This window comes from Methylobacter sp. BlB1 (assembly GCF_015476545.1).
Classification (GTDB): domain Bacteria; phylum Pseudomonadota; class Gammaproteobacteria; order Methylococcales; family Methylomonadaceae; genus Methylobacter.
The window spans coordinates 4,966-62,636 of sequence record NZ_JADMKV010000020.1; the positions used below are offsets into that span (position 1 = coordinate 4,966).

Annotated in this window: 53 protein-coding genes (1 of these 53 running past the window's edge); 11 read left to right on the top strand and 42 right to left on the bottom strand. The window is 53.9% G+C overall.

Annotation, left to right across the window (positions count from 1 at the left end; genetic code table 11):
* From IT781_RS09680 to IT781_RS09760, 17 genes are all read right to left on the bottom strand, one after another.
* Window positions 1-1,167, bottom strand: a 1,167-nt coding sequence (locus IT781_RS09680; RefSeq protein WP_255528676.1) for a contractile injection system tape measure protein, incomplete at its 3' end; no start/stop codon positions are given.
* A gap of 132 nt (window positions 1,168-1,299) precedes the next feature.
* On the bottom strand, window positions 1,300-3,819 hold the full coding sequence (locus IT781_RS09685) for a hypothetical protein (RefSeq protein WP_194969953.1): 2,520 nt from the start codon (window positions 3,817-3,819) through the stop codon (window positions 1,300-1,302).
* Between the two features lie 40 nt (window positions 3,820-3,859).
* Entirely contained in the window at window positions 3,860-7,558 is a 3,699-nt protein-coding gene (locus IT781_RS09690) for a hypothetical protein (RefSeq protein ID WP_194969954.1), read from the bottom strand.
* A complete protein-coding gene (locus tag IT781_RS09695) occupies window positions 7,555-11,406 on the bottom strand; it encodes a baseplate J/gp47 family protein (RefSeq protein ID WP_194969955.1) in 3,852 nt (1,283 codons plus the stop codon). Before IT781_RS09695 ends, IT781_RS09690 begins: the two co-directional genes overlap by 4 nt.
* Window positions 11,406-11,849, bottom strand: coding sequence for a GPW/gp25 family protein (locus IT781_RS09700; RefSeq protein ID WP_194969956.1), 444 nt, complete (start codon window positions 11,847-11,849; stop codon window positions 11,406-11,408). The genes IT781_RS09695 and IT781_RS09700 overlap by 1 nt, the downstream gene beginning before the upstream one ends.
* A gap of 4 nt (window positions 11,850-11,853) precedes the next feature.
* Window positions 11,854-12,123, bottom strand: a complete 270-nt coding sequence (locus tag IT781_RS09705) for a PAAR domain-containing protein (protein ID WP_194969957.1) — start codon at window positions 12,121-12,123, stop codon at window positions 11,854-11,856.
* A 9-nt stretch (window positions 12,124-12,132) separates the two neighbouring features.
* Window positions 12,133-13,899 carry a type VI secretion system tip protein VgrG gene (gene vgrG / locus IT781_RS09710; RefSeq protein WP_194969958.1) on the bottom strand — a complete coding sequence of 589 codons (1,767 nt, stop codon included), beginning with the start codon at window positions 13,897-13,899 and terminating at the stop codon, window positions 12,133-12,135.
* Complete coding sequence (locus tag IT781_RS09715; RefSeq protein ID WP_194969959.1) at window positions 13,896-14,591, bottom strand: LysM peptidoglycan-binding domain-containing protein; 696 nt, start codon at window positions 14,589-14,591, stop codon at window positions 13,896-13,898. The genes vgrG and IT781_RS09715 overlap by 4 nt, the downstream gene beginning before the upstream one ends.
* The gene (locus tag IT781_RS09720; RefSeq protein WP_194969960.1) at window positions 14,591-14,776 is read right to left on the bottom strand and encodes a DUF5908 family protein; all 186 of its coding nucleotides are present in this window, start codon (window positions 14,774-14,776) and stop codon (window positions 14,591-14,593) included. Before IT781_RS09720 ends, IT781_RS09715 begins: the two co-directional genes overlap by 1 nt.
* Before the next feature lie 22 nt (window positions 14,777-14,798).
* Window positions 14,799-15,236 carry a phage tail protein gene (locus IT781_RS09725; protein WP_194969961.1) on the bottom strand — a complete coding sequence of 146 codons (438 nt, stop codon included), beginning with the start codon at window positions 15,234-15,236 and terminating at the stop codon, window positions 14,799-14,801.
* Window positions 15,237-15,248: 12 nt separating this feature from the next.
* Window positions 15,249-15,686: a phage tail protein gene (locus IT781_RS09730; RefSeq protein WP_194969962.1), complete on the bottom strand. Its 438-nt coding sequence runs from the start codon at window positions 15,684-15,686 to the stop codon at window positions 15,249-15,251.
* Between the two features lie 52 nt (window positions 15,687-15,738).
* A complete protein-coding gene (locus tag IT781_RS09735) occupies window positions 15,739-17,700 on the bottom strand; it encodes a phage tail sheath C-terminal domain-containing protein (RefSeq protein WP_194969963.1) in 1,962 nt (653 codons plus the stop codon).
* A 23-nt stretch (window positions 17,701-17,723) separates the two neighbouring features.
* Window positions 17,724-17,966: a hypothetical protein gene (locus IT781_RS09740; protein ID WP_194969964.1), complete on the bottom strand. Its 243-nt coding sequence runs from the start codon at window positions 17,964-17,966 to the stop codon at window positions 17,724-17,726.
* Complete coding sequence (locus IT781_RS09745; RefSeq protein ID WP_194969965.1) at window positions 17,963-18,601, bottom strand: DUF4255 domain-containing protein; 639 nt, start codon at window positions 18,599-18,601, stop codon at window positions 17,963-17,965. Before IT781_RS09745 ends, IT781_RS09740 begins: the two co-directional genes overlap by 4 nt.
* A gap of 1,150 nt (window positions 18,602-19,751) precedes the next feature.
* Window positions 19,752-19,961, bottom strand: coding sequence for a dodecin (locus IT781_RS09750; RefSeq protein ID WP_194969966.1), 210 nt, complete (start codon window positions 19,959-19,961; stop codon window positions 19,752-19,754).
* The gene (gene murU / locus IT781_RS09755; protein WP_194969967.1) at window positions 19,954-20,637 is read right to left on the bottom strand and encodes an N-acetylmuramate alpha-1-phosphate uridylyltransferase MurU; all 684 of its coding nucleotides are present in this window, start codon (window positions 20,635-20,637) and stop codon (window positions 19,954-19,956) included. The genes IT781_RS09750 and murU overlap by 8 nt, the downstream gene beginning before the upstream one ends.
* Window positions 20,634-21,587, bottom strand: coding sequence for an aminoglycoside phosphotransferase family protein (locus tag IT781_RS09760; protein WP_228779049.1), 954 nt, complete (start codon window positions 21,585-21,587; stop codon window positions 20,634-20,636). Before IT781_RS09760 ends, murU begins: the two co-directional genes overlap by 4 nt.
* Before the next feature lie 138 nt (window positions 21,588-21,725).
* Between IT781_RS09760 and lptD the strand changes: the two genes are divergently transcribed.
* From lptD to IT781_RS09775, 3 genes are read left to right on the top strand one after another with little or no spacing between them, the layout of a single operon-like run.
* Complete coding sequence (gene lptD / locus IT781_RS09765; RefSeq protein WP_194969969.1) at window positions 21,726-24,668, top strand: LPS assembly protein LptD; 2,943 nt, start codon at window positions 21,726-21,728, stop codon at window positions 24,666-24,668.
* Window positions 24,669-24,680: 12 nt separating this feature from the next.
* Window positions 24,681-25,970 (top strand): peptidylprolyl isomerase, encoded by a 1,290-nt coding sequence (locus IT781_RS09770; RefSeq protein ID WP_194969970.1) that lies wholly within the window; start codon window positions 24,681-24,683, stop codon window positions 25,968-25,970.
* A 36-nt stretch (window positions 25,971-26,006) separates the two neighbouring features.
* Window positions 26,007-26,615: a DbpA RNA binding domain-containing protein gene (locus tag IT781_RS09775; protein ID WP_194969971.1), complete on the top strand. Its 609-nt coding sequence runs from the start codon at window positions 26,007-26,009 to the stop codon at window positions 26,613-26,615.
* On the opposite strand, the gene IT781_RS09780 is transcribed toward IT781_RS09775, so the two are convergent.
* Complete coding sequence (locus tag IT781_RS09780) at window positions 26,612-27,244, bottom strand: MBL fold metallo-hydrolase (RefSeq protein ID WP_194969972.1); 633 nt, start codon at window positions 27,242-27,244, stop codon at window positions 26,612-26,614. The genes IT781_RS09775 and IT781_RS09780 overlap by 4 nt on opposite strands.
* A 116-nt stretch (window positions 27,245-27,360) precedes the next feature.
* Between IT781_RS09780 and rnd the strand changes: the two genes are divergently transcribed.
* Together rnd and IT781_RS09790 are read left to right on the top strand one after the other, a co-directional pair.
* Window positions 27,361-28,539, top strand: coding sequence for a ribonuclease D (gene rnd, locus IT781_RS09785; protein WP_194969973.1), 1,179 nt, complete (start codon window positions 27,361-27,363; stop codon window positions 28,537-28,539).
* 378 nt (window positions 28,540-28,917) lie between these two features.
* Window positions 28,918-30,306, top strand: a complete 1,389-nt coding sequence (locus IT781_RS09790; protein WP_194969974.1) for an OFA family MFS transporter — start codon at window positions 28,918-28,920, stop codon at window positions 30,304-30,306.
* A 124-nt stretch (window positions 30,307-30,430) separates the two neighbouring features.
* On the opposite strand, the gene fae is transcribed toward IT781_RS09790, so the two are convergent.
* Both fae and IT781_RS09800 read right to left on the bottom strand, forming a co-directional pair.
* On the bottom strand, window positions 30,431-30,943 hold the full coding sequence (gene fae, locus IT781_RS09795) for a formaldehyde-activating enzyme (RefSeq protein ID WP_194970008.1): 513 nt from the start codon (window positions 30,941-30,943) through the stop codon (window positions 30,431-30,433).
* 92 nt (window positions 30,944-31,035) lie between these two features.
* Window positions 31,036-31,950: a DMT family transporter gene (locus tag IT781_RS09800; protein WP_194969975.1), complete on the bottom strand. Its 915-nt coding sequence runs from the start codon at window positions 31,948-31,950 to the stop codon at window positions 31,036-31,038.
* Between the two features lie 171 nt (window positions 31,951-32,121).
* Here IT781_RS09800 and IT781_RS09805 point away from each other — a divergent pair, with 171 nt between their 5' ends.
* Entirely contained in the window at window positions 32,122-32,352 is a 231-nt protein-coding gene (locus IT781_RS09805; RefSeq protein WP_228779050.1) for a hypothetical protein, read from the top strand.
* Window positions 32,353-32,377: 25 nt separating this feature from the next.
* Here IT781_RS09805 and IT781_RS09810 read toward each other — a convergent pair whose 3' ends face one another.
* Entirely contained in the window at window positions 32,378-33,064 is a 687-nt protein-coding gene (locus tag IT781_RS09810) for an O-methyltransferase (protein WP_194969977.1), read from the bottom strand.
* A 208-nt stretch (window positions 33,065-33,272) separates the two neighbouring features.
* On the opposite strand from IT781_RS09810, the gene IT781_RS09815 reads away from it, so the two are divergent.
* Window positions 33,273-34,142 carry a helix-hairpin-helix domain-containing protein gene (locus tag IT781_RS09815; RefSeq protein ID WP_228779051.1) on the top strand — a complete coding sequence of 290 codons (870 nt, stop codon included), beginning with the start codon at window positions 33,273-33,275 and terminating at the stop codon, window positions 34,140-34,142.
* 18 nt (window positions 34,143-34,160) lie between these two features.
* Here the strand turns inward: IT781_RS09815 and hypF are convergent, their stop codons facing one another.
* The 18 genes from hypF to IT781_RS09905 all read right to left on the bottom strand — a co-directional run bounded on the left by hypF (window position 34,161) and on the right by IT781_RS09905 (window position 49,509).
* Window positions 34,161-36,485: a carbamoyltransferase HypF gene (gene hypF, locus IT781_RS09820; protein WP_194969978.1), complete on the bottom strand. Its 2,325-nt coding sequence runs from the start codon at window positions 36,483-36,485 to the stop codon at window positions 34,161-34,163.
* Window positions 36,485-37,528, bottom strand: coding sequence for a hydrogenase expression/formation protein HypE (gene hypE / locus IT781_RS09825; protein ID WP_194969979.1), 1,044 nt, complete (start codon window positions 37,526-37,528; stop codon window positions 36,485-36,487). The genes hypF and hypE overlap by 1 nt, the downstream gene beginning before the upstream one ends.
* Before the next feature lie 164 nt (window positions 37,529-37,692).
* A complete protein-coding gene (gene hypD, locus IT781_RS09830; protein WP_194969980.1) occupies window positions 37,693-38,808 on the bottom strand; it encodes a hydrogenase formation protein HypD in 1,116 nt (371 codons plus the stop codon).
* A complete protein-coding gene (locus tag IT781_RS09835) occupies window positions 38,805-39,035 on the bottom strand; it encodes a HypC/HybG/HupF family hydrogenase formation chaperone (protein WP_194969981.1) in 231 nt (76 codons plus the stop codon). The genes hypD and IT781_RS09835 overlap by 4 nt, the downstream gene beginning before the upstream one ends.
* Before the next feature lie 204 nt (window positions 39,036-39,239).
* The gene (gene hypB / locus IT781_RS09840; protein WP_194969982.1) at window positions 39,240-40,040 is read right to left on the bottom strand and encodes a hydrogenase nickel incorporation protein HypB; all 801 of its coding nucleotides are present in this window, start codon (window positions 40,038-40,040) and stop codon (window positions 39,240-39,242) included.
* Entirely contained in the window at window positions 40,040-40,381 is a 342-nt protein-coding gene (gene hypA / locus IT781_RS09845; protein ID WP_194969983.1) for a hydrogenase maturation nickel metallochaperone HypA, read from the bottom strand. Before hypA ends, hypB begins: the two co-directional genes overlap by 1 nt.
* Entirely contained in the window at window positions 40,374-41,549 is a 1,176-nt protein-coding gene (locus IT781_RS09850; RefSeq protein ID WP_194969984.1) for a Ni,Fe-hydrogenase I large subunit, read from the bottom strand. The genes hypA and IT781_RS09850 overlap by 8 nt, the downstream gene beginning before the upstream one ends.
* Window positions 41,546-42,010: a [NiFe]-hydrogenase assembly chaperone HybE gene (hybE, locus tag IT781_RS09855; protein ID WP_194969985.1), complete on the bottom strand. Its 465-nt coding sequence runs from the start codon at window positions 42,008-42,010 to the stop codon at window positions 41,546-41,548. Before hybE ends, IT781_RS09850 begins: the two co-directional genes overlap by 4 nt.
* A 2-nt stretch (window positions 42,011-42,012) precedes the next feature.
* Window positions 42,013-42,234, bottom strand: a complete 222-nt coding sequence (locus IT781_RS09860) for a rubredoxin (protein ID WP_194969986.1) — start codon at window positions 42,232-42,234, stop codon at window positions 42,013-42,015.
* Window positions 42,231-43,079, bottom strand: a complete 849-nt coding sequence (locus tag IT781_RS09865) for a hydrogenase expression/formation protein (RefSeq protein ID WP_194969987.1) — start codon at window positions 43,077-43,079, stop codon at window positions 42,231-42,233. The genes IT781_RS09860 and IT781_RS09865 overlap by 4 nt, the downstream gene beginning before the upstream one ends.
* A 129-nt stretch (window positions 43,080-43,208) precedes the next feature.
* Window positions 43,209-43,625: a hydrogenase gene (locus IT781_RS09870; protein ID WP_194969988.1), complete on the bottom strand. Its 417-nt coding sequence runs from the start codon at window positions 43,623-43,625 to the stop codon at window positions 43,209-43,211.
* A complete protein-coding gene (locus tag IT781_RS09875) occupies window positions 43,622-43,918 on the bottom strand; it encodes a HypC/HybG/HupF family hydrogenase formation chaperone (RefSeq protein WP_194969989.1) in 297 nt (98 codons plus the stop codon). Before IT781_RS09875 ends, IT781_RS09870 begins: the two co-directional genes overlap by 4 nt.
* Window positions 43,918-44,589: a HyaD/HybD family hydrogenase maturation endopeptidase gene (locus tag IT781_RS09880; RefSeq protein WP_194969990.1), complete on the bottom strand. Its 672-nt coding sequence runs from the start codon at window positions 44,587-44,589 to the stop codon at window positions 43,918-43,920. Before IT781_RS09880 ends, IT781_RS09875 begins: the two co-directional genes overlap by 1 nt.
* 2 nt (window positions 44,590-44,591) lie before the next feature.
* Complete coding sequence (cybH, locus tag IT781_RS09885) at window positions 44,592-45,296, bottom strand: Ni/Fe-hydrogenase, b-type cytochrome subunit (protein WP_194969991.1); 705 nt, start codon at window positions 45,294-45,296, stop codon at window positions 44,592-44,594.
* Window positions 45,297-45,306: 10 nt separating this feature from the next.
* Entirely contained in the window at window positions 45,307-45,894 is a 588-nt protein-coding gene (locus tag IT781_RS09890; protein WP_194969992.1) for a HupE/UreJ family protein, read from the bottom strand.
* Window positions 45,895-45,906: 12 nt separating this feature from the next.
* Window positions 45,907-47,703, bottom strand: coding sequence for a nickel-dependent hydrogenase large subunit (locus tag IT781_RS09895; protein WP_194969993.1), 1,797 nt, complete (start codon window positions 47,701-47,703; stop codon window positions 45,907-45,909).
* Window positions 47,700-48,779 (bottom strand): hydrogenase small subunit, encoded by a 1,080-nt coding sequence (locus IT781_RS09900; protein WP_194969994.1) that lies wholly within the window; start codon window positions 48,777-48,779, stop codon window positions 47,700-47,702. Before IT781_RS09900 ends, IT781_RS09895 begins: the two co-directional genes overlap by 4 nt.
* Before the next feature lie 421 nt (window positions 48,780-49,200).
* A complete protein-coding gene (locus IT781_RS09905; RefSeq protein WP_194969995.1) occupies window positions 49,201-49,509 on the bottom strand; it encodes a hypothetical protein in 309 nt (102 codons plus the stop codon).
* Window positions 49,510-49,845: 336 nt separating this feature from the next.
* On the opposite strand from IT781_RS09905, the gene IT781_RS09910 reads away from it, so the two are divergent.
* The 4 genes from IT781_RS09910 (at window position 49,846) to IT781_RS09925 (ending at window position 53,679) form a co-directional block, all read left to right on the top strand.
* The gene (locus tag IT781_RS09910) at window positions 49,846-51,015 is read left to right on the top strand and encodes a J domain-containing protein (RefSeq protein ID WP_194969996.1); all 1,170 of its coding nucleotides are present in this window, start codon (window positions 49,846-49,848) and stop codon (window positions 51,013-51,015) included.
* A 10-nt stretch (window positions 51,016-51,025) separates the two neighbouring features.
* The gene (locus tag IT781_RS09915; RefSeq protein WP_194969997.1) at window positions 51,026-51,163 is read left to right on the top strand and encodes a hypothetical protein; all 138 of its coding nucleotides are present in this window, start codon (window positions 51,026-51,028) and stop codon (window positions 51,161-51,163) included.
* A 292-nt stretch (window positions 51,164-51,455) separates the two neighbouring features.
* Window positions 51,456-52,997, top strand: a complete 1,542-nt coding sequence (locus IT781_RS09920; protein ID WP_194969998.1) for a multicopper oxidase domain-containing protein — start codon at window positions 51,456-51,458, stop codon at window positions 52,995-52,997.
* A 1-nt stretch (window position 52,998) separates the two neighbouring features.
* The gene (locus tag IT781_RS09925) at window positions 52,999-53,679 is read left to right on the top strand and encodes a cupredoxin domain-containing protein (protein ID WP_194969999.1); all 681 of its coding nucleotides are present in this window, start codon (window positions 52,999-53,001) and stop codon (window positions 53,677-53,679) included.
* Between the two features lie 475 nt (window positions 53,680-54,154).
* On the opposite strand, the gene IT781_RS09930 is transcribed toward IT781_RS09925, so the two are convergent.
* The 3 genes from IT781_RS09930 to IT781_RS09940 all read right to left on the bottom strand — a co-directional run.
* Window positions 54,155-54,562: a hypothetical protein gene (locus tag IT781_RS09930; protein ID WP_194970010.1), complete on the bottom strand. Its 408-nt coding sequence runs from the start codon at window positions 54,560-54,562 to the stop codon at window positions 54,155-54,157.
* 368 nt (window positions 54,563-54,930) lie between these two features.
* Window positions 54,931-57,120, bottom strand: a complete 2,190-nt coding sequence (locus tag IT781_RS09935) for an amylo-alpha-1,6-glucosidase (RefSeq protein ID WP_194970000.1) — start codon at window positions 57,118-57,120, stop codon at window positions 54,931-54,933.
* Between the two features lie 21 nt (window positions 57,121-57,141).
* Window positions 57,142-57,671: the final stretch of a glycosyltransferase family 4 protein gene (locus IT781_RS09940; protein WP_194970001.1), read on the bottom strand. 622 nt of this gene lie beyond the right edge of the window; the window shows 530 of its 1,152 coding nt (coding positions 623-1,152); its start codon lies beyond the right edge, outside the window — the gene reads right to left on this strand; it ends in the stop codon at window positions 57,142-57,144.

Sequence of the window (57,671 nt, forward strand, 5' to 3'; positions counted from 1 at the left end):
ATTACCGAAGAGGTCGGGAAATTGGGCTGTGGCAAGGGAGTCGGCAATCTCGTCAGCTGCTGTCGATGTCGTAACTGACGTTGAGATCTCAACCGATGCGCCTGGGTTTATTTGCGGGACAGAGGCCGACTGTTCTGTCTCGGCATTACCGAATGGGCCAGTGAACTGGGTTTGAGCAAAGGAACCTGCAGTCTTATGCGGCGCATCAGTTGCTGCCGATGTCATCACTGACTTTGGGGCGTTGCCGGTTTCTATCGCATGCGCAATGTCAAATTCTGACGCGACTGTAATAGTTAATGGACTTTGCCCGGATTTGCCCGGTTGCTGCCGGTCATCGCTTGATGCTTCAGGCCAGTGTCGTCTCAGCCAGTCGAGCAACGCTGGCTGATGTTTGAAATCTGCCGGCAGCGCTTGCCAGATGTCGCGGATCATCTGTATGTCAGCGAGGGCTGAAGGTTGCTTTGCATGCATAAACGCCGTCTGCCAGATTTGAGACTGCAGCGTTTTGGCGATTTCCGCTGGCAATGGCTGGCTGACCAGAGTCTGTAAAAGCTTATGGGCGATTTCGTTAACAGCAGGCGCCAGGTATGTTAGCAAGGTGTCTAAAAACGTTGTTGAGAACTGCAGCGAAAAACGTCTGGCGGCATCCGCCGTGGTTAAAGCGGCAAGCAAATCGGCATCAGCCAGCGGTGTTGTTTGTTTCCAGCTGTTGAGCAGAAATTGCTCCAGATTTTGTCCTTCCGGCAGACGAAAAGACCAAGGGAGCCTGCCGGTTCTGGCGAAGTAGACCAATGCTTCCAGGGCCGCCTGCGGCTCAGTTTTATATTGGATTGAACCTGCCTGTTCCTGAGCGGGATCGTTCTGCGGCAACGGGTGAATCCGGTGTCGGGAATCCTGCAGCCAGCGTTCGATCGCCTGGATTATCGCGGCGGACAAATTGTCTTCCAGTCGGTCGGCAGCTAGGGTGCCGACATCGATTTCCATGCGTTCAATAACTAAGTGAGCGTCTTGCGGGGCATAAGCGTCCAGCAAGCCAGCCAATTTGGGCGTCAACCATGTGTTACAAAGATTCAGCAACTGGTTATGTAATTCCCAGGCTTTGCTCTCGTCTCCTTTCAGGGTGACGTGGAGACTTTGCCGCTCGATGATATGATGGTTACCGCTCATAAAAATTCTTGTACTGATTTCTATTATTATGCTATCGTTCAGACACTGGAAGTCGGATAGGCATATCCTCAAGGGCGCATAAGGTAACACCCGAAAGCGCCTACTTCCCTTCTCTCCAATCAATCACAGTAGCTATTTCCATTTCTGGGCATCCTTCTTGCCGAAAATAACATTGATGGCATAGCCGCTTACCGAGTAAGCGCTTAGGATAGCCATAATGTCGTCTGGTTTAATCGATTTATCTTCCGTGTGAATCAGTAAATCTATATCACTATGCTGAGTGATTTTTTTGCCGGTGATTTTCTCGCGCAAGCCGGAAAAGCCTGCAGGAAAATTGTTTTCCGATGCTGTCCGGGATACCCAGCTGCCGTTGGCCCACGGGCCTATTAACACGGCTTCGACAGTCAGACCTCCTACGTTATAAGTTTCGTCTATAACCTTACTGATGTTTTCCAGCAGATTCTGCACCGATGCTGGCAAAGGCTTGGATGCCCTGAGTTTGATCATGTCTTCCCAGTCAATCAGATCCTGTTCCGTCGGCATGGTGGCGCTCGGAGATGGATACTTGGCTTGATGATGAGCGTTTTCCTGTAGCCATTGGTATTCACCGGCGTGGTATTCATCGTGCAATTGGCATAGGACTGGCCAGTTGAGGGGCTCCCATGCGCCTTTTTGCCAGCGATAAATACCGTCAGGAGTGTAGGCGTAGCGAATCTGGTTGCCTTGCAGTCCGCCCCATTCGATACGGAACATATGGTCGGCAAAATAGCGAATGAGAAATCTATCATTATCGCGGTCGTAATCGAACACCACTCCGTTGGGGTAAGCTTGATTCAACCTATGGGCTATGGCGGAAAGCTGTCCGTTAATGAGTTCCTGGATAGGTACGCTGACTTGCTTGGGAGTAAGCAGCTTGCTTTGGAGTTCGTAGCGGTAAATGACGATGACATAGTTATCGGCCAGGAGGTCTTTATCGGCTTCCTTGGACCCTGAATAATCACGGCGGGCCAAGTTGCTTAAATGCCGCTTGCTATCGAACCATGGGTATGAGCACTCATTTACCTCCACCCTACACAGACTACTCGAAGCTTCCATATGTTCTATGCGGTAAGGCAGCGCGAAATCGGCGAGTACGATATTGGCGTTGATTCCGCTTCCGCCATATAACACCACAAAAGTACCATCGCGCAGGGCACCTGCCTGATGCTCCAGGCCAGGATGTCTTTCCAGAAAATTTCCTACGGCATCAGTGCTGAGATAGAGGATGGAAAGCGGCAAACGGTGGCTTTTGATCAGCTCGCCGAGAGTGGTGGTGACAGTCAGCAGATTTTTGCCGACATGGCCTTCTATCCTTAAAAAGTTGTACGCTTCCAGATCATAATCCAACGGCTGGCGAACATGGGCAGGGCTATCGGCATCTTCATGCCAGGAGAGAATGTTCCGGGCCTGCCAGTCTTTGCGGCTGGCGTCCCAGTAAGGGCGCAGCTCCGGCCGGTAATAGAACGGCAGCGCCTTGTCGGACAGATGGCGATAACCGAACCGGCTGGGGGTGATTTTCAGCGGGTGTGCGCCGGCCGGTAAAATATTGAAGTTTTGCACCATCCGCAGGACCCGCTCGAACAAAAAGCGCAGCTCGCCGCGTCTGTTTTCGGCAAGGACCAGCGCCGGCGAAGGCAAAAACCGGCTGCGGTATTGCGGGTTGCCGGAATTTTTTAGGGCGCCTAATACCAGATGGCGCGGAAACAGGCTTGCATCCGGCAGGCATTCCGGCACGGCCTGCATCAGCGCAGCCCGAAGCTCATGATAGGCGGCGGTCAAGTCGCGCAGCCAGTCGTAGTAATACTGGATCGCCGGCTTGTCGGCCGGAAAATCGAACTGCTGATCCAGCTGGGCCAGCGCTGTATTGTCCAGGTCCGGGATCAGGAGTTTTAGATGGCCGTAGCTTTGGCTGACGGCATCCAGCAGTCGGTTGACAGCGGTTTTTGCATCCGTCTGATTTGCAAAAAAATTCTTATAAACCTGTTGGTAATTCTGCAAGTCTGCCGGTGCAGCAAAATGAACGCGCGCCAGCGGGATTTCCGGCAGTTGCAGCGAAGCATAGGCAGTCAGCTTGTTCAGCTCTACCAGCAGGCGCCGGACTTTGACTTCAACCTCGGAGCCCTTGTCATCGCAGTTATTGGGGCTGCAATTACGCAATGAAGCTTGTTTGAGTTCCAGCACCAGCACCAGCGCTTTATCATCCAGAAAACCAGCCGGTGCTTCAGTTAACTGGTTGACATTGGCATCGCCCAACGATTCGGCAGTCAACAATTCCCAGAGTGCGAACTGGGTATCGTTGTCTTTGAACGGCAGATAATGCAGGTCTTCGTCAGCAGCTAACTGGCGATAGGCGACCAGCTCCAGTTTTTCCTGCGGCTCTGCCAGCAAATAGCCTTCGGAGGTAATCCCGAAGCCCTTGGACAGAAAAATTCGGGTAGGTGTGGCAGGGGTGTCCAGCGCGATGTCCAGGCCGCAAACGATGCCGATGCCGGTCAGATTGGCCCGCGTTAGCCGCTGCTGATCGTCCAGATAGTCGAACAGCCGGTTGAGATGCGCGTTAGTCAATACCTGATTGGCTTCGAAGACCGGATAGCTGGTGTGTTGTGGTTGCATGGCGATGTTACCGTTATCAGATGGTTGAATAGGGCAGAGTTCAGGTGTGCTGCGAACCAAGAGCGGTACTGCCTAGCCGTACCGGGTTCTGATCACTACCGTCATCATAATCATGTAAAGTGGCTTGCGGATAGGTATTGTCCAATGCGGCCAATAAGGTGACGACTTGGTGCAGGGCGTAAGATACTTCCCGATAACCGGCGTAGCGGTTGTCAAGCAACTGCTGGAGCTTTTCCGCGGTGTCAGGCTTGAAAGTCAGACCGCTGCAAAGCGCCGGAAAATAGAGGGTCAAAGGCGTGAAGTCGGCGAAATCTTGATCATTCCAGGGCTGAGGAATAACGCGGTTGAGCATTTTGCCGTTCAGCCATTGATGGAAATGTTCACCGTAGCTGCCGAGAATGCTGGCGCTGCATGAGCATAAATCGGCAACCGGACCGTCAAGCCGGCCGGCTTTAAGGATGGCGCGCACCTGCTCGGAAAGCCGCTCCTCGCTCCAGTCGAAGCGCCGATTGACATCCAGCCATTGCTGCCAGGCTTGTTGGAAACGCTCGAATTGCCGGCCGCCGGTAACCCGTTGCTGAAAATACTTGGCCATCGACACTTTAATCTCGTCCCACTTTGCACTGTCCAGTTGGGCGGCGCAGCCAAGCCCGTCGGTTGTCAGCGGCGAAAATAAGGTCTGCAATTGGTTGTTCAGCACATCCGGCTGGAAAAACGTGGCGGCGTGGTCTTGATGCCAGTCGGTAAATGTTTGGTCGAACAAGGTATAGATGGCCAGGGCGCAGTTGTCGGCCTGCTGTCTCGTCAAAGCTTTATTATCGGGAGTGGCGGTTTTGGCGATTAACCACGCAGACAGGCTCTGGATCAGCGCTTCGTCCCGGCTGAAACCGTCGTTCGCCACCCAGCAGACTTTGGCTAGAAGATGCGCCGGCATTTCTTTGCGGATGGTGCGTTCGGCAAAGCCGCGCATTTCCAGGTCACTGTTGTAAGGCGCTGTCCAGCCGGGCATCACCCAGGTTAAACGGAATGAATAGGGATCTTCGTCGCCGCAGGCCGCGCAGTCGCCGCTGGAGCAGACAGGATAGAGCGCATCGCCTGGAAATTTGGGGCGCAGCAGTAGATGCTCGACGATGACGGCGCGTTGATCGGCGCTCCAGCTTAACAATTCGTCTTTAAATGCCTCGGCCTGACTTTTGCTGGCGAATAGGTCGGCGGCTTGCCCGAGTGGTTGGCCGTCCGCATCCTGCAGCAAGAGATGGTATTCAAGGCTGTCAGCGCCTGCCGGTTCGATCAGGTACGCGTCCGCTTTGCTGAATGCGGTAATCAGGCTGGCGTAGGCAAGCTGCTGCGCTGCCTCTGGCGTATCGGCCTCGAGTTTAACGTCGCCTTCAAACCAGATGCGGTACGTATCTTTCAGTTGATAGGCGATTGCGTAGCCTGCCTCGTCAGGCTCGGTTTGGGTCCAGGCAAAGTCCAGGTCAGGAAAGCCCAGCAGCAGCGCGACGCGTTTTTTAAGCCCCGCCGCATTGCCTTGCATGCCGGACGTTTTATAGTCGAAGGCCCGGTAGCGGTTAGAACTGACGGCAGGATAGGCCTTCAGAAATGTCAGTTTGTCTTCGATCAGACGACGTTGCGCGAAGGGCAATCCCTGCCTGCGGGTTAAAAGCAACGCATATTCGCTGAATTGTTCACCGAAGCGGGCCATTAAATGGTCGAGAAAGCGGTTGCGGCGCTGCTGAAATTCCTCTTCGGTTTCGGTCATTTTTTCCAGGGCGTCGAGGTTCAGGCCATCGGTCACCTCGTTATAGCCTTTGATGATCTCTTCGTTCAGGCACTTGACGAAGTAACTGCGCTGTACCGCCGGGTCGAGCGAGAACAATTCCGCACACTGGCCGATTTGCGCCAGCGCATTGGCAATGATTTGCTCAAATACCAGCAGATAAGCCTTAAGCTGTTTGGCCTGGGCCTGGCGCTGTTCGGAGGCATGGGTGGGCAAGCCTTCAGCGCCCACTCCGTAAGCCGGGGGCAGGCCGTATTGCAGCGGATAGTAGTCGAGCGGGTCGCGAAATACGCCGGCAGGCGCGGCCAGATCTTCACCATCTGCCGTTTGGGGGCGCACTTTGGGACGGTTCTGTTCGCCGCGCAACTGTATCAAGGTTGACAAGGCTTCGTCAGGCCTAGGCCGAAGCGGCAGGCCGTCTTTGAAAAACACAAAGCTCGACAAGTGCCGATGGAAGCGAGGCTGGTGCTGTGGCGTGATCAACAATTGCCAGCTGGCGCTGAGCCTGTTGCTGTTGTCCGCGCCGTAACCGGGATCGGAGGCGCCGGTAACCGGATTGCCTTCCGTGTCGTATTTGGCCAGCAGCAGGTTGTTGACCGAGACGATGCCGTCGATATCCATCAAGCGGTTCATGATGTCTGAGGCGCGCAGCGCCGTTCTTAACTGGGAGGCAGACAGCGTCTCATTGCCGATAAAGCCGTTGCTTAAGGCGGGGCCGTTGAATATGTCTTCCACCGGCGTATTGCCGGCCAGCCGTTCCTGTAGACTGTAGAATTCCAGCGGCGGATTGCAATACTGCTCGATGGCAAGCCAGATTCGGGCCTGCACCCGTTCGATATCGGCATCCGGCTTGACGTCTACGTCCGCACAGACTGCCACGTCTTCGATATCCACCACCTTGACATGACAGTAGTCTTCATCCAGATTGCGATGCTGCTGCAATGCCTGTTTGGCGTCATTTACCGCCTGGCGGGCGGCTTTGAGCTTATGGCGGTAGCGCTGCAGCAGGCCCGAGGCGCCGGCGTCCTCCAGTATGTTTGTCAGCTGCGCCAGCGTGGTCAGGTTTCGGCTGGCGGCATCGCCGAACAGGCGCAACGCGGCATATTCGATGACTGATTGCTGAGCGTCGCTGAAATCGATCGTGAAACTGACATAGAAGACCTGGCGCCAGTGATCGCGCAGGTAGTTGTCCTTTTCTGAATCCGCTTCTTTAGTGTTATCGCTGAGAACATCGTAACTTTTGTTGGCTCCCAGCCGGGTGACGGTCAGCGCGGAGAGCGGCGCGTCGCTGAAAAACGGCGCTTGCTGTTCGGGCTGCAACGTCTGCCAATGCGGAAAGCGCAGTTCTACGAGCGTGGCATGGGGGCGGCCTTCGCTGTCGAAGACCTGATAGCTGGCGGTAATCTTGTGATCGTTGAGATCGCCGAGTTCCGGATCGGCTTCGAGTTCCAGCAGAACGTCGTACAGACCGGCCACTTTCACCGGCGTCTGTTGCCCGGTTTGCGGCGCTTTATAGCCAAGCCGCAGCTGGTGTTTTTTGTCGCACCAGGCGTAATAATCGAAATCGCAGCTGCAAGATTGGCTGAATACCCAGGCATTGCGCACCGCGTCCAAATCGATCAGGAGCCTGCGAAAGTCGTCAAGGGTTACCGGGTTGACGGTCAAGATATCGCGGGCAGTAAAAAAGGCCTGATCGGGGTAGGGCTGAACTGCGTTTGCCGGCGGCGCGGCTGGTGTCAGCAGATCGGCTATCGGCCACTGGCTGCGGTAAGCGACATCTGTAATGGCATAGCACAGGCTTTCCAGAAGAGTGATGCCCGGATCGTGGGCGTTGTAATCGGTCCAGGTGTCGCTGGCCAATTGTGCGATAAAGCCGATGCCCTCCCGGCGCAGGTGGTAATAGTCGGTAGCGGGCGAAAGCTCGGCATGTTTTTCTAGGGTGTCAGGTATCTTGCTCATACAGATTCACACGGACAGGCGGCGCCGGTGCTTGATTGCTGAACCGGATCAATAGGGTTGATGCTGTGCTGCCGGGCGGAAACCAGTATGGAAATCGCTTTGGAGCCGGTAATCACGGCATTGTCGGCAATGCTGGTTTCAGTGCCGTCGCCGCTCTGGGCCGGATAGCGGTGGGCCAATTGAAAATCGGTCACATAATCGACATAAGGCAGTTCCTCAACGAAATTGAGCAATACCGAACGATAAACCTTGCCGCCAATGTTGGGGCTGCCGTCTTCAGTGAATGCCCAGGGCGAGAGAAAACGGGTGATGGCCTGATTTAACCGGCTGGTGTAAAAGCCTTTGTCCAGGCCTGAGTTGAAACAGACTTTAAAACGCGCCTCGACTTCTTCGAACTGGGGGTTTTTGACATGCAGCTGGACCGTCCCCGGCAGCCGTTTTTGCAAAAACGTTTTGATCTCCTCCAGAAGCCCCAGGCTGGTGTAAGGTCGCAACGGATCGCGCTCGTTGTGAAATTGCTGGTTCGGAACGGTAATGACCGTGACATGGCCGGGGGCTAGTTCGCGATAGATGTTCCTGCCGTTGTCCTGGTCATAACAGGTATGATTCAGGCATTTGGCCTGATAAATTTGCGGAAACGCTTCCAGAATCAGGTGTTCATAGTCCCAGAGCGCGATGGCCCGGTCTTTATGCCGTAAGCGTTCGCTGGCGCGGGTATAAAAGGCATCGGCCTGCTCGGCGCCCTTGCCGCCGAAACCGGGAAACGGCTGATGTATGCTTTTGACAGCGGCATCCGGAATGGCAAGTTTGCGGATGGAGCTGGCTGCCAGGGCTGTGGCCGGAAACGCCGGGTCGTTATCCCGATTACTGAAGGTGGCGGTTAAGCCCTGGGCGGCAACCCGCTGCAAACGGCAGACGGCATCGCTCTCGCTGGCGACGGCAGCCTTGATCCAGTACTGTCCGGTAGGCAGCAGGCTATTGGCCGCGGAAGCATCGGCGGGTATCTGCAAGGTAATGATTCCGGAATGCAGCAGTTCATGGCTGCCGTCCTGGATAGCGTTGGCGGCAAAGTCTATCCATTCGTTGTCGCGCAGATAACTCCAGTGGATATGCTGCGGTTTCGGCTTGACGGATAACGGGTCGGCGGTGCCCTCAGCTACCTGAAACAATAGCGCCAGGTTTTGCCCCGGATTGAGATCGCTGACGCCGATGTAGAATTCGGCCGCCTGACTGGCGGTATCAGTAAAGTGTTTGAACTGCGGCAGCAAATAAATAGCCGGATCGGGCGCGGCGATTTTCAGAAACGGATGCTGTTCGGCCTGTCCGAACGGCGCCAGATGGAAAAAACGCGCCTGGCGGTTTTCGAAGCCGGCTTGATCTACGCTTTTAAACGTCAGAAGTTGCGCAGCGGTATAGTCCAGCGTCAGCTCACTGATGAAAGGGCCTACGGGCGGGACTGGCTTTGACTTGGCAGGGCTTCCGGTAATGCCGGCAGCCTTGGCGGCAGCGCTTCCGGTAGCGTTGGCAGTCCCGGTGGCAGAGCCAGTGATGTAATCGATCAAGTCCTGTTCGTATTGGCGTTGCCCAAAGTCCTGCAGCAGTTTTAACCGTAAATAGCCGTGCCGGGATGCCGTGTCGAAAGGCGTCGGCGCTGAAAGATCGGGGGCATCGACAAACAGCCGGCTCAGATCGGTTGTGTGAGTGATTGCCGGGGCCTGAGAATTCGGGGCATTGGCAGACGGGCGGTCTGAACAGGCATCGTCAATGGCGGTCGATGTTGAAAAGCCGGGGATATCGGCAAACGCGCGGCTCAGATCAGCCGTCAGCTTCAACTGGCTGCCGGTGACAGGGAATTGCAAGCCCTTGAACTCCTCCCAGGCGCCGGCTTTCAGAAACTCCGCCCCTATTTTTACGTCTTTGGCGTCGGGGTAGGGTGCAGGCGGATTCTGCCATTTCAGCTTGAGCGTGCATTCGACAAGCCGCTTCTGGAAGGCTTCCTTGCAACCGATAATCAGGCTGCTGTTGGTCACCGGTAAAGCGCCAAAAGGTTGAAACGGCTTGCTGGTGTCGACCGGGCCGAAGTCGTTGCTGACCGTCAGCGTTTTCAGATCATTTACCGTAACGGTCAGGAGGATCTGATTCAGACGCAACGTTTTCAGCTTGTCATAGGCAAAATCGCGGCCTGGGTTGTGGGCCAGCTTTACCAATAACACCGGCAAATCGGTATCCAGACTGTAACCATGGACTTTAGCCCAATAAGGGGTGATGGCAGGGGCCGAGCCGTCCAGCGTCAACACGATTTGCTGTTTATTGGGCAGGCTTGCCGTTACCGGAATCCAGTCCTTTTTACCGCTGACAAAGCAGAGTAAATCCGTACTGCTGACGCGATCGGGCAAGGGGACAGGAAGGTTCAGCGTGATCGTGCGATGGCCTTCCGACAGCAACAAATAATGCGAGGCCAGCGCAAAGCCGATTTCGGCCTTGGGCATTCTGATCTCGCTCAGCGCCCCCAGGCTGTAAACTTTGTTGAAGAACGGATGCCAGGAGTGATCCGCCGAAGTCAGCTTGGCGCCCAGGCCGTCATCAGAGTCGGCGACAGGCGAGGCAAACAAGCGGCCGTTGTGCTGGTTTTTCAGGCCGGTTTCGCCGACGTCGCTATGGTGATAAATGGATTTCAGGGCCGTGACTTTAGCCCGGTTGGCGACAAAATCGCGGTCAGCGGCATAAACCACTTCCTTCCCTGACGCATCTTTGCCGGCTTTGAACAGCGTATCACGGTTAATCAGATGGGTGTCGGCCTGTCTGGCGAGTTCCACCAGCAGATGAACCCGGCCCGGCTCGGCGGGTTTTTCCTTGAGTTTAAGCACTTCCCGATAATAAAAATCCAGATGGCGTCCGGTCAGCGTGTTGACTTCGGCCCGCGCATGTTCGAACAGTTGCAGAAATGCCAGAAACAGCGCGTAGTGAGGTTCATGATCGCTGCGATGGCTCAGGTTGTTTTGCAACGCCTGCTGCGCATCGCCGATGCTGCGGGCGTAGGCTTTCAGAAACTGATCGAAAATGGCGGTAAACAGATTGTGGGTGGCGATATGGTTGAGGCGCTCGAACACATCATCGCTGCTCCCATATAACGAAGCATCGGGCGCAATGGCGGCGACATAATCGCTCCAGTTGGCGTGGTTGCCGGTGATCCAGTCGCTGGAGAAACTGGCCTGCTCGATGGATCTGAAAACACCGGCGCTGGCGCCTAAAATCATCAGTTCCGGACGCGCATCGGCAAACACCGGATCGGTTCCGGGAAAGGCTTTGTGATAAGCGATCAGGTTCCGGAAACTCGTTGCCAATTGGCTGCGAATCAGATTGCCCAGCACCGGTTTGAGCGGGTTTTGCTCGCTTAACTGCGATTTCAGCTGATCCAGCTGCGCAGCCAGGCTGGCAATGGCGCTGAACAGGCAGCCTAAGTGCTGCTTCAGGGCATTGTCTTTACGGTTTTTCTCGGCGATGCTGTCTGCGCCGGAGGCGGCGTTGCTGCGGTGATTTAAAAAATCGAAACTGGTTTTGAGGGTGTTCTGGTAATAGCCGATATCCTGGGTTGCGGCAATCGCTAGCAACACCGCGTCATTGCCGCCGAAAAAATCCTCCCAGGTGCCGCTGACGTTATGGCCGGCATCGTAAAATTGCAGATGCCGGGCATAGGCTTTGGCAAACACCAGCGCATGTTGCAGTTTGTGAGCATCGACAGGCGCGTAAGCCGGGTCCAGTTCGGCGAGGAAGCGTTGATCCTGGCGTGTGCCCTCATGGATCAGTTTCAAGGAGTTAGTGTTCTGATTGCAATCGTTCGCCATCATCAGGCCCCATCAGGTAGCAAATTGACGGTTGTAGTGAGATTAATGTCGGTGCCCTCTGTTTTGTAATAGGGATAGACGAAGTTGAACCGGGAGTTGGTGGTTTTGACCCGGTAATCAATCTCGATCAACACCACGCCCTCCAACTGTTGATCTTCACGCAATCTTACGCCGTCAAGCAGAATGCGCGGTTCGAAATAGAGAATGGCGGATTCGATTTTGTCGGCCATCAATGTCTTCATGCGCGTGTCCAGGTTTTCGAACAACAGCTCATCCAGATTACAGCCGTACTGCGGCAGCATCAGCCGTTCGCCTGGGCGGGTGCTGAGCAGGATTTCCAGGCTGGACGCAATATCGGCTTCCTCGGCCAGCATCTCGACGCCGGCATTGCTGCGATTAAAGGTGGGCGGGAAAGACCAGCCGCGGCCGAGAAAAGAGTTTGTCATGATGTCAGCCGCCGATTAATACAGTCGTGGCCCCAGGCGGCAGAATGGCGCCGCCGGCGGCTGTTGAGTCGCCGATTCTTGCAGCCGGCAGGCCGGCGATCATTACGGTTGCCGAACCCTTGATAATGGCATCGGCGCCGCAGCTGTCGCCCATGCGCGCCGCCGGCAGACCGGCGATCATCACCGTGGCCGCACCGGGCGGAATAATCGGGGTAGGGGCGCCCTGGGTAGCCGGGCTGACGATCATGTCGCTGACGCGTGCGGCGGGAAGCATGGCTGTCTCCTAATTGATCTGGACCAGGCCGCCCTGAATCACCGTGGTGGCGCTGCCTTTGATGCTGGTGCTGGCGCCGGAGACTTCGGCGCTGCTGGTGCCGGTGGCTTTAAGTGCAGTTTGCGCTTTCAATTCCATATTCATGCCTTCTTGCTTGATGTCCTGGCTGGCTTTCAGGATCAGGTCTTTGCTGCTTTCAATGACGATGCCGTTATCGTCCAGCGTGATTTTGTTGCCGTTCTGGTCTTCGAAACGTATGCCTTTGTCTTCCTCCGAGAGCAGAATCTTGTTGCCGCCCGGGGTTTCCAGGGTAATAACCTTTTTCTCGTCGTCAAACGTGAGCTTCATTTTTTCGCGGCTGACATAACCCTTGCGGTGGTTATCGTCCTTGGCCGGTTCCGGAGCGGGCTTGGCGCTGCTATGACACATGCCCAGCACTACCGGGTGGCGCGGATCGTCGTCAAGAAAACCCACGATGACTTCATCGCCGATTTCGGGGCGGAAAAAGGTGCCGCGCTCCTTGCCTGCATCCAGGGTGGCGATACGGGCCCAGATGCCTTCTTCCGACATGCTGATCGTCGGCACGCGCAGTTTGATGCGGTCTTCGCCGTCCGGATCATTTTCCAGCACCGTGACAATGCCGATTTGCAGGCCGCTGATGGCGGGCAGTAATCCGGCGGCCGGCAGCGGACGCAGATTGAAGGTTTCGGCGCAGATTTCCGGATTCAGGCCCAGTTGCACATCGGTTTCCCAGCTACCTTTGGCAAAGCTGTGGCGTATTCCGGAAACGTACAATTTGCCTTCAAAGCGCTCGCCGATGCCGGTGATTTCGATCACCTTGTCCGGCATGACGCCGGCAAAGCCTGTAAATTTCGCCCGGCCGCGCACTTTGGCCAGCCGCTCCTTGAGCAGACGGCCATCGGCCCAGGCCTGTAATTCCGGCTGGCTGAGTTTTCCGCCGTGTATCAAGGCATGGGGATCGCCGCCGATGACCTCGGCAAGGGTATCGGGACTGAGATTGCCGTTGTCGGTGGTGGCCGGTTCGCTGGCGTCGGTGCTGAGGACTTCCTGGTCGGCGGCGTTCCAGCTTTGCGCGCTGATGCCGGTGCTTTGCCAGCGGGCGTCGATTTCGGCATCCAGCTCCAGCAGGCTGGCGCCGTATTGCACGCTCAGTACCGAAGCGGCGCTGGCGGCGGGCGGCGCGATGCCGATTTTGCCGTCCTCGACTTTGATGACCATGCCATTGGCTTCGGCGCGGCAGAGCAGGAAATCCCAATCGCTGGCATCGTATTGCACGACTTGCTTCAGCTCGACCTGAGTGGCGCTGACCTCTTTTTGCAGGCCATAGGCATCGATGACTTCCTCCATGATGTCGCTGTCCTTTTTGTCCAGGTAATAGCGGCTTTTTGCGCCTATGGTCATTTTCACCGCCTCATCGCGGCAGTCGATGCTCAACTGGCTGCCGTTTTTGCGGATTTTGATGCTGTGTTTGACGATGATGCCCTTGAATACGGTCTCGTTCTGCGCGCGGTAACCGAGCTGGATCTCTATGGCCTTGCCGGGGATGAAATGCTCGGTGTTGCTGGCGGCAAAAGTGCTTTTTGCCGCCTCGCCGTCCTGCAGCAGTACCGTGGCGGAAGGGATGCGGTTGAGCTCTCGGCTGATATAGATCGACAGCACATGGAATTCGCCGGAAATTTCCGTGCCGTCGATCAGAATCGCCGCCGTGCAGACATCGGGCGAGGTCGGGGTTGGAATGGTCGATTGGTTAGTCACGAGGCTTTATCGGTTTTGGCCAGCGGCGGAAAGATCAGGTCTGTGCCGGGCACGAGATGGCGAAAGTTATGCAGGCCGTTGATCTGGGCGATCTGCAGATAATACTTGGGATCGCCGTAGATGCGCTGACACATCAGCGGCAGGTTGTCGCCGGCCTTGACCTTGCGGATATGGCTAAGATCGGGCGAGCTTTTGTTTTCTTTCAAGGCCCGCTTTTTTTCTTCGATGCTGCCCTTGAATTTGGCTTTGGCGATGGCGCGGATCGGCTGGCCGTCGGGATTGAAGAGCTTGTAGCTGATGCCCAGTTCCACCGCCCGGCCTTTGAACAACAGATTGCCCCATACCAGTTTCAGGTGATAAGGCTCGTGCGAATCGCCTTGATAAGCGGTCAGCATTTGCCGGAAGCGGTTGACGTCGTCGAAGATGCCGTCAGGCTTTGGTTTATCGTCAATGATGCCGGTGTTATCGAACAGGAATTCGAAGCTGAGCTCTTCCGGCAACGTATATTCGAAACGCGATTGCGTTGCGCTGGTGCCCTGGCCCTGACTGTCGGCCGTCTTGACCTTGTAGTCCAGAGTGTAGTTTTCCGGATTGATCAGGGCTTCGAATTCGGCTTTGGCTTCGGCGCGGCCGCCGCTTTCGGCGTCCTGCGCGGTTTCGAAAGCCAGGATCAGCATCTTTTCCAGGGCCATCAGCGTTCCTTTTTGTTTTGCAGAATCTGCAGAACCTGATCGACGCACTCGGCGATGATGGCGTCCTTGTCGACAGAAGCATTACCTCCAGCCGCACCGCCGCCGGCCGGGCCAACGGCATTTGGAGCTTCGGCCGTAGCGTCTATCGTGACGTTAATATGCAGCTCTTTGATCTCGATGGGCATAACTTAGCGCAGCCTGTCTTTACTATTGAATGGTGAAATAGCGGTAGGTCAGTTCCAGGGTTTCGATTACCACCGCGCTTTCGTTGGCGTTCAAGTCGCTGACCAGCCATTTTTTAGGGATGGCATGCGCGATTTTCCAGGTGCGCAACGGTTCGCTTTTTTCATTCATCAATATGACGTTGACGTCAGAGGCCTTGAAGCTGCGCTGATTGAAGGCGTCGAGAAACCACTGCAACACACTGGAGTCGGTCAACATGCCGCGCTTCAATACCAGATCGGCATATTTGCTGCGTACCGGCAATTTGTGTTCGAAACGGTTTTCGCCGCCTTCCTTATAAGCCTCGTAATCGTATTCGACCGACAAGCCTGACACCGACTGAAAGCGGGCGTCGTTTTTATCCTGACTGATGCCGAATTCGACTTTGTAATAAAAGCCCAGCGGAGGGTAGTAATCGACCATGGCGTTTACCGGTTACACCTTCATCAGCTTCAGTCCTTCGTGGGCGACTTCCAGGGTTTCCACCGCGATTTCGTTGGCATCGGATTTCAGATCGGGCGCCGTGATCTTGACCGGAAAACAGCGGGTGGCGGCCCAGGCTGCGACTGGCTCATGCTTCTCGTTCAGCAGCCGGATCACCAGATCGCGCCGGCCGTTGACGCGCTCGTTGGCGACCTCTTCCAGCCAGGTGTTGTAGTCAAAATCGCCTTCGAATTTTCCGCGCTTCAAGGTGATATTGTTGTTCTTGACCATGCCCGGCATGCTGATTTTGTTGAAGTCTTTACTGTCGCTGTGCCGGTATTCGATTTTTTCCCTTTCCATGACAAGGCCGGTCACTTCAGTGAAGCTCATTTTTGCACCGCCCCAGTCGACCTGGAAATGAAATCGGGGAATTGGATATTCTTGTGCCATGATGTTTATCCTTATGTGCTTGATAAATAATAAATCGTTCTAGTACAGTTGCTTAAGATTCAGCCATTTTGTGCGAAAACTGGAGAATGATGAATTCAGCGGGGCGAACGACGGCCATGCCGATTTCGATGATCATGCGCCCTTCAAGAATGTCCAGCGGCGTCATGGTTTTACCCAGTCCCACGGCCACATAAAACGCGTGCTCCGGCTTGATGCCCTGCAATGCGCCCTGGCGCCAGAGCACTGTCAGGAAGTTCTCGATCATGGCCTGCAAGCGTACCCAGGTGTTGGCATTGTTGGGTTCAAATACAAATTGCTCGGTCGCTTTTTTGATCGATTCCTCAGCAAAGTTGAAAAAGCGCCGGACATTGACGTACCGCCATTCATTGTCATTGCCGGCCAGAGTGCGCGCGCCGTAAACCAAGGTGCCCTTGCCGGTGAAGCTGCGGATGGCATTGATCGACTTGCCGCTATTGACGTCGACATTGAGAGCGTCCAGTTCCGATGCGGTAAACGTATCCTTGGGGCCGATGATAGCTGAGATGCCGACATTGGCCGGCGCCTTCCAGACCCCGCGGGTACGGTCGACATAGGCGTAAATGCCCGCTACGGCTCCTGAAGGCGGAATGTTGGTGTTACTGTTTTGCAGTCCGGCCAGGATCGACTTGTACAACGGTGATACCGACTGCAAGGCGTCATGTTTTTGCTTTTCCAGCACCTGCGCGCCGGCGACCACGTTAACGAGCCAGGCATTATTGACCTGCTCGAAAACGCTGCGCAGTGCCGGAATCACAGCTTCCATGCGCTCGGCGTTGTTGCCGGCTGAAGCCGGGATGATGTTGCTGGCGGGCACTGCCGGATTATCCGCAAAAATGCCCCCCCATTCCGCCGCTGTGGGCACGGTGCCGGTACTGAAACGGACAGTGTAGCCATTGCTGCTGATTTTCGTCGCCAATTCCTTGTCGTAACCGATCAGACTGCTGTAAGTGGCTTTCAGCGTTGAGCTGATCAAAGTCTTGAGATCGTTCTTAAAGCTGGTGTTGCTTGCCGAGCCGGCCGCCGCGCCAACCAGGACATCCAGTTTCCGCGCCACTTCAAAGATGAAGTTGACCAGCGCCCCCAGGTTTGGCGGGGTTTTGTTGGCCTGGTAAGCGCCTTCCAGGGCCGTGAACTGATCGCGCAACGTTTTGGAGGGCGTTGCCAGGGCTAGGGTGGCAGTGGCAATGGTGCTGCCGTCGGCGATGATCTGATCGTACTCGCCGATCAGGGTTTTGGTGGCATTGTCGCTGATCAGGTCAGCCAGCTTGAATTTTGTCGAACCGACATACAAGACATCCTTGAAGTGACGGTATTGCAGATTTTTAGGAAAATTGACCGTGAGCCAAGGCGAGTAGGACGCGCCGTATTTCAGGTTTTCGTTGCTGAGATTCGAGCGGAATTCGCTGCCTTTGGGATCATTTTCCTTGAGGTGAAACAGGCCTATGCGGTCCATTAAACTGTTGCATTGCGCAAGCACGGCGCTATAAACCGTGTAGAAGTCGGTGCCAGTGGTGAGCAGTGAATTGTCGGGCAAAACCAGAATGGTCGGTTCGTCGACCGCTTCCAGCGCGGCGATCCCTTTGCCGGCGGCGGTGAATTCGCCGGCGGTTTTGGCGGCCGAATCATAGGTGGCCACGGACACGATGTAGCAATCGCCGCCGCCGTTGGCATAAAACAGCCTCAGACTGTCGTAGAGATAAAACACCGACTGGAGGCTAGCCGATTTGAAATTCCTGTTGTCGTCGAGGCGGACATCAGCAACGCTCGGGGTGGCGCCAGAACCGAAATAGGTCTCGTATTCGGCAATCGAGCTGATCTTGGTCGGCTTATTGAGCAAATCGCCCGGCGTCAGCTTATCCGCTTTTTGGGTATAACCGATAAAGGCGGGAATCGCGGTTTCCACCCCTGCGATTGAAGGGGGAAACTTGGAAATTTCTTCGATATAGACTCCGGGGGTTTTATAAGCTGTTGCCATGTTTTTCACCGTTTAGTTTTAAATTATCCAAAGATTGCGGAGCTAAGTCCTGACGCTTCGGGTGGACCAATTACATCGGGTTGGGATATTCCTAAGCCTTGAGACGGCCTTGTTTTTGCGCTGATTTGAACCGGCATGGTCAAAGAAATCAGCGGCAGTGGCTCGGATTCAACAGTATCAAACGGCACACTGGCATCATTCAGCCCGCAATGATGAAGAATATGTGCCTGAAATAATGGCTGGCAGCGGTTTAAACGTGCGCTCATGATTCTGCTGCCGGTTCTTTGTGGGAGAGTTTCCTGGCCACTTCAGTGACAAGCTTGGCTTCGCTTTGCACCGCAGCGAACTTCATATCCAGCATGCGCAGCATATATATAACAAACGGGTACTGTTTTCCTCCCAGCGTTCCCCATAAATGATTTACCTCCTCCATTGAAGGGGAATATAAATCAAAGATCAATTTAAACGATTGCAATTGATCGAGAGGGTTATTGGGCGCATTGGCTGTTATTGAGTTGGGGGATACGTTGTCTTGCGTGAAGACGTTCTTATATTGAAAAAAACAAATGGCTCTGGACAGTGCCAATAACGCATCACTGTAATTGGTGTGAGTGGCTGAAACCAGTATCTGGAGATTGAGAAAAACAGGAGCGTTCTCATATCTGACTTTTAGTAAATCCTTATCGCTCACATAATTGGGCAGATTTTTTAGTGCTTTTTCTTCCCTGATATTAATTATGGATAAGATGAGCATGTCTCTCGCAACCCCGTTATTTCCGGAACCGCTGACAAACCCTTCCGCTAAATTACCTACGCCGACAGCGGGCATAGCCATTTGAAAAACATCATCAAGGTGCCGGTTCATCTCGTTGATTACAATAGTTAATGCGTGCGAGATCATCTAAAAAATCCGTCTTATAAAACCTTATTTTTGGATATATAAACAGTATATGTATTAATAAAAAATACTAAAACTCAATTAAAATCCATACTAAGAACACGGCAATTATATTCCGCATTACATAACTCCCGATATCCTGCCTGCTAAGCTAATGAATATCAGAGATTTAAATTGATCGTAAGTTTTTTTATTAATTTTAAATTTAATCCTGCCAGCAGCCGGATTCAGACTTACGTTACAAATAGCCCCACTATTTTGAAAATAATGATAAATATGTTTTTTATTTATTATTAAAATACTATGTCATTGTTGTTGACATTCTCGAATTGCTGTATATGCCATGTCCGCAAGAGCGGGTTGAATCAAGAAAACTGGGATATAAAATACCAATACTTAATAAATTTTTTCGTCGTTATTTTTTTACTCTTAAAATTGATAAGAGTCAATTATTTTCAATTTCTGAAAACTGGCAATATTTAATTAATTGTAATTGCTGAATAAATTTAAGAGTAAGTAATGATATTCGATAGGATTGGGATTATCTGAGGTTCTGTCGTAAATATCCATTTTACAACCAGGATGCCTATAAGGATGTAGGCAATAAAGCACTAAGAGTAGGTACTTTAGGCGATACAGTGCAGGTATGAAGGAATTAGAGCATCGCTGGAGAGATTGGCGAGAAGGCGGGGCAGGAAATCTAAAAAGAAGAGAAACTATTTAATGCCTGTAAAGGCGACTTCGGTCGCCAACAAGGCATAAAAAGTGATTGAAGCTGGTCCGCGCGCTGCTTAAAAGTATAGACTAGCTTGAGTCAGGAGACGTTATTTTTCTAAAGCTTGTTTCATTTATGTGTCCCTAGTCCAGGCTGGCGGCAAATGTCGCGATCACTCAAATCTGCGGAGCCCCTGTCTCTATGTGAGCAACGTGGTGCCGTCGGAAAGTTTGCCTTATTTTGTATGACTAAACGTTTCGGCAAATGCCCGGCCTGACGCTGTGGGGATCAGCCAGTTTCTGTTCTGCATCGAACAGCGAAGCCAGTTCTTGCACTGCAATGCGATTGGATAGGCTTATGGCATAAGCCTATCAATCACAATAAGCGAACAGTTTACTGTCTTTCCCAAATTAGACGAAAGCGCGACAGTTAATATCGTTATTCGGTCAGTGCAAATCCGATTTTTATAGTAACCTGCCAGTGGGCAACCTTGCCGTTCTCTATATTGCCGCGCGTCTCGACGACTTCAAACCAGCGCATGTCATGAAGGGTTTGGGAAGCCTTGCTGATAGCGTTTTCGATGGCTTCCTGCATGCTGACGGTTGAGGAGCCAGTCAGTTCTATTTTTTTATAAATATGATCAGGCATGATTGCTCTCTCTTTGCGTGTAGTAAAGGTCCAGTTCTTTAAGGCGCTGCGGCGTGCCTATATCCATCCAGAAGCCGCTAAATTTTTGCCCTGATACCCTGCTTTCCGACATGGCTGCTCGCAGTAATGGCGCCAGTTTTATTTTTCCGACCGGCATATTGCTGAATAGTTCAGGCCGATAGAGACCAATGCCGCTAAAAGTGAATTTCTCGGCGCCGCTTTCAATGACATTGCCGGCACTGTCAAGGCCAAAGTCTCCCTGCCTGTTGTGCTCAGGATTGTCGACTAAAATCAGATGAGCCAGATCAATATTCAGGCTTTTCAGTTCATCAAACGGGAAGTCTGTGGCGATATCGCCGTTGACAACTAAAAAGGTATCATCGCCCAATAAGGGCAGGGCGTTGATGATGCCTCCGGCTGTTTCCAGGCCTTCTTCGCCTTCGGGCGAATAGCTGATGACGGCGCCGAGCTGATCGCCGTTGCCGAGACGCTCTTCAATTTGCCGGCCCAGGTGGGCGTGGTTGATGATGATTTCATGGAAGCCCGCCGCTACGAGCTGCGCGATCGTATGTTCGATAAGCGGCTTGCCGGCCGCGGTCAGCAGGGGTTTGGGGGTATGGTCGGTCAAAGGGCGCATTCTTTCGCCGCGCCCGGCCGCTAAAATCATGGCTTTCATAGTTTGGGCAAGACCTGTTCGTGAAGAAACCGTCCAAAATCGGCCAGCTCAGGATAAGCGGCGCAAACGACGGTGACGTAATTCAGCGTGCGAGGTATGTCTTTCAGGTAACCGGATTTGTTATCCCGGATATGCAGGCGCGAAAAGATGCCGATGGCTTTCAGGTGCCGCTGCATGCCCATCAGGTCGAACCAGCGTTTAAAGCGAAGCAGATCGCAATCGATAAGGCCTGCCTGCAGGAGTCGCTGGTAATAGTGCGTCATCCATTGCTCAATCTGTGATGTGGGCCAGGCTATATAACAGTCGCGCAGCAACGACACCAGGTCATAGGTAACTGGCCCGATAACGGCATCCTGAAAATCGATCACGCCGGGCGAATCGGCGTCCAGCACCATCAAATTGCGCGAGTGATAATCGCGGTGGACGCACGTTGTCGGTTGCTCCAGTGCCGATGCGATCAGTATGTCATGCAGGCTGCTTCGTAGCGGCTCAGGCATGGCGATGTCCAGTGACTGGTCCAAGAACCAGTCGTCGAAAATGGCCAGCTCTCTCTTCAGCAACGGCTTGTCATAGGCCGGCAGTCCGCTGTCGAGCTGCGGCGTATTGGCTTGCAGTTTGAACAGGCTGTCGAAAGCGCTTTGATATAAACCGGCAGCAGTATTTTCATTCAATTGATCGAGAAAGCACTGCGAACCGAAATCTTCAAGCAGTAGAAATCCGTCACTGAGGTTTTGCCGGAATATCGTAGGCACATTGACCTGGGAACGCGCCAGCAGGTCAGCAATTCTGACGAAGGGCTCGACCTTTTCCTGGGGCGGCGGGGCATCCATGACAATGAATTGTCCTTGCGGCGCTTTAATTCTGAAGTAGCGTCGGAAGCTGGCGTCACTGGAGGCGGGTTCACAAGAATGGATATCCAATAGCAGATCATTTTCGAGCCAGTCGAGCATGGATAGTGCTCTTAAGTCTTCAGGCATCATGTAGAATAGTGGAGTTTAGTTATAATGCTGCGGCAAATTAAGGTAAAATGTCTAATTCAGCATTTTATTCGATTTGTGATTCATTAAGCTACTAAACTTATATCCTCTATGCGTCGCCGCCTATTCCTGGTCTTTTTACCCTCTCTCTACACATCTGCCGGTTCTGCCAACGAAGCAGCCTGGAATTGCGAACAAAGCAAAGACGGCAAGGGGTGGGTTTGCGTGGGTGAAGCAAAACCCGCCGAGAAAGCAAGCGAGGCGCCGGCTCAGACTGCGCCAGTTAAGGAAGCGCAGCCTTCGACAATTCCCGAGCCTATTCAGAGTGTGCAGCAGCCGGCTGCCCCCGAGCCCGCTCAAGCAACCCGACCCGTTATGCCTGAGCCCGTCCAAGATGCTGAACCGGCCTTGGCGAAGCCCGATGAAGATGTCAAGCCGGCTGAGACCGAATCCGTGGAAAATGAACAGCCGGTGATACACGAACAGGATAAGCGGCAGGTTGTAGTCAAGCGCCCGGTCATCACTGATGCCAACGAGCCTGTTCCGGTTGAGATAAAAGGTACTGAAAACAAAACTGCCAGAGTTACTGAAAAGCAGCTGCAACCGGGATGGAGTTGTGCGCCTGGCGAGGAGAATCAGAACTGGAGCTGTAACCTGGTCGGCACTGATCCAAAAGGCCAGGCGCAGGTTGTTGCTGCGGATGAACATCAATTCCGTCTGCTGGATCCGGCTTTCGATTCAGAACAGGAGCGGGTCTTTAACACTTTGCAGACGCAGCTGAAATATGATCCGTGGGCAAACTGTTCGGTCGATACGCCGGTATCGCCGCAGTTTGTGCCGGAAAAACACCTGCGCGAAACGTCACCGTTGGAGGTCCGGTCGGACTATTCGGAGCTTTTCGATACTGAAATCAGCAGTTATTGGGGCAATGTCCAGATCCACCGAGCCGATCAGCATATCCTGGCGGATACGGCGACTTATGATACGGTTTCGGAAACAGTTGACCTGCAAGGCGATGTGTATTACAGCGAAGATGAATTGGCTTTATACAGCGATACGGCCATGCTCAATTTAGCTACCGATCAGGCCAAATTAAGGGATACGGTGTTTATATCGCCGGCAGCACCGATCAGAGGGCGGGCGAAAGCCGTCTACCGCGACAGCAAGGAGTTGTCGCGCTATAAAGATGTTGCCTACACCAGTTGTCGCCCCGGCAATCAGGATTGGGTGGTCCATGCGTCCGAACTTAAAATGAGCGATGCAACCGGTAAAGGCTCGGCCAACGATGCCTGGCTGGAATTTAAAGGCGTGCCGGTATTTTATTCGCCTTATCTTTCGTTTCCTATCGATGACAGAAGGATATCGGGCTTTCTGGCGCCTTCTTTTGGTAGTACGCAGGACGCCGGATTTAATATTTCAGTGCCTTATTACTGGAATATCGCACCTAATTATGATGCGACTTTAAGGCCTCGTTATCTGACAAAAAGAGGCGTTTTACTGGCAGGCGATTTCCGTTATCTGACCCATATGACAAGGGGCAAGGCAAGTCTCGAATTTATGCCTGACGATTCCTTGCGCGATGAATCCCGGTACTTTGCAAGACTTTTGAACGATGCTCGGTTTACGAAGCATATCAGTTCACATATTGATCTCAATTATGTATCCGACAAGGACTACTTCAATGAATTAGGCAATGCGGTAAGCTTGACCAACTTAAGTTATTTATATAGTCAGGCAGATATCAAATACATTAATGAAGGCGTCTCTTTCATCAATCGCGTGGATAATTATCAAAATATTGATAAAGTCATAGCGCCGCAGAATCGTCCTTATCGGCGATTGCCTCAGAGTATATTGAACCTGAATCGAAGCTTCGATTTCATGCCGCTCGATACGGGTATGAACGCCGAATTTGTTTATTTTCAGCATGAAAAACTGGTCAATGGTCAGCGATTTAACGTTAAGCCGTCAGTCAGCTTTCCGATGGAAACTGCCGGTGCTTTTTTAAAGCCCAGGCTTTCTTTTCAGTACACGCAATATGAGTTAAGCGAGCAGCAACCGATAAATCAAGGCCAGCCGGATTCCATCTCCAGAGCGCTGCCTATAGCTTCTGTCGACAGCGGCCTGTTTTTTGAGCGCGATTTCGATTTTGGCGGAAGCGCTTTTACACATACGATAGAGCCGAGGTTATTCTATTTGTATATTCCTAAGAAAAATCAGGACAATATTCCATTGTTCGATACTTCGCTCTATGATTTCAATTTCAGCAGCTTGTTTAGAGAGAACCGCTTCAGCGGCAGCGACAGGGTACAAGATGCCAACCAGGTTTCAGCCGCCATTACTTCGCGTCTGATTGATCCTGAAACCGGCAAACAAAGGCTAAGATTCGATATCGGCGAGATTTTCTATTTCCGGGATAGAGAAGTCGGTTTATGCGGCGGTAACTATTACTCGCCATTATGCAGAATTAACAGGCCGATTGAAACCGGCAACTTTTCGAACTTGGTGAGTGAACTAAATGTCCAGTTTACGGATCATTTATCGGTTGACAGCGGTCTTCAATGGAATCCCGATATAAACGACGTCGTCAGAGGCGACGTCACGCTTCACTATATCAATCAGCCTGATGAGATTATCAATTTAGGTTATCGGTATAGAAAAAATACGGTAGTGACTTTTCCTGACCGGCGGAATGATATTATCCAGAGTGACATTTCATTCCATTGGCCTGTATACAATGACTGGTATGCGGTGGGTCGCTGGCAATACTCTTTGCTTAATAATGCCACGCGGGAGAGCTTCATTGGCATCGAAAAAGAAAACTGTTGCTGGCGTTTCCGCCTGATCGGTCGTCGCTGGGTTAACAGTGCCATCGTTAATGCATTTGGCGATACGGCTGTCAGTGATCTTGAGTTAAGCGCGCTCGATGTAGAAGGTGAAAGCCAGACTGGCGTGTTCTTCCAAGTAGAGCTTAAAGGCTTGACCGGCGTTGGAGAAAAACTGGATGAGTTCTTCCAGCAGAATATTTATGGTTATCGGAAACCGGAAAAATAATTTTCAGAAAATATGAAAAGATTGATTGTACCTGTACTGTTGTGTAGTTTATTTTTCAGCAGTTATGCCGCGCACGCTGAAGTGCTGGACAAAATTATCGCCGTCGTTGAGGATGATGTCATTCTTGACCGTGAACTGGAGCGGGAGGCGGCAGCTGTAAGGCAGCGGATCGAGGCATCCAACGCCGCTATGCCGCCGAGTTTTATCCTGCGCAAGCAAGTGCTGGAAAGAATGATTGTCGATAAGCTGCAACGTCAATTGGCCGAGAGAGCCGGCATTACGGTCGGTGAGGAAATGCTGAACAGCCAGGCAGCCGAGATCGCCCAAAGAAATAATATGGACCTGCCTGAGTTTCGGTCCGAACTGGAAAGGCAGGGCATCAGCTATCAAAGCTTTCTGGACAATATACGCAATGAAATTATTATCAGCCAATTGCGCGGCAGGGAAATAGGCGGACGCATTAAAGTGACCGACAAAGAGGTCGAGCACTACATGGAAACGCAGGACAAGATTGGCGAAGAGTCTACCCAATATCATCTCGGCCATATACTGATCGCCGTTCAGGAAGCCGCATCCGCGAAGGAAATACAAAAGGCCAAGGCTAAGGCCGATGGTCTGGTTGAAAAACTGCGCGCGGGCGAGGACTTCACCGAAGCCGCAATGACTCATTCAGATGGCGACAATGCCCTGAAAGGCGGTGATTTAGGTTGGCGGTCCATGGGCGATATACCGACCATGTTTGCCGAGGAGGTCGGTAAAATGAAGCCGGGCGATATAGCCGATCCTATCCGCAGCCCCAGCGGTTTTCATATCGTCAAGTTATTGGAGCAGAAAGGTTCCTTGGATCACCATATGGTAACCAAAACCAAGGTCCGTCATATTTTGATAAAAACCAATGAATTAATTGACGATGCGGAAGCAAGAAAACGCCTGCTCGCACTAAAAGAGCGGCTGGCCAACGGCGAGGATTTCGCAGCGCTGGCGCGTGCTCATTCTGATGATAAAGGCTCGGCAATAAAAGGCGGCGGCCTCGATTGGGTGGGACCAGGCGATCTGGTGAAGCCGTTCGAGGAAGCCATGACAAAACTGTCCGTCAATGAAGTCAGCGAGCCTGTGCAAACACAGTTCGGCTGGCATTTGATTCAAGTGCTGGATCGGGAAAACAAAGACAATAGTGCCGAGTTCAAAAAGAATCTGGTCAGGGACGCCATACGCAAACGGAAAATTGAAGAAGAAACCGAGCTTTGGGTGCGCAGGCTGCGTGATGAAGCATTTGTGGAAATTTATCAGGATAGGCTCTAAAGTATCGCGATTAACAGTGATCGATTGTAAAACAGGATGAATGACAGGAATAGTATAACGGCGGAGCCGATCAGCCAAACCGAACCGTTGAAAAATCGCTTGCAGCAGATTCTAAACAGCGAGAATCTGGAGCCCTATCGCGCATTACTCAGCGTTATAGCCGCTGAACTGGATGCGGATATCTTGGATTGCGCTGCGGCGCTGGTGTATTTAAATCAGCCGGAGGCAGCCAGACTTCCAGCTGCTTCACGGGAAGAGCAAAAGGCAGCGATAAGGATATTGCCGCCGCTTAATCTGCCGCCCATCAAGATGGTGCGTTATCGTCTGGATGTAGGGCGAATCCATCAGGTTACAGCGGAAGAAATCAAAAAGGTGCTGGTTGAAGAATCCGGTGTTGATAAAAATAATATCAACAGGGTGGATATACACGGTTTATATACTATTATTGAATTACCGGCCGGTATGCCGCCGGATATATTCCAGCACCTGAAAACGGTGGAAATCAATCAACAAAAATTGAACATCGCGCGGATAAAAGCGCGCAGCGGTAAAAAGCGCGGAAAAAGCAATTTTCGGCGGGGGGCGCGCCAGCGTAATCCTCAGCCGGATAGCCAAAGTTCGGATCTATCCGGCGTAGGCTGCTAAATACCGACATAAGGGTTATGGCGCATTTCCTCGCCAAATGTAGACATCGGGCCATGGCCGGGAATAAATGCGACCTGTTCACCCAAAGGCCACAAATTGTTTTTTATGGAACTGATCAATGTATGAAAATCGCCTTTAGGAAAATCGGTTCGGCCGATTGATCCTCTAAACAACACGTCGCCCACAATCGCCAGTTGGGATTGACGGTGGTAAAAAACCACATGGCCGGGCGTATGTCCCGGACAATGCAGGACCTCCAGCATTTCTTCGCCGAATGAGACCTTATCGCCATGCGCCAGCCAGCGTGTCGGCGTAAATTCATGACAGACAGGAAAACCGAAAGTCTGACATTGAGCCGCAATTGCATCAATCCAGAACTGGTCATCGCGGTGAGGACCGATAATAGGAATATCGAATAAAGAGGCCAGTTCATAAGTGCCTCCGATGTGATCGAGATGACCATGGGTCAGCAAGACAGATTCCAGCACCGCTTTTTCTTGCTTGACGGCGTCCAGAATCAAATCGACATCGCCGCCCGGGTCGACGACAGCGGCCTTGCCGGTTCGCTCGCAAATCAGTAAAGAACAGTTTTGCTGAAAAGCCGTGACGGGAATAATGCGGTATTTCATATCGGCAGACTATTAAATAAAAAAATTTTACCATCAACCTGCAAATATGCAGCGTATTAGATCAAATTCGGCGCCAAAAGTAGGTTAAAGAACAAAAAGCTGTTATTGTAATTACTATGACTACTATTCAATATATTGATACCCCGGAAAAGCTGAGCGCCCTGTGTCAGCAAATTTTAAAAGAGCCCTGGCTGGCACTGGATACCGAGTTTTTAAGAGAAAAAACCTATTTTCCAAAGTTCTGCCTGTTGCAGATCGCTACGCCCGAGTGGGTGGCTTGCGTCGATCCTATCGCATTGCCTGATTTGAGCGAACTCTTCGATGTCTTGTACAATCCTTCCATCGTCAAAGTTTTTCATTCCAGCCGGCAGGACCTGGAGATTTTCTATCAGTTAAAAGGATGTATTCCCGAGCCGATTTTCGATACGCAAATAGCCGCGCCCCTGCTTGGGTTTCAGGATAATCCCGGTTATGCCATGCTGGTTTCGAGCTTCCTGAATATCAATCTCAGTAAAGCCCATACGCGCACCGACTGGACCGTGCGCCCTTTAAGCGAGGAACAGTTGCGCTATGCCGCCGATGACGTGATTTATCTATGTCAGGTTTACATGATCATGTGCGAAAAGCTTCAGGAACTTGGACGTCTGGACTGGCTGAAAAGTGATTTTGAGTTATTGAAAGATTCTGAACTTTACCTGGTCTCGCCGGAAAAAGCCTGGCTGAAAGTCAAAGGTAAAAATAAACTGACAGGCAGACAGCTGTCGATCGTTCAGACATTATGCGAGTGGCGCGAACGTACCGCGCAGACTGAAGACAGGCCCAGAAGCTGGCTCATGCGCGATGATCTTTTGCTTGAGCTGGCCAAGCTTCAGCCCGACAGCGTCAACGCTCTGGCCAAGGTGCGGGGCATCAATGAGCGCACTGTCAACCGTTACGGAAAAGTGCTGTGCCAGTTGATCAATGAAGCCAGGCAGCGTCCGCCTATCCCTCTGAACGAGAAAGGCAGGCCTGCCAGAAAGACACAACAGCAGGAAGCCATACTGGACATTTTAACGGCATTGGTCAGAATACGGGCCGAGGAAAATTCGTTGAATCCGACCATCCTTGCCACACGCAAAGATCTGGAAGTGCTGCTGTTCAATGAGGATGACGACTGTCCGTTGCTGCATGGCTGGCGCTTTAGCATGGCCGGCAGGGAATTGGTCGGATTGCTGAAGGGCGATCTCTTGATCGGAATCGAATCCGACAAGCTCAATATAGTCAACAAAACATCTTTTGCTGATGCCGCTCAATAACCAAAGTATACATAGCATGGGCGGCATTCGAAATGCTGGGTTTAGCAGCCCGGACTGTCCCGCTGCCCTGCCAAAATCAAAGCGAAATCCACTGTAGGGTACGCATCGCGTACCTGTTCAGGGTTTTTCGGCACACCACAAGCGGAAAGGTACGCGGTGCGTACCCTACAAAGCTTTTCAAGCCGTACCTTGCCGCCAATATTTCCAAAGCCCATTCAAAATGTAACCGCCTCCTTTCGGCATAAATTTAAAAATATAGCCGCGTGCAGTAAAATAGCTGTCCCAAATTCTCCGTCGCGTTAGCGTCGGAGGTCTATTGTCTGCTGGATTCATGCCGGCCTTCATATAAAAGCAAATAAAAAACAGGAAGAAAAATTTATGAACACAACGGGGGCGACGTCTTTTTTGTCAAGAGACAGGACGATTGCAAAATCGGATTTTAATCGTTGGCTGGTTGCCCCTGCGGCCCTGGCTGTACATCTCTGCATAGGGCAGGTTTATGCGTTCAGCGTATTCAATTTGCCATTGACCAAAGTACTGGGCATAACCGAATCCTTGCCCGAGGACTGGAAATTGACAGAGCTAGGCTGGATCTTCAGTCTCGCCATCGTGTTTCTGGGGCTGTCGGCGGCTTTTGCGGGAAAATGGCTGGAGAAAGTCGGACCGCGTGTCACGATGTTCTGCGCCGCGCTGTGCTTTAGCAGCGGCTTCTTTATCTCCGCGGCCGGCGTCTGGCTGCATGCGATCTGGATGCTGTATGTGGGTTATGGCGTTCTGGGCGGTATCGGATTGGGGCTGGGGTATGTCTCTCCGGTTTCGACGCTGATCAAATGGTTTCCCGATCGCCGCGGCATGGCGACCGGGCTGGCGATCATGGGATTCGGCGGTGGCGCAATGATCGGTGCGCCTCTGGGGGTGTTTCTGATGAAGCATTTCGCTTCAGAAACATCGGTCGGCGTTGCGGAAACCTTCATGACGATGGGCGCGCTTTATCTGATTATCATGATGCTGGGCGCGTTTTCGATCCGGCTACCGACTGAAGGCTGGATGCCGAAAGGTTTTCAACCATCAGTCAAAAAAAGCAAGCTGATCACGAACAATCACGTGCATGTTGATCAGGCGCTGAAAACCCCGCAGTTTTACCTGCTATGGCTGGTATTGTGCCTGAACGTGACGGCAGGCATCGGCGTGCTGGGCCAGGCTTCGGCCATGAGTCAGGAGATGTTCAAAGACCAGTTCACGCCCGAAAGGGCCGCGGCGTTTGTCAGCCTCCTGAGTTTGTTCAATATGGGCGGGCGCTTTGTCTGGTCCACGCTGTCCGATTACTTGGGCAGGAAAAATACCTATTTCATATTCTTCGTTCTGGGCTGCGCTCTGTATTCCAGCGTGCCTTATACCGGTCAGATGCACAATGTCGCACTGTTTGTCGCCTGTTATGCGGTCATCATGAGCATGTACGGCGGCGGATTCTCAACCATACCGGCTTATCTAGCCGATATTTTCGGCACCAAGTACGTCGGCGCGATTCACGGCAGATTGCTGACAGCCTGGTCGACGGCCGGCGTCGCAGGTCCCGTGCTGGTCAATTATCTGCGCGAAAGCCAGATTGCGCAGGGCGTTGCCAAGGCCGATGCCTACAATATGACCATGCATATTATGGCCGGGATATTGGTGGTGGGCTTTTTGTGCAACTTGGCTATCAAGGCCGTTGATGAAAAGCATCATATCAAGCACGATGAAGTCAATGATGAATATGATAGTCTGTAGTCAATAAATTGAATAGCGAACCACGAAGAAAAACAAGGTTGAGCTTCGCTCTCTGTGTTCTTCGTGGTTATGACACTAATAGATATGGCTCATACGGCGCCTGGAAGCGTGACCGCAAGGCCGATCAGTCATGAGCCGCCAGCGGATGGTGCACGACATTTTCCTGAGCGATCACTTCCTCTGGCGTCGGCTTGCCTTCAACTGCGCATTTGATTGCCTGCATTGTGGCTTCGTAATTCCAATCCTGAATTTTATCGTCGTCCTTAGCGTCCCAGTGAATAAAAACGCCGACACTAATAAAGATATCGCCGGCTTCTTCCAACGGTATGATGCCGGCTTTTACACTGTCAACGACTGCTTTGGCGACGCCTCGCTGGGCCGGGCCGAACATTTGCGTGGCCTGTTTCGCGTCTTTGATTTCCACTTTATTAAACAAGATGGTATTGGGCTTGGCCATGAGATTGGGAGCTACCAGCGCCAATAAAGCGTTATCCCCGCGTTTTTGATTGGTCAGCGCAATACAGAACGCCGTTTCCGCAGCACTACCCCGCGGCCCCATGACCAAATCGACATGCGCCACTTCATTACCTTCACCTACAAGAGCTTCACCTACCAGTACTTTGTCTATTTTTGACATTTTCATTTCAGCTTCTCCTGTTAAGTTCATGAATTGAGCTTCAATTATTAAAGACAGATAGCCGGCCGGATTAGTTTCGGACGGGCAAGCTGTCACGCCGAAGAACGCAGGCGCTTTGACGTCGTTTTTCTGACCAGATAACCCACCATTCTGTCGAAATACTCATGCATGAATAGCGCCGATAAGATCAGCGCCGTGCCGGCCGCGATTTTCATGGTCAGCGGTTCATGGTTGACCGTATGGCCCAGCATGAGCGCGAGCACCGGCGAGAGCAGCGTAATCAGGGCGACGCGCGTTGCGGCCAAGTGAGCTAGCACATAGTAATAAAGCACGAAGCCGATGGTTGTCGCGATAACGCCCAGATAGATGATTGAAGCCAGACTGGCAAGCGGCAATGACGCCGGCCATTGCCCGTCAGCCAGCCGCCAGGTCAGCCAATAAGCCGGTACGGCCAGCAGCAGGCCGCCGGCCACCTGCGACAATGCCGGCAGTTTCGCCTGAATGCGCTGCACCCAGACGGCGCTGGCCGATTGCAGGAGGGCGGCAACCAGCACGCCGGCAATGCCCAGCGCTGCCTCCTGTCCGAGTTGCAAGGCCGAACCGAACATGACAGCCAGGCCACCGACACCGAAACCGTAAGACAGCAATTTGCCCGGCGTCAGACTGCGTTCTTTTAGCCATATCGCCGACAGCAACGCCGTGATCAACGGCGACAAGCCGAATATCACCGAAACCCAGCCGGAAGGAATGAACTGCGCGGCCCAGTAAACCGCCAGCATGGAGCAATAGATTTGCAGGGCCACAGCCAGATAAGTCCGCCTGGCCTTGCTATGCCAGGCCAGGCGCTGCCGCCTGAGCAACAGCAGCATGGCCACGCAGACGATGCCGATGCTCATGCGGCCCGTCGCACCGAGCAAAAAGCCCGGACCTTCACCGCTCCATTTGATAGCCAGCGGCGTAGTGGCCCAGATTAAAATGATACTGATGTAGGCTAGAAGGATGCGCATCAGATTAAATTGTTGATGGTAAACAGGTTGTCAGACATTCTATTCAAGGTAGAAAAGATTGATAGGAAGGGTTTAAATAAACTCTCTTTAATCAGGAACTTGATGTTTTTTTGAGATTCCAATAATCATAAAATTTATCCAGACCACAATCTGCATAAATAGGTGATCAAGATGGCGACACGCAACACGAAAATAACCGAATCCAGTTATGAAGCCGCTCGCGAGTATTTGCAACGACAACTGGAAATACATTCCTGGTGGCCCACAGAACAGCCGGGACTGGCCCGGCAAGAGTTCAAACTGATGCAAGGCGATCCGCGCGCACTTAATGTCTGGTGCAAAAAATGGCTTGATTCCGGACAGATGCGGCAACTGTCCAAGGCCATGCAGAACCATGATTGAACAGTCAGCCATCTGTGTCTTGTCTTCAAGCCGTCTTTTTACGCGCGACGAGCACGCCGTCCCGTGTCGGGTTGATAAAACTGTCAAAATCGGGATCGTTGAAGATTAACAGGTTGTGCTCCTGTATGGCCTCGGTCCAGCCCGGCACAATGTCGACAAAATTTTCCGCGGCCACGCGGCCATGCCAGAGCACATTATCGGCGATATACAGGCCGCCGGGGCGGATGCGGTCTCTGGCCATTCTCCAGACTTCCGGATAATCGCCCTTGTCGACGTCGTTATAGCAGATATCGAACAACCCTTCGGTTTGCGCGAAGATATCCTGCGCAAGCCCGGTATGGAAATCAATCCTGTTCCATAAACCGGCGGCGCTGAGATAGCCATGCGCTTTCTGACGGTTGATGGCATCGCCATCACTGCAGATCACCCTGCCTTCAAGGCCTGTCGCGCGCGCAAACCAGTAAGCCGAATAGCCGTAACCGCTGCCGAATTCGAAAATGCGCCGGGCGCCGATGCTTTTCGCCAGCGTTTCCAGAAAAATACCCACCAGACGATCAACGATAGGGAAATTATTCTGCCTCGCGTACTCCTCCATTTCAATTAACACAGGATGATCGGTAGGGCCGGTCAGGCTGCGCATATAGTTCTCGATGGCCGGATTGACCGGGACGATAACGGAAGGATTGGATATCGTGGGTGACTTGTTGGTCATTATCTGTGCCTCGCTATGAAATGATGAATTTGATCGTATTTTATTATTTCTGGTGCTATGCGGTAAATTTGCTCATCAAAGCTTCAATCTGACACTGTAAGGCCCCGGTTCGTTTTGCAGCCCGTAAAAATTAATGCCGTTCTTGCTACGATCAGAACTTAAAGCAGCGATTCAAAGTCACAGGCCATAATGGCCGGAGGGTTGCTTTATGATGGTAAATAAAGAAGTTTCCGATAGATTGAGAGAGATTGCCAGACTGCTTGAAGAGCAGGGGGCCAATCCGTTTCGTTCGACCGCCTACCTGCGGGCCGCGATCACGATTGACGAACTCGACCGGCCGGTGTCCGAGATCGTCGAAAAGGAGGGCATTGACGGCCTGGACGCACTGCCCGGCATCGGCGCTGGCATTGCCCGCTCGGTCTGTGAATACGTGACCACAGGCCGTATGAGCCGGCTGGACAGCCTGAGAACCGGCCATGATCCCATCGAACTGTTTGAACAGATTCCGGGCATCGGCCCGACCCTGGCGCATCGGTTGATAGAAACGCTGCATGTCGATACGCTGGAGGAACTGGAAATGGCCGCGCATGAAGGACGGCTGGCGGCCGTGCCAGGCTTTAGCAGAAACAAAACCGAAATGATCCAGGCTTGGCTGGACCGCATCCTGGGCTATCGCCGTCCACGCAAAAGACTGCAAGCGCCTGCCGTCGAGGTGCCGATCGAATTGCTGCTGGAAATCGATTTTCTCTACCTGACCAAAGCCGACGAGGAAGAACTGCCGAAAATCGCGCCCAGGCGCTTCAACCCGTCCGGCGAGGCCTGGCTGCCGATCATGCACAAGACCCGCAACGGCTGGCATTTTACGGCCTTGTATTCGAACACGCCGCGCGCCCATCAGCTCAACCAGATCAAGGATTGGGTCGTCATTTACTTTTATGACGACCAGCATCATGAAGGGCAATATACCGTCGTTACCGAAACCAAAGGCCCGCTGCAAGGTAAGCGCGTAGTCCGGGGCCGGGAGCGCGAATGCCGCGAATATTATGCCCAACGGTCGTCTGCTTTGAATGCGGGCTGATTGCTGAACCGCAATCCGTCACTTTCCTTTAATGCTTTGCGCAGCGGCAATCACCGCTTGTCCCAATGCCAGACCGCCGTCGTTCATCGGATAGCGCTGCGGCGACAGCACGGTTTTGCCGTCCCGCCGTAGTTGCTGAGACACCGCTTCCAGCAGCAGCCGGTTCTGAAATACGCCGCCGCTGAGCACAATACTGTCCGTGCCGGCCTGGCGGCAGAGCCGGTTCAGCAGTTCGACGGTCGCGGCGATCAGGCTATGTTGAATGCGGGCGGCGATGCGGGCTTTATCCGTGCTGCCGTTGAGATCGGCCAGAACGGCTTGCCATAAGCCTTGCCAGCTTAACACCAACAGGCCGCCGCCGTTATCGATAGCCCAGGCTTGCGGATAGGGCTGTTCGCCGGAAAACAGCGGCGCTGCCAGTGCTTCCAGCGCAATCGCGGCCTGGCCTTCGTAATGGACCTGTTCGCCGTGCAGATCCAGCGCGGCGGCAAAGGCGTCGAACCAGCGGCCGCAGGAACTGCTGGGCGGCGAATTGAGATTTCTGGCAATCATCGCCGACAGCGTGTCCAACGGTTTGCCGGCCAGCAGTTTGATGATGTTCAGCTCGGCGAATTCCTGGCGCAGCATCGGCCAATCGAAATAATGCCGCAGTTGCGCATAAGCGTTGCGCCAGGGTTCGCGCATGGCCTGGGCGCCGCCGGGCAGGGCGATGGGCTGGAAATGGCCGAGCCGGGCGCAGTTCCGGTAATCGGCCAGCAAAAATTCGCCGCCCCATAACGTACTGTCATCGCCCAGGCCTAAGCCATCGAAGATCGCACCCAACACCGGGCGCGTGTCTAGGGGTACGCCATGCTCGGCCAGACAGGCGGCCAGATGGGCATGATGATGCTGCACGGCGATCAACTGCGCCTGCTCGGTTGCCGCCAAGGCTTGCCCGTATTGCGTGGATAGATAATCCGGATGTAGATCGACAGCGATGCGTTTGGGGCTAAAACCGAATAACTGCCTGTACAGCGCGACGGCATGACGGTAATCGTGCTGCACGGCGGCGCTTTCCAGGTCGCCGACATGCTGGGAAACGACCGCCTGGCCGTTCTTCAGCAGACAGAAACTGTTTTTCAATTCCGCGCCCATTGCCAGAATGTTATCGGCCGCTTCAAAACCGGCCGGCAAGGCCAGCGCTTCCGGACTGTAACCGCGCGCGCGCCGCAGCAGCCGGATGTCGCCGTCCATGATCCGAACTACCGAATCATCCAGCCGGTTGACGATGGTCCGGTCATGCAGCAGCCAATAATCGGCGATGCCGGCCAGCTTTTCCCGCGCCTCGTCGTTGTCCGTGCATTGCGGTTCGTCGCTGACATTGCCGGAAGTCAGCACGATGGGCGCGGCCAGTTCCTGCATCAGCAGACTGTGCAAAGGCGTATAGGGCAGCATGAAGCCCCGCTTATCGTCATCCGGCGCGATGCCGGGCGCCAGCGCCATGCCATGCGCGGCCAGCAATACGATCGGTGCGGCCTTGTCAGGCAGAGCCCGCATTGCCTGCTCGTTCAGCCGGGCATGGCGGGCTATCGTTTCCGCATCGCGGGCCATCAACGCAAACGGTTTGGCATGGCGCCGCTTGCGTTGCCGCAGTCGCGCAACCGCATCGGGATCGGCGGCATTGCAGGCCAGATGAAAACCGCCCAGGCCCTTGATCGCGACGATAAAACCCTGGCGGATCAGCTCGGCCGTGCGCGTCAGCGGGTCGGTGCCAGCCAGCGCTTGCCGGCTGCGATCCTCCAGCCACAGTCTGGGTCCGCAGTCGGGGCAGCAGTTAGCCTGGGCGTGGAAACGGCGGTCGCTTGGATCGTCATATTCCTGCCGGCAGCGCGGGCACATCACGAACTCCGCCATGCTGGTGCGGCAGCGATCATAGGGCACGCCCCGGATGATGGACAGCCGCGGGCCGCAATGCGTGCAATTGGTGAACGGATAGCGGTAGCGGCGATTGGCGGGGTCGGCGATTTCGGCCAGACAGTCGGGACAGGTGGCGGCATCGGCGGCGATCGGGGTTTGGGCGCTGCGGTCTTCGCGGCTGGCAACGATACGGAACTCGTCATCCGGCATGCCATTTAAATCCTGCACCTCCAGGCTGTCGAGCCGGGCCAGCGGCGGCAGTTGCAGCGGAATCCGGCGGACGAAGGCGTCCAGATCCGCCTCATTGCCGAAGGCGTGGATCATCACGCCCTCGGCGTCGTTCCACACCGAGCCGGTCAGCCTGTAAAGCCGGGCCAAATGCCAGATCGCCGGCCGAAAGCCTACGCCCTGCACCACGCCGCGCGCCCGGATCGCTTTGCCGGGCATCAGCAGATACGCGGCAACTGCTCGCCGACCGGCCAGTCGACGATGCGCCGCCCGCCGAAGGCTGTGGTCATCTGCACGAAACCGTGCTCGTCGGCGATGACTTCGCCGATGATCGCGGCATCGCGGCCCAGCGGGTGCCGTTGCATTACCGCCAGCAGGCGTTCGGCGGCATCGGGGGCGCAGATGCAGACCAGCTTGCCTTCGTTGGCGACATACAGCGGGTCCAGGCCGAGGATTTCGCAGGCGGCTTTGACTTCCGTCTTTATAGGAATCCGCGTCTCGTCAATGACCATGCCGACTTCGGATTGCTGGGCCAGTTCGTTCAGGGCCGTTGCCAGGCCGCCGCGGGTCGGGTCGCGCAGGCAGTGAATAGCGTCCGGCGCGGCGGCGACCATCTCGGCGACCAGGCCGTTCAGCGCGGCGGAGTCGGAGACGATGCTGGTGCCGAATTGCAGATTTTCCCGCCCGGCCATGATGGCGACGCCGTGATCGCCGATCGAGCCGCTGACCAGAATCGCGCAGCCCGGCCGTGCGCGGTCGCCGGAAATAGTGACGCCCTCCGGCACGATGCCGACGCCGGTCGTGGTAATGAACACGCCGTCGCCCTTGCCGCGTTCCACGACTTTGGTATCGCCGGTAACGATAGGCGTGCCGGCCCGTTGCGCCGCGGCGGCCATGCTGACGACGATTTTTTCCAGATCGGCCAGCGGCAAGCCTTCTTCCAGGATGAATCCGGCCGCCAGATACAACGGCCGCGCGCCGGACATCGCCACATCATTGACGGTGCCGTGCACTGCCAGCGAGCCGATGTCGCCGCCGGGAAAAAACAGCGGCGATATCACATGGCCGTCGGTACTGATCACCAGCCGTCCCGCCGGTACGTTAAACAGCGCCTGGTCGTTGCGTTGCCGCAGCAGGTCGTTGTCGAAATACCTGACGAACAGCTCGTCGATCAGCTGAGCCATCGCCCGCCCGCCACCGCCGTGGCTTAGGTCGACTTTGCCGGTTTTTAGGTTCAGGGGGGAGGTGTAGGGCTTGGGCATTGAATGGATTCTCGTAATTAAAAAATGCCGCTTTCGCGACGGATTAAATTCATCCTAAAGTTTGAGAAAGATCAAATGTAGGGTACGCACCGCGTACCATTTTCAACTATAAGTCATCCGAATTCTAAAAAAGGTACGCGATGCGTACCCTACCTGCTTTAAGGTCAACCTGACTTACGGCTCAACCTCCCATAAGACCAATACGCCGCACAAGCTCCTTCCGACGACACCATGCAAGAGCCCATCGGATTTTCCGGCGTGCAAACCGTGCCCAGCAACTTGCAATCCTGCGGCTTTTTTGCGCCGCGCAGGATGGCGGGACATTCGCAGCCTTTGACGTCGGCGGCCTGGATCGCGGGTAGGCTGAAGCGCTGCTCGGCGTCGAAGTCGGCGTAGTCGGCCTTCAGTCTTAATGCGCTGTCGGCGATCAGGCCCAGGCCGCGCCATTCGAATTGCGGCCGCAACTCGAATATTTCCCGCATCAGCGCTTGCGCTTTCAGGTTGCCTTGCCGGGTGACGGCGCGGCTGTACTCGTTTTCGACCTCATGCCGTCCTTCGTTGAGCTGGCGGATCAGCATCAGCGCCGACTGCATGACGTCCAGGGGTTCGAAACCGGCAATAACGACGGGCTTGGCATAGCGTTCGGCAAACGGCTCATAGGCCTGGCTGCCGATGATCGTGCTGACATGGGAAGGTCCGAGAAAGGCGTCAATCGCAACCGGCTGCTGCGCGTCCAGTATTGCCTGCATCGCGGCGGGCGTCAGCACGTGGTTGCAGAACACCGAGAAATTGGTCAGCCGTTCGGCCTGCATCTGCTGTATCGCGACGGCGGTCGGGGGCGTCGTGGTTTCAAAACCGATGGCGAAAAACACCACGGGCCGATCTGGATTTTCGCGGGCGATTTTCAGGACGTCCTGCGTGGAATAAACCATACGGATGTCGCAGCCGCCGGCCTTGGCTTTCAGCAGGCTGTTGCGGCCGGTGGCCGGCACCCGCATCAGGTCGGCATAGGTGCAGAGTATCACGTCATGCTGTTCGGCCAGTTGGATCGCGTTGTCGATGCGTCCGGTCGGCAATACGCAGACCGGGCAGCCGGGGCCGTGGATGAATTCGACATTGGCCGGCATCAGGTCCTGCACGCCGTAACGGAAAATGGCATGGGTATGGCCGCCGCAGAATTCCATCAATCGGTAGTGCCGGTCGGGATCGACAGTTTGCGCGATGGCCCGGGCCAGTTGCCGGGCCAGGTCTTGCTGTCGGAACTCGCTGATGTATTTCATGGGTTGAGCGTCAATCCGGCTTCGGCGAACAAGGCCAGGGTTTTTAGGGCTTCGTCCTCGTCGATTTTATTCAACGCGTAACCGACGTGCACCAGTACGTAGTCGCCGACAGCAACATCATCGACGAGGGCCAGCGACACTTCCACCCTGACATTGTCGACCGATGCGGTCGCTATGTTAGTGACGGGGTCGAGGGCGATGATTTGGGCGGGTAAAGCCAAACACATGAATTTCGGTTTCCTAAAATGCAGGGTACGCATTGCGTACCATTTTCAAATTGCCCATTAAAAGTTTCCGCGATGCCAAGGCAAAGCCAAAAGGTACGCGATGCGTACCCTACGGATATGCATTGAACCAACGCTGAACGGTTCGGACGGGGCAGCATGCCCTGTCCGGCTTGGTACGCAGTGCGTACCCTACGGTAGCGAGCATTAAGCATATCCAATGCGCTGCAATTCCAATTCGGCCTTGAGCCAGCGCAGCCAGTTGTCTATGCCTTCGCCGGTCTTGGCCGACAATGACAGGACCTTGATGCGCGGATTGACCTGTTTCGCATACTGTATGCATTGCTCGCTGTCGAAATCCAGGTACGGCAGCAGGTCGGTCTTGTTCAAGATCATCAGGTCGGCGGCATGGAACATGTCGGGGTATTTGATCGGCTTGTCCTCGCCCTCGGTGACCGACAGAATCACCACTTTGTGCGCTTCGCCCAGATCGAACGACGAAGGGCAGACCAGATTGCCGACGTTTTCGATGAACAGCAGGCTATGGTCGCTCGGCTGCAGGCTTGCTAGCGCATGCCCGACGCGGTGCGCATCGAGATGGCAGCCTTTGCCGGTATTGATTTGCACCGCCTGCACGCCGGTGGCGCGGATGCGCTCGGCGTCGCGGGCGGTTTGTTGGTCGCCTTCGATCACGGCGATGTCGGCGTCGCCCTGCAGCCGGGCAATGGTTTCGGTCAACAGCGTGGTCTTGCCGGAGCCGGGGCTGGAGACCAGATTCAACGCCAGCATGCCGCGTTCATTGAAGTAGCGGCGGTTTTCGGCGGCATAACGGTTATTCTTGGCCAGAATATCCTGTTCGATCTGCACCATGCGCAGCCGGCTCAAACCCGGCGCATGGGCATGTGCCGCACCGTGTTCGTGGTCATGGTCGTGATGATGGTGATCATGGGAATGGCCATGATCGTGCGAGTGGGAATGGCCCTCGCCGCAGCCGCATACGCCGCACATTATTCTACCTCCAGTTCTTTGATTCGCATTTGATCGCCGCCATTGACCTGCAATTGATGACTGCCGCAGTGCGGGCATTGATCGTATAACTGCTGCACGGCCACATTGCGCCCGCACGGCAAACACCAGGCCTGGCCCGGCACTTCGATAATTTCAAGGCGGGCCTGGTCGGCCAGCGAACCTTGTACGACAATATCGAAACTGAAACGCAACGCCTCGATCTCGACGCCGGCAAGCGCTCCAATTTCCAGCCAGACCGTCTTGACTTTCCGGTATTGCTGGGCTTCCGCCTGTTGCTCCAGTATTTGTAAAACGCTTTCGCAAAGCGACATTTCATGCATGGCTGTCCGTCAGCTTTAAATTGTAAAGTACGCAGGGGTCTACTGAGTTGATCAGAAGTTCCGCCTGCCGCCGCAGGTCGTTCGGGCCTTCGGCCTTCAAGTGTTTCAAGCCTTGGGCGACGACGCCTTCGGGATGGAAATTCCATTCGGTAGGCGCGGCGATTCGGTAATCATACACCCGCCCATGCCGCAGTTCCAGACGATGAATCAATAGGCCGCGCGCCGCCTGAAGCTGGGCCAGACCAATGCCGCCGGTGCTCGAGACGATTGCAGGGGCAGGCTTTTGCTCTATCCCACGGCTTAACCGCAGCGGTATCGCCGCCACTTCCAGCAAACGGGCCACGAAGCGCACCATCAGGCCGTTGCCGTAATGGTGTTGCAAGCCGGCGATGAGCGGATGCGAACGTTGCCGCGTCAATGGCGTCGTTTCAAAGCAGCGGCCTTGCCAGTGCGGCGCCCGGCAGAACGCCGCCAAATCTTCCTGCTGCATCTGCCGGTTCAAGGCATCCGCCTCGAGCTCGGGCAGACAGTCGACCTCGTTTTGTCCGATTGCCGTCCAGTTCCGGTTATACAAATCGTTCAGCAGGCAGGCCGGCAGCGCCTCGTTTTGGCTCAGCCAGTCGCAGAGCTGCGTTTCGCAAGCCAGCGTCCGAAAATCGGCAAGCCGGCCGTTAAAAATCGCGGCATCAATGAGCGCTTCCAATTCGGCTGTCAGTTGCGTCAATTGCACGGCATCGATGTCGAGGCAACTGTCGAGCTTGTATGCCTCGCCGTGCCGGAACAAATGCCGCTTGAAAAGCGCATCGAATTTAAGCAATGCCGCCAGGGCTTTCTTATCCGGGGGCAGTCCGATTAGGCCCGGCCAATCCAGCAGAATCCGCCAGGCGTGTTCGCGCAGAGTCTCCAGTTGCACCAGCAGGTCGCGGGCCGCATCGGACTCAGGCTCGGCTGTCATGCCCAGCGCGGCGCGGCAGGTCAGCAGGGCGACACAGGCTTGGGCATTGCCGCACAGCGTAAACAGCAGCGGTACGATGTCGAGGATCTGTTCCGGCGTTTTGCCGAGCAATACCAGGGGCGCTATGTCAGGCCGGGTGGATGCGATTCGCGCTCCGCTAGCCTGGCCGGCGCGGTGATACAATTCGATGTGGACAGTTCCGTCCGGCGTCATTTATGGCCTCCGAGAGCGCCGCGCAGCAGATCCCGGCGGCTGACAGTGCGCGGACTAGGAGTAGTCAGCAAGCCCTGCAAGGCGGCTTGTGCCGCCGTGAGCGCCATACCCTGATCCTCGAATTGAAACATTGGCGAGAACAAGGAACACTGTGCGTATGGGCCCAGCTGCGCTTCGCTGGCCAAAGTGAATTCGAAGGCGCCGTAGGGATAGCGCCGCACGAGTTTGCTGCCGGGAAGCTGCTGACGCCATTCGCTGTCCGGTCCCGGCAACAACAGCAGATTCATGAACCAGGGCGTGATCAACACGCCCAGCCAGTCTTCGTTAAAGCGAGTAAAGCCGACGGCCTGCACAGAGAGCGCGGGGTTAACAATAGGCACCTCGCGCAGGCGCGTTGCCAGAATACCGTTGAATACCGTTTCCAGCGTGCGGCTGATTTGTTCGCTATCCTGCCACTGCATGCTCAGTCGTCCAGCACCAGAAAATCCTGCTTCGGAGCGCCGCACTGCGGGCAGCTCCAGTGTACGGGCAACTGTGAAAAAGCCGTGCCGGGCTGTATTTGCCAGACCTCATCGCCGTCTGCCGGATCGTAGACATGCCAGCAGATTTTGCATTCCAACCGCGTTTCTGTCGGCAATCCCGAGGCATCGCCGCCAAAGGGGCCGGCGAAAAAGGCGGTGCTCATAAATACACCTTCAGTATTTCCTGCAGCCGCTCACGGCTGTCTTCTATGTCTTCCGGCGAGGCGCAGGCGACGCTGGGCACGTCGCTGACTTCCAGGGTATTGAGGATCAGGGTGTCCTGTGAATTGAAATACTGCACCCACCAGACGAAGCGGGTGCCGGTTGCGGTGATCCGGCAGTTGCCGTAGCCTCGAGACAGTATCGTCACTGAGCCCCGGCCCAGCCGTTGTTCCAGAAACGCCAGGTCCTGCTCGGTTTGCGGCAACAGGCTCAAGTTGATGATATGCGCCTCGCCGCCCGGCCGGTATCCGGCGATTTTGGCGTTGAGTTCGGCCAGCAGCGGCGGGGCATTCATCACGCCCGGCGGCAACGCGGTCCAGCCGGTGTCGATTCGGCTGGCCGCGCCATTAAAAGCCGATTGAATTATTTGTCGCGGAATAATGCCGATTTCCACCGTATCGGCGACGATCTGCTGCCGGGCATCCAGTTGCTGCAAGCGCCAGACGCCTGCCAGCGCCGACTCCTGAATGCGGATGTTACGTTCGCCGGAGCAGATCAGGCTGACTTCGCCTTCGCCGAGCAGTTCGTTGATGAATTGCCGATTGGGCTGATCCAGCGTTGTCAGGTCAATAGGCTCGGAAACCAAAGGGAACACAGCCAGATCCTGTTCCAGTTGCCGCAATATATTTTTTGCCAGCTCCAGATCCGCCGGGTTTAAATCCATTGAGAAACGCGGCATGCTGTAGGTCGCCATTTCCTGCGGCATTTGCAGGTAGTCCAGCTCGATGCCGCCTTCTTCCGCAGGTTGGCTGCCTGGGCCGAAAATTGGGAGGGAGATTGAGTTCATAGTTTCAGGTTTATTGATTCACTTGCTGGCTATTAATGTAGGGTACGCACTGCGTACCTTTTCCAAATGTTCCAGGCATTCCAAAGCCTAAACAAAGGTACGCAATGCGTACCCTACGGGTTCCAAAATTCATCGTGCCCCGCAGACTTTGTCCAGATCGAAAACCGGCGGCTCGCCGGGTGCGGCGGTCAGAATCCGCGCGGTTTCCTGTCTGTATTCCTGCCAGTCCTTGATGCCGCTGATGGCGCCTAAATACTCGCCGTTACGCAAAAACACCAGCGAGGGCCATCCGGTAAAGCGAAAACGTGCCTGCAATTCCCGCTCTATGGGCCTGGCGATGACCGCAGCCTGCAGCCGTCCGCTAAATGCCTTGATCAATTCCGGCAGGATCACCGCGACGTCATTGCTTTCCGGAAAATGCAGCGGATCATTGCAGAAAAACAGCACGACAGTTTCATTACCGTAAACGAAATGATCGTAACTGTCCGCATCCAGAAAAGGATAGCCATATCGGGTTTGCAATTGGGCAATCAATGGCGATGTCATGGTTTTAAAAACTCCGGCAATTGGGGTTCTCTGTCGACCAGGTCGGCAAATAAATGATCTATCTGGCTGTCGCCCTGCATCGCCAGATGCAGGGCTTCCAGCGCATCGGCGATCTGCCGGGCTTTTTGTTCGCTGAGCACTTCCCGGGCGGTGCCGAGAAAAACCAGCAGCCAGGCGCCAGCCGGCTGCGGGCCGACCAGCATCATGTCGATCAGGCTTTCCTGGCCGCGGTAGATGCAGAGCGCCGATTCGCCGCGCGGCTCGATAATTTGCATGGGAATGCCGATGCACATCAGTATTTGCCCCGATAATCGACATCGACCTGCAAAGCGTTTTCGTCCGCAGGTTGCGGCGGGCGCACCTCAAACGCATCGGACAGCAGGATGCGCTCGTCGCCGATGCGGCAGGCCTGATCAGCCGTAGGCCGTTCTTGTTCGTAGCGTTGCATGTTCAGCACCGGATCGGCCAGATCGTCCTCTGTGTCGGTTGTTTCAGCCGTAATGCCGAAATCCTTCAGAAAGCCAAGCGCCATGTCGATCGCCGGCTGGATTTGCGCCTTGACCGATGGCCGCAAGCTGCCGCCGTAGTCCTCAAGTTCCTCCGGCTGTACGCCGACCAGCAGCAAATGCCGGGGATAACTGCCCAGCATTTGCGCCATCGCCAGCACTTCCTGAAAGCCGGTTTGATGCAGACTCATTTTCTTGGCGCCGAGAAACTGCGGCACATCATCATTTTCGATCCGTTTCAGCGTGCCGGGCGGCAAGCCGTAATCGATCGCATCGAATACGACCAGGACATCGGCGACCTGCACATGTTCAACCAGATAAACGCCTTGCGTACCGCCGTCCATGACTTTGACCTGATCGGGAAAACGGTAGCGTTTCTGCAGGCGCTCGATCACCCGAACGCCGAAGCCTTCGTCGGCCCACAGCACATTGCCAATGCCTAATAGCAGAATGTTCATGGTCAATGGCTACCGTCCAGCGGTTTATCGTCTTTGAAAGTGCGCCAACCGGTCGCCATCGTCGACAGAATGCTCTGCCGGGACAGTTTATCCTCGCGCACGGCGACGTAAATATGGATCAGCACGAAGCATATGATCAGCCACATGACCAGATGATGCCAGCTGTGCAGGCTTTGGCTGTCGCCGAAAACCGGCAGCACCCAACTGCTGAACAGCACGTATTGCCAGCTGCCTTGCCCGGTGCCTTCGCCGTACAGTGCAAAGCCGGTCACGATCATGAACAGCGTGCCCCAAACGAAGGCGAAATGCATGGCCAGCAACGCCAGGGGATTATGGCCGACATACTTGCGCGGTTCCTTGACGAGCAGGGCATACCACAGGATTTCATGGCCGACGCCTTGCCAGAAATCGCGTGACAAGAGCGGCGGCAGGAAGATTTGCCGGGCATGCTCGTTGCCGGCATAGGCCCAGTACAGCCGGAACAGCAGGCCTATCGCCAACAGATAGCCGGCGGCGAAATGCACAAACCTGACGTAGCCCATCAGAAAGTGATCGAACGCTTCGCCGTCCACCGACGCGGGCGGATCGGCGATCAGGTAGCCGGTGATGATCAAGGCGACAATGACCAACGCGTTCAGGCCGTGCCATAGCCGTACCGGTTTTTCGTAGACATAAACGGCTTGAGTAGGGGATGAGGAATCAGTCATGGCGTCTTCCTCATGCGAACAACAGCCAGGCACCGGTCAGGCCGGTCAGAGTCCCGTAAACGCGGAGCAAACCGGCCGCATTGGCGCGCCGGGCAAGCAAGCCCAACATCAGGCCGGAAAAGTGCAGGACCGCCGTGCCTGAGATGATTCCGGCAATATAGCTATACGCCGATGCGGCAGTCGGCATTTCACTGCCGTGTGCCAGTCCGTGCATGGCGGCAAAGACGGCAATCGAAAGCAGGATCAGCGTCTTGGGCAGTTTGCCCGTTCCGAAGCCGAGCGCTATGCCGACCGATAACAGCGACACCAGTATAGCCGTCTCGACATGGGCGAAGCTAAACCCGGCCAAACCGAGCAGCGCCCCGGCGGCCATGCCTGACAGAAACAGGCCGATTGTCTGCTTGGCAAGCAGGCGGGGCTGGCTGCTCGCCCATAATCCCAGGCCGAGCATCACCAGAAAATGGTCCAGGCCCAGAAACGGATGCTGGAAACCGTCGCTGAAACCCTCGGTCGGCAGCAGGCCGGTATGCGCCGATGAGGCCTGTGAAAATGCGGCCAGACCGGCCAGCGATAAGCATTGCAATTTGATTCTGTTCATAAATCGGATTCCTTAGCGAACTTTGACTTGGGTTAATTCGGCGCCGTCCGGGCTGATGATATGCGTGGAGCAGGCCAGGCAAGGATCGAAACTGTGCAGGGTGCGCAGGATTTCCACCGGTTCTTCGGGACGTTCCACTTTGGTATTCAGCAAGGCGGCTTCGAAAGCACCGATGTTGCCTTGGTCATCGCGCGGCGAACCGTTCCAGGTGGTCGGCACCACGCATTGATAATTGGCGATTTTGGTGTTTTCGATATGCAGCCAATGCCCCAGCGCACCGCGCGGCGCTTCGGTAAACCCGACGCCTTTGACGCTGCTCGGCCAGGTTTCCGGGTCCCAGCTCTCGACGTTGGCTGTGGCCAGATCGCCGGCTTTGATGTTGGCGATCATCTTGTCCATGAAATAGCGCATCTTGCCTGCCGCCCATTGTGCTTCCAGGCCGCGGGCCGCGGTTCTGCCCAGGGTCGAGAACAGGGCCGTGACTGGCACGTCCAGCGTTTTCAGGACGAAATTGATCTGCTCGGTGATTTCCTTGTTGCCTTGTGCATAGCCGATCACATAGCGGGCAAGGGGGCCGACTTCCATCGCATGGCCGCGCCAGCGCGGGGCCTTGATCCAGGAGTATTTGGCGGACTCGTCCAGTTCCTCGATGTGGGTGCGGCTGCCTTTGGTTTTCGGACCTACGCGGTAATTGGGTTCGGTAACGCCGTCCCACGGATGCAGGCCCAGCGATTCGTCCGGATATTTGTACCAGGAGTGCGGCACGAATTCTTTGATTTGTTCGGGATCGGTCAGATCCACTTCATGAACTTTGGTCAAGTCGCCGTTGATGATGGCGCCGCGCGGCATCAGCAGGTTGGCTGCCGAGTAATCGTTGGCGTTGTCGGGGATGTCGCCGTAAGACAGCAGGCTTTGCCCGGAAATGCCCCCGCCGTACAGCCAGCCTTTGTAGAACTGGGCGACGGCCAATAAATCGGGGATATAGACCTGATCGATAAAATCAATGGTGCGATCGATAATAGATGACACCAGATTCAGCCGCTCCATGTTGATCGCCCCGTTGGCGCCGACGCCGTCGATATTGATCGCGCACGGTACGCCGCCGACCAGCCAGTTCGGATGCGGGTCCTTGCCGCCGAATATGGTGCGGATTTTCATGATGTCTTTTTGAAAATCCAGGGCTTCCAGATAATGCGTCACCGCCATCAGGTCGGCTTCCGGCGGCAACAGATAGGCGGGGTTGGTCCAATAGCCGTTTTTGAACGGACCCAGCTGGCCGGATTCGACGAACTTCTTCAAGCGGTTTTGTGTGTCGCGGAAGTAGCCGGGCGAGGATTTGGGATTGTGCGGTGAAATCGATTGCTGCAGCGCAGATGTCGCGGCGGGATCGGCTTTCAGCGCGTTGACCGGATTGACCCAGTCCAGCGCATGCAGATGGTAGAAATGCACCAAGTGATCCTGCGTCTGCAGGCTTAATTGCATCAGGTTGCGTATCGAATTGGCGTTTTCCGGAATTTTGATCTTCAGGGCATCTTCGACCGCTCGCACCGAAGTCAGGGCGTGGGTGCCGGTGCAGACGCCGCAGATGCGCTGCACGAAGGCCCAGGCATCGCGCGGGTCGCGGCCTTTCAGGATCACTTCCAGGCCGCGCCACATGGTGCCGCTGGAGACGGCGTTGCGGATGATGTTGTCGTCGTCGATATTGACTTCGCAACGCATGTGGCCTTCGATGCGCGTGACCGGATCGACCACGACGCGGCGGCCGGCATCATTCAGATTGAAGCCGTTGGGTGTGTTTCTGACTGTCATTGTTGTTCAGCTCCTGATTGTTTGGCGCGTTTCAGTGCCGTTAGGCCGGCATGCGCGGCAATGCCGGCGCCGACTAAGGCCGCCGCGGTGCCGCCGACTGCGTCGGCGTTGGCTTCGATGCCGAATTGATTAATATCGGTGAGGCGCTCGTAGAAGCTGCCTTTGTCCCAGAAACCGTCCTCGGAACAGCCGATACAGCCGTGGCCGGCCTGAATCGGAAACGATACGCCTTCATTCCAGCGCATCGTCGAGCAGGCATTATAAGTGGTCGGTCCCTTGCAGCCCATTTTATACAGGCAGTGGCCCTGGCGAGCAGCTTCGTCGTCCCAGTGTTCGACGAACTGGCCGGCGTCGAAATGCGGCCTTCTATAGCATTTGTCGTGAATGCGCTGGCTGTAGAACATCTGCGGACGGCCTTGCTTGTCCAGGGTCGGCAGTTTGTCGAAGGTCAGCAGATAGGCGACCACGGCGGTCATCACCTCGGCGATCGGTGGGCAGCCGGGGACTTTGATAATCGGCTTGTCGGCCAGACCCGGTACTTTGTGCACCGGTGTCGCCCGGGTCGGATTGGGCTTGGCAGCCTGGACGCAACCCCATGATGCGCAGGAGCCCCAGGAGATGATGGCCTTGCAGCTTTCAGCCGCGTATTTGAGCTGTTCGACGAAGGGCTTGCCGCCGATGATGCAGTACATGCCGTCCTCGGCCAGCGGAGGATTGCCTTCCACTGCCAGGATGTAGTTGCCTTTGTATTTTTCGACGATCTCGTCAATGATGGCTTCGGCGTTATGTCCGGCCGCGGCCATAATGGTGTCGTCGTAATCCAGCGACAGCATCGACAAAATGACATCCTTGGCCAAAGGATGCCCGGAACGGATGAAGGATTCCGAGCAACAGGTACATTCCAGACCATGCAGCCACAGCACCGGAATGCGCGGCTTGGTCTCCATCGCATGCGCGATTTTGGGGGCGAAAGCGGGGGAAAGACCTAATGATGCAGCGGTTAAGCTGCAGAACTTGAGAAAACTGCGTCGCGTGATGCCTTGCCTGCGCATGACATCGTAAAAGGTTTCATTCATTCAGGAACTCCTGGCGTTATTATCCGGCTACTTGATGAACGCAAGACCCAGATGCTCCCGAACGTTCTTCAGTGCCTTTTTTATCAACGCAGTGATCGGCGACACTGCTCCGCATGGCCTTTGCAACATCCGTACCGGATTGATGCCAGCCTGATAAAACCTTATAAATATTAAGGTAAATGATGTCAAGATGCTTTGAAAAAAAATTAATCAGTGTCGGTTATGCGACAAATGCGACATAGGAACCGGACAATTGCAGGAAATGGGACACAAACCGGAAGAAGAGAGCGTATATAAGTCCGGATTCCATGCAATTTGAATCAGCTATAGAGGAATGGATCAGGATGACGTAAAGCGCGCGAAGCTGCAGGTCGGGTTAGTGCATAAAAGTGTGGTATAACCCGACAAAGATGCTTTTAATTTACTCGGCCATTGTTGCTGCCAGACGATTCTCCAGTTCGGCAGCAACCAGGGTATCGTAATGGCGCCGCAAGACGGAATCGCTAGGGCGCGGCCCGAAGGAAGCCTCGATTTCACTTATCAGATGAGTCAGAAGACGATTTGATTCCTCGAGGATTCTCAACTCATAATCGGCCGTCCATTCCACTTGATTGGCGGCTGTGGATTGTTGGGAGGATTTCGAAAAATACGCCATGCTGTAACCTAACGGAAAAAAAGCGCATGTCGCCATTACAAACATGACGATAACAAGCAGAATGACTTCGAACATATCAATACCTCGCTACTATTGGAAATGGTCCGGGCACACACATCGGATGGAGATCGGTAACCCGGCAATTCTCTATTTAGCAATTAAGATGCCATGCTGTTTTTTATCGTTAATACTGATTTTTATTATGAATTTAGGGCTGTGATGTGCAAGGACTGGTGGGATTTTGAATAATTTGTCAGCAATCCTTCAATACGGCAACTGGAACCTGGCCGGCATCTGAAAAATCCAATTGCAGGCCTGATATATTAAGAGAAGGATCAGTCAAATTATTTTGGTAAAATAATACTCATAAATGCTACCAGCTTTTGTCCGCTCAATCAGAAGATTTAAACCATGACTCAATCCAAACGCAAAATCGTCCGAATTGCCTCAAAAGCCGATGGAAAAACAACCTTATCCGCAGCCCAAAAACAATTCAATAGCCTGACTAAAAAAATTGACCGTCAAAAAAAGCTGTTGCTCGAGTGGAAAGAAGCCATTCCTTTGTATCATCAAATAGTTGAGCAGGAATACGACCCTGCTGTAGAGATCTTGTATAACCAGAAATTTGAGTGGGCCAAGTTATTGGATCAGTCTTACGACAAGCCACTATTCAAAAAAACCGACAAATTGAAAATTAGGCATCTTATTTGCGAGGCATGCGAGCAATTAATTCCCGAGTTGAACAGCGATGAAGTGAAAGCCTTGTTCAACAAATATAGCGATGAAGATTACGATACCATCAACCAGGAGGCTGAAGCCGCTGTCGGCGAACTCATGAAAAGCATCGCGGAAGGCATGTTTAATGTGGATTTGGGTGATGACGTCGATGTAAGTTCGCCGGAAAAGTTGCACGCCCACTTACAGGAAAAGCTGCAAGCGCAGGCAGAAGCTCAAATAAAAGAACAATCGGACGTTCCCGTTAAACAGCGTAAAAAAACCAAAAAACAATTGGAAAAAGAAGCACGCCAACGAGAGGAAGAGGCGCTGGCAAGCAAGTCGGTCCAGGAGGTTTACCGTAAATTAGTCGCCACACTACATCCCGACCGCGAGCCGGATGAACAGGAGCGTGCTCGCAAAACAGAATTAATGCAACGCGTCAATACCGCTTACGGCAAAAAAGACTTATTGCAACTACTGGAATTGCAATTGGAAATTGAGCAGATCGATCCCGCGCATTTGAGCCAAATGGCTGACAGTCGCCTGAAACATTTCAATAAGATATTGAAAGAGCAGCTGTCTGAGCTGGATCAGGAAATTCATCAAATTGAAGAGCTATTTAAGTTGCAATCAAATCTGCCTTTCTATGCGTATCTAACTCCCAGGCAATTGATTACATCGCTGAAACATGATCTGAAGTCAGTTCAGACAGATATAGACTCCATTCAGAAAGAGCTTGAGACTTTTCAAAATCCTGCTGAACTTAAAGCATGGCTAAAAAGCTATAAAATTCCCAAAAAATCAGTTCCGGATGATTTTGATGATTTATTTTTTGGCGGCATGATGCCGTTCGATTTTAGGTAAACCTGGCCTCATGGCTGAGAATCGGGACGAAGCCACGCAGGCAGAAACCCTCGAAACAGTTATTGCTATTCCTCAACTTGGCTATTTCATCAAGAAAAACATGGAGTATATGAAACCTTTTAAATTCATGATTTTGCAAAATAAGTGATAATGCCGGTTTTTTCATGGACGTTGCGGTTTCATGAAAGTCACGGCTGAGGCTGCCCGGATGAGGCGTTTGCTTTAATATTATGATGAACTAATGCTTCCTAGTCGGGAAATTTTCGGTATAGTGGCGCGTTTAGTTATGAATCTTGCTGTACAGTTGTCTAAAAATGCAGAATAAATACTTACGTTTATTAAGTCTTCTCCTGATAGTTCTCCTGATTCCCCTGGCATATTGGTTAAGACCCGGCAAGTTCGAAGAAGCCGATCTCAATCCGCCGCCCACGCGGCCCAAAATGACCTCTAAGTCGCTCGGCTTTGAAAAGCCCTGCAAGGACGAGCATCCCGAATGGCGCCAGGCCCAGACTATCGACGGCGTCGAGATTGCCGAATCGCTAGCGTGCAATCCCGATAATCCCTATGATATTGCCGCTTTCGTCAAAGGCGTCAATAACGTTTCGATGCCTACCCTGATGAGCACGCATCTGTCCGAAGACGCGCTGACCAAAACAGACGACCTGGACGGCGACGGCGACCCCGATGTGATCCGCATCAAGCTGGAAGTCATCGAGCTTAACGGCAGATCGCCCGACGGCGATTTCCTGATCCCCAGCTATGATGTGTTGCCGGGCGTGCAGCCGGGGCTGTGGGTGTTCGCACCCAAGACCAGCGATATGGCCGTGAAGAATTACGGCTCCAACCAGGCCAATTATTTCCTGCGCGCGCCGTCGCCGGTGATCCGCGTCGAGCAGGGCGATCAGGTCTATATCACATTGGAAAACACGCATTATTTTCCACACACGATTCATTTTCACGGCGTCGATCACCCCTGGAAAACAGCGGACGGCGGTGAAAATGACGGCGATGCGCACGGCGGCGCTATGGCCGTTTTTCCGGGCGACAGCCATACTTACGAAATGAAGCCGCGGACGACCGGCACCATGCTTTATCACTGTCATGTACAGACCGACAAACACGTCATGATGGGCATGGCCGGCATGTTCATCGTAGAGGAAAACCGCCCGAACAACTGGGTGCAGACCTTCAATATCGGCGGAGGGCATGTGCGGCATCCGTCAGTCGGCGTCAAGGAGGAATACAGCCAGGAATATGATCTGCATTATCAATCCGTCGACAAGCGGCTGGCGAAAATCATTCAGGAAGCCAACGATCCGCGTCTGATCGAGAAAAAAATGAACCGCGAATACAACATGACCGAATCGCATGAAAACTATTTCTTGCTAAACGGTCATGCCTTCCCGTATACGTTGCGCGACGACCTGATCGTTACGGGATCCAATGAAAAGATCAAATTGCGCGTGGCCAACGCCCAGAATTCGGCCATGGCGCTGCATTTCCACGGCCATAAGGCCACGGTCACGCATTATGATGGCATCAAGCAGCCTGAGTCCGCGCAAGTCATTCGCGATGTGGTCGATCTTGCTTCTGCACAACGCGTGGACATCAAGCTGGACACGACCAATGATGGTCTCCATAACGATGGCGAGGGCGTCTGGATGTTCCACGATCATGTCGAGACCGGCGCGACCAATGACGGTGTGGAGCCGGGGGGCAATATCTCTCTGGTCGTGTACCGCGATTTTATCGATGAGCACGGCATGCCGAAACTGCACGAGGGTGCGTTTGATGAGTTCTTTACCAGTTCTTACTACGCGCGCGAAAAACCCATGTGGGCTACAGACGAATTTGCGCAGTTGCTGGGCGAAGCAGGGCCTCTGGCCCCGAATTACCTGAAAATCATAGCCTTCGGTTTGACGGTCGGACTGCTGTTCGCACTGGTGTTCTATCTCGTGCGCAGCTTTAAAATGGAGCGGTAAAATGAATTTCGTTAAGCATCTTATTTTGTTAATGGCCATGGCCGGCGTTCAGTCTGCTGTGGCGGCCATGAACCATAACGGCATGATGATGGACGAAACCGGCATGATCATGAACAGCAATACCGACAATGTGCCGCGCGACTGTAAAAAAATCGCCGGCGACGTCAACATTACGGTTCGTGCCGGTCATAAACAGGCCAAAAAATTCAATGGCATCATGTACGCGTTTGACCAGCAGCAATGGGAGGTTCCGCCCTGTTCGCGTATTAACGTCACGTTTATCAACGAGGACAAGATCCGGCATCAGTTCATGATCCACGATCTGCCGGGCTATATTTACCCGCAAGGCATGTTCACGATGGAAATCTACGGGCCGGGCCAAAAGACAGCCTCTATTATCGTGCCCAGCCAGCGTAAAACCTATCTGGTGCACTGCGAAGTGCCTCAGCACATGGAAAAAGGCATGAAGGCCCAGCTGAAAGTGGACGGCGGCGACGGCGATCTGCCCAGTATTCCGGGCATATCGGCGGCCGTAAATGCGGATTCTTATTGGGTAGACTGGGACAAAAGCGCTTGGGGAGTTTTATTGGTTTCATTTTTTGCCGGGGCGGCAGTGCTTTTATTGTTGAACAGGATTAAGCGTAACCCTGCGCGGGAGATTGAAGAAGAAACCGGAAGTTAAGAAAAAGAAAGACCACCAGAAATTGTGGGGGGTTGGTGGGAGGTGGTCTTTTTAAAGTAGAGACAAAATTGTCGAGAAGCATGGGAGCTATTGCTAATCGACGGGATTCATACTAACAAACGGCCCATGAGATGTTTATTCGTACAAATACCTATGCAGAGCAATTGCTTGATCCTGCTTCATCAGGCTGGTGCTAAAATATCTAAAAAATTCATATAGTTATGGGTAAATATTGCCTGGTGTGCCTCAACTCAATGGCGATTTCTATGCTTCCGGCATGACTTCAAACTGGCGCAGGCACTGAGCGAGCGCGGATTATCCTTTTAGGACTTATGCAAGCCTGTGTGGGAGGCGACTGCCAACAGTAGGCGCTCTAGGCGAAGTCGCCCCCCACATTTTTAAAACGGCTTTTTTCATTTTTAGATCATCCAACTTTCTACCGGCAGCAGAAGAGCAGAATGCCTAAGCCCAGCTTTTAATAAGGATAATCATAAATAGATAAATCAGGATAAAAGCGAGGAATCCACGGCTGGAGTTTGAAGATTTCAATGTCGTTCTGAACTTCCAGCGCTTGTGCCGTCCGTTGGGCGGCGTTGGCTTGCCGCAAGGCGGCGACCACTTTGGCCTCTTCAATCCGGAAGGCGCGCTCCCTGTCCCAGGCTTCGGTCATGGTCTCATCCTCCATCCGGATTTCCTCTTTTTTTATGGCCCAGCGGTGCTGTGCGGCAAGCTGTCTTTGTTTGGGAATGTCGTAGATCACCATCGGCCGAACGGAGGGTTTATGAGGGCAGGGATCTTGCTGGTATTTGCCAGGGGCGCACTTGTAAACCTGGGCGTAAGCGGAAGTTGATAGCAAGGCGAGCAGTAATAAAAATACTTTCATTTCATCCTCCTTTGCAGGTGGTGCTTTGAGTATTTATGCAACTGACATTGCACAGTCAATAGTGACTGTAGGGTCGAATTCACTCGACCCGGGAAGCCCGCCAGGGTTTATGACAGGCTGACGAAAATGGCACGCAATCGCTTGCAGGGCATGAATGCATAATCCATCCGATTCATGGTTTCCATGCTCCAAGTGGGTATTTCAAGATGCATTTTCATGCAGAGCGCGGGAGCGATAGATTCAGTCTCTATGATTGAATTTTTTAAGAGTTGTTCAATTTCTACCGCTTCCTGCCTGCCATGAAATGCCGGCCATGCGAAATACCCGGAAAACTGAGCCATGATCAGCCGGAATTGGCCAGCCGTTGATCAAAGCACGGCAACCAGTCCAATATCGCCGTTGCGCCGTTCTACGCTCACCGCTATATCATTGCCATGCCGGCGAACAGTCAAGTCAATGGTGGCGGTGCCGTAGCGCAAATCCCGGATGCGCAGCCAATCAAGATAACTTGGAAGACGCGGGTGATGTAATCGAAGCCGCGGACGGGCGCCTTCAAAGCTAATGCCCAGCATGGCTTCGATCAGCATGAATATAGCACCGCTGGCCCAGGCCTGAGGCGCACAGGCGACCGGATAAAGTATCGGGCCCTGTCCCTGCATGCGGTTAAAGCCGCAAAACAGTTCCGGAAGTCTGTGTTGATCGAAAAAAATGGAGGCATTAAACAAGCCTTCGACATATTTTAAGGCTTCATCGACAAAACCATAGCGGACCATGCCGGCGGCGGCCAGCGCGGTGTCATGCGGCCAGACCGAGCCGTTATGATAGGACATGGGATTATAGCGTGCTTCGCCGGCGAAAATTGTTCTTAACCCCCAACCGTTAAAGGCATTTTCCCCGGTCAATTGCCGGACCAGCCGCTCGGCCCGTTCCGGTTTAATTATCCCGTTATAGAGCAAATGTCCCGGATTGGAACTGCGGACTGCGCAGGGCTTGCCCGTACCATCCAGTGCTATGGCATAGATGTCGAGATCATCGAGCCAGAAAGCCGCTTCAAAATCTTCCTGCAGGCGATCGGCTACGGTTCGCCAGTAGTGCGCCTTGTTTTCAAACTCAAAGCGCCCGGGAAGATTCGCATCAAGCTCCAGGCGGTCGGCAAGTTCCGCACCGCACTTTAACGCTTCCCAGGCATAACCCTGAACCTCGCACAGGGCTATTGGCGGTATGGCATCGCTGCCGTCACGATGAAATACTGAATCGTTTGAATCTTTCCAGCCTTGCTGGACCAGACCGCTGGCTACATGCTGGCGATAGCTGAGAAAACCATCTTGTTCCAGTTTTGTAGTGACCCACTTCAAGGCTCTTTCGATATTAGGCCAAAGCTCCCTGATGAATGCTATATCACCGGTACGCTGAAAGTAACGGCCGGCAAGCACAACGAACAAAGGCGTTGCATCCACGGTTCCGTAGTATCGTCGAAAGGGAACTTCATCCAGCGCGGGCATTTCGCCTTCACGCATTTCATGCAGAATTTTTCCCGGTTCGGCTTCTATCTTCGGATCGTCCAATTCGGTCTGTGTCGCAGCCAAAAAAGCCAAAACTCCGCGAGCTAATTCCGGCTGCACCCATAAGGTTTGCAGTGCGGTGATTAGCCCGTCGCGTCCGAAAGGAGTGGAAAACCAGGGGATTCCTGCATAGGGATAAGGGCCGTAAGTGGTTTCCGTGGTCAGGATCTGCAAGTCGGCCGCTGAACGGTTGAGCCATTCATTGAATTGCACGTTGTCGGACCAGACCGATGCGCGGGACGCCCGGTCGGCTTCAATTTCACGGTTCTTGGCTTCAATGGCCTTCGAATGATCGAGCAAATGAAAATGGGCGTCACCATTAACGCATGTGATCAGAGATTCCAGTTCATAACTGTCTCCCGGCGCCAGATCGATCCAGAATTTCGCTTTGTCGTTGACCAATTGATCGGGACGCCTGTTAAAACCGATACGTGTGCGGCGGATAACGCCGTCCAATCCTTCATAAGTCAAAATGACTGCGTTCTGTTCCAGGATCGGGTCTTTTTGCTTGCCGCGACGCGCCCGTTCCACGCCGCGCACTTCGAAAATATCGCTAAAATCGGCATCAAATTGATACTCCAGATAGAAGCGATGCCGTTGATCATGGTAGTTAACTATTTTCAGGTGCTCGCTGAGCGAACTCTCATGGGCGATCAATTCGCGATGTAGATGTAGACTGCCTTTAGGGAGCCAGAGCGCTTCATCACGAAACATATCCGGCGTAGTTTGGTCAACTACCAAGCGACTGTTGTCGAGCCGAACCATGGAATTGAGCAGCATCGGTTCTCGTTCGGCCAGTTTGATATGCCAGAATGACAGGTGACGGGTGCCGAGAAAATAAAATCCTTGTTCGCCGAAACCAACCCAGCTTATTTCGCCGTGACGGCTGAAAACGCCAAAGCTGTCGCCGGATTTAAGAACCTTGGTCCGATCGTCGGCGCGTGAAGAAGTGGCCGGAATATACCAGCTGTTATCTATTTGTACAGAACCTTCCATTGCATCCTCCGATAGCTATCGTTAAAGTTTGTCGGAAGTGCCGGTCGATGCAGTGGCTAGCCGTTGCTTCCAGGCATCGCTTGGCGATATTTTTCGATTTTTCCTCATATTTATAAGGTACGCGCCGGAATCCGAACGGGTATTTTCCTGCTGCACCATCAGTTTTTGATAAGCATTGACATAATTTTTGGCCATCCGCTCTGCCGAGAAGCGTTCTTCGAAATAGCTCCGGCAGACGCCGCGATCGATCTGGTCGATACGGGCTATAGCTGAGACGGCTTCTTCTTTGGATTCCACGACATAACCGGTCACACCGTTTATCATTACTTCAGGTACGGAACCACGCCGATAAGCGATGACAGGCGTGCCGCAGGCCATGGCTTCAATCATTACCAAGCCAAAAGGTTCCGGCCAGGCTATCGGAAATACGAGCGCCTTCGCGCCGCCCAGCAATTCATTTTTACCCCGTTCGTCCACTTCGCCGATAAATTCAATCAATGGATGATCGAGATGAGGGCGAATGCGGGTCTCAAAATACTCGCGATCCACGT

Bases quoted from the DNA above. Each gene is read 5' to 3' on its own strand.
- IT781_RS09685 (WP_194969953.1), bottom strand. From the start codon at position 3,819: ATGCAACCACAACACACCAGCTATCCGGTCTTCGAAGCCAATCAGGTA.
- IT781_RS09690 (WP_194969954.1), bottom strand. From the start codon at position 7,558: ATGAGCAAGATACCTGACACCCTAGAAAAACATGCCGAGCTTTCGCCC.
- IT781_RS09695 (WP_194969955.1), bottom strand. From the start codon at position 11,406: ATGATGGCGAACGATTGCAATCAGAACACTAACTCCTTGAAACTGATC.
- IT781_RS09700 (WP_194969956.1), bottom strand. From the start codon at position 11,849: ATGACAAACTCTTTTCTCGGCCGCGGCTGGTCTTTCCCGCCCACCTTT.
- IT781_RS09705 (WP_194969957.1), bottom strand. From the start codon at position 12,123: ATGCTTCCCGCCGCACGCGTCAGCGACATGATCGTCAGCCCGGCTACC.
- IT781_RS09715 (WP_194969959.1), bottom strand. From the start codon at position 14,591: ATGGCCCTGGAAAAGATGCTGATCCTGGCTTTCGAAACCGCGCAGGAC.
- IT781_RS09720 (WP_194969960.1), bottom strand. From the start codon at position 14,776: ATGCCCATCGAGATCAAAGAGCTGCATATTAACGTCACGATAGACGCT.
- IT781_RS09725 (WP_194969961.1), bottom strand. From the start codon at position 15,236: ATGGTCGATTACTACCCTCCGCTGGGCTTTTATTACAAAGTCGAATTC.
- IT781_RS09730 (WP_194969962.1), bottom strand. From the start codon at position 15,686: ATGGCACAAGAATATCCAATTCCCCGATTTCATTTCCAGGTCGACTGG.
- IT781_RS09735 (WP_194969963.1), bottom strand. From the start codon at position 17,700: ATGGCAACAGCTTATAAAACCCCCGGAGTCTATATCGAAGAAATTTCC.
- IT781_RS09740 (WP_194969964.1), bottom strand. From the start codon at position 17,966: ATGAGCGCACGTTTAAACCGCTGCCAGCCATTATTTCAGGCACATATT.
- IT781_RS09745 (WP_194969965.1), bottom strand. From the start codon at position 18,601: ATGATCTCGCACGCATTAACTATTGTAATCAACGAGATGAACCGGCAC.
- IT781_RS09750 (WP_194969966.1), bottom strand. From the start codon at position 19,961: ATGCCTGATCATATTTATAAAAAAATAGAACTGACTGGCTCCTCAACC.
- murU (WP_194969967.1), bottom strand. From the start codon at position 20,637: ATGAAAGCCATGATTTTAGCGGCCGGGCGCGGCGAAAGAATGCGCCCT.
- IT781_RS09760 (WP_228779049.1), bottom strand. From the start codon at position 21,587: ATGCTCGACTGGCTCGAAAATGATCTGCTATTGGATATCCATTCTTGT.
- lptD (WP_194969969.1), top strand. From the start codon at position 21,726: ATGCGTCGCCGCCTATTCCTGGTCTTTTTACCCTCTCTCTACACATCT.
- IT781_RS09770 (WP_194969970.1), top strand. From the start codon at position 24,681: ATGAAAAGATTGATTGTACCTGTACTGTTGTGTAGTTTATTTTTCAGC.
- IT781_RS09775 (WP_194969971.1), top strand. From the start codon at position 26,007: ATGAATGACAGGAATAGTATAACGGCGGAGCCGATCAGCCAAACCGAA.
- IT781_RS09780 (WP_194969972.1), bottom strand. From the start codon at position 27,244: ATGAAATACCGCATTATTCCCGTCACGGCTTTTCAGCAAAACTGTTCT.
- rnd (WP_194969973.1), top strand. From the start codon at position 27,361: ATGACTACTATTCAATATATTGATACCCCGGAAAAGCTGAGCGCCCTG.
- IT781_RS09790 (WP_194969974.1), top strand. From the start codon at position 28,918: ATGAACACAACGGGGGCGACGTCTTTTTTGTCAAGAGACAGGACGATT.
- fae (WP_194970008.1), bottom strand. From the start codon at position 30,943: ATGTCAAAAATAGACAAAGTACTGGTAGGTGAAGCTCTTGTAGGTGAA.
- IT781_RS09800 (WP_194969975.1), bottom strand. From the start codon at position 31,950: ATGCGCATCCTTCTAGCCTACATCAGTATCATTTTAATCTGGGCCACT.
- IT781_RS09805 (WP_228779050.1), top strand. From the start codon at position 32,122: ATGGCGACACGCAACACGAAAATAACCGAATCCAGTTATGAAGCCGCT.
- IT781_RS09810 (WP_194969977.1), bottom strand. From the start codon at position 33,064: ATGACCAACAAGTCACCCACGATATCCAATCCTTCCGTTATCGTCCCG.
- IT781_RS09815 (WP_228779051.1), top strand. From the start codon at position 33,273: ATGATGGTAAATAAAGAAGTTTCCGATAGATTGAGAGAGATTGCCAGA.
- hypF (WP_194969978.1), bottom strand. From the start codon at position 36,485: ATGCCCGGCAAAGCGATCCGGGCGCGCGGCGTGGTGCAGGGCGTAGGC.
- hypE (WP_194969979.1), bottom strand. From the start codon at position 37,528: ATGCCCAAGCCCTACACCTCCCCCCTGAACCTAAAAACCGGCAAAGTC.
- hypD (WP_194969980.1), bottom strand. From the start codon at position 38,808: ATGAAATACATCAGCGAGTTCCGACAGCAAGACCTGGCCCGGCAACTG.
- IT781_RS09835 (WP_194969981.1), bottom strand. From the start codon at position 39,035: ATGTGTTTGGCTTTACCCGCCCAAATCATCGCCCTCGACCCCGTCACT.
- hypB (WP_194969982.1), bottom strand. From the start codon at position 40,040: ATGTGCGGCGTATGCGGCTGCGGCGAGGGCCATTCCCACTCGCACGAT.
- hypA (WP_194969983.1), bottom strand. From the start codon at position 40,381: ATGCATGAAATGTCGCTTTGCGAAAGCGTTTTACAAATACTGGAGCAA.
- IT781_RS09850 (WP_194969984.1), bottom strand. From the start codon at position 41,549: ATGACGCCGGACGGAACTGTCCACATCGAATTGTATCACCGCGCCGGC.
- hybE (WP_194969985.1), bottom strand. From the start codon at position 42,010: ATGCAGTGGCAGGATAGCGAACAAATCAGCCGCACGCTGGAAACGGTA.
- IT781_RS09860 (WP_194969986.1), bottom strand. From the start codon at position 42,234: ATGAGCACCGCCTTTTTCGCCGGCCCCTTTGGCGGCGATGCCTCGGGA.
- IT781_RS09865 (WP_194969987.1), bottom strand. From the start codon at position 43,079: ATGAACTCAATCTCCCTCCCAATTTTCGGCCCAGGCAGCCAACCTGCG.
- IT781_RS09870 (WP_194969988.1), bottom strand. From the start codon at position 43,625: ATGACATCGCCATTGATTGCCCAATTGCAAACCCGATATGGCTATCCT.
- IT781_RS09875 (WP_194969989.1), bottom strand. From the start codon at position 43,918: ATGTGCATCGGCATTCCCATGCAAATTATCGAGCCGCGCGGCGAATCG.
- IT781_RS09880 (WP_194969990.1), bottom strand. From the start codon at position 44,589: ATGAACATTCTGCTATTAGGCATTGGCAATGTGCTGTGGGCCGACGAA.
- cybH (WP_194969991.1), bottom strand. From the start codon at position 45,296: ATGACTGATTCCTCATCCCCTACTCAAGCCGTTTATGTCTACGAAAAA.
- IT781_RS09890 (WP_194969992.1), bottom strand. From the start codon at position 45,894: ATGAACAGAATCAAATTGCAATGCTTATCGCTGGCCGGTCTGGCCGCA.
- IT781_RS09895 (WP_194969993.1), bottom strand. From the start codon at position 47,703: ATGACAGTCAGAAACACACCCAACGGCTTCAATCTGAATGATGCCGGC.
- IT781_RS09900 (WP_194969994.1), bottom strand. From the start codon at position 48,779: ATGAATGAAACCTTTTACGATGTCATGCGCAGGCAAGGCATCACGCGA.
- IT781_RS09905 (WP_194969995.1), bottom strand. From the start codon at position 49,509: ATGTTCGAAGTCATTCTGCTTGTTATCGTCATGTTTGTAATGGCGACA.
- IT781_RS09910 (WP_194969996.1), top strand. From the start codon at position 49,846: ATGACTCAATCCAAACGCAAAATCGTCCGAATTGCCTCAAAAGCCGAT.
- IT781_RS09915 (WP_194969997.1), top strand. From the start codon at position 51,026: ATGGCTGAGAATCGGGACGAAGCCACGCAGGCAGAAACCCTCGAAACA.
- IT781_RS09920 (WP_194969998.1), top strand. From the start codon at position 51,456: ATGACCTCTAAGTCGCTCGGCTTTGAAAAGCCCTGCAAGGACGAGCAT.
- IT781_RS09925 (WP_194969999.1), top strand. From the start codon at position 52,999: ATGAATTTCGTTAAGCATCTTATTTTGTTAATGGCCATGGCCGGCGTT.
- IT781_RS09930 (WP_194970010.1), bottom strand. From the start codon at position 54,562: ATGAAAGTATTTTTATTACTGCTCGCCTTGCTATCAACTTCCGCTTAC.
- IT781_RS09935 (WP_194970000.1), bottom strand. From the start codon at position 57,120: ATGGAAGGTTCTGTACAAATAGATAACAGCTGGTATATTCCGGCCACT.